This is a genomic window from Luteimonas salinilitoris (assembly GCF_041300785.1).
Taxonomy (GTDB): domain Bacteria; phylum Pseudomonadota; class Gammaproteobacteria; order Xanthomonadales; family Xanthomonadaceae; genus Luteimonas; species Luteimonas salinilitoris.
The window spans coordinates 1-57671 of record NZ_JBFWIB010000011.1 but is presented as its reverse complement, the minus strand read 5'-3'; the positions used below and the strand labels follow the sequence as shown (position 1 = coordinate 57671).

47 protein-coding genes and 2 pseudogenes (1 of these 49 running past the window's edge) are annotated in these 57671 nt (G+C 67.9%); 17 read left to right on the top strand and 32 right to left on the bottom strand.

The window, feature by feature from the left end:
• The 7 genes and pseudogenes from AB5T46_RS15380 to AB5T46_RS15350 form a co-directional block, all read right to left on the bottom strand.
• A protein-coding gene (locus tag AB5T46_RS15380; RefSeq protein ID WP_370564909.1) for a TonB-dependent receptor crosses the window boundary here: on the bottom strand, positions 1-2659 show its 5' portion. Its footprint begins 512 nt before the window's first position; only the first 2659 of its 3171 coding nucleotides appear in the window; the start codon lies at positions 2657-2659; the stop codon falls past the left edge of the window.
• Positions 2660-3038: 379 nt separating this feature from the next.
• A pseudogene (locus AB5T46_RS15375) lies at positions 3039-3344 on the bottom strand (cation:dicarboxylate symporter family transporter); the annotation flags it as partial.
• Between the two features lie 2 nt (positions 3345-3346).
• Entirely contained in the window at positions 3347-3964 is a 618-nt protein-coding gene (locus AB5T46_RS15370) for a gluconate 2-dehydrogenase subunit 3 family protein (RefSeq protein WP_370564994.1), read from the bottom strand.
• 59 nt (positions 3965-4023) lie between these two features.
• Complete coding sequence (locus tag AB5T46_RS15365; protein WP_370564908.1) at positions 4024-5712, bottom strand: GMC oxidoreductase; 1689 nt, start codon at positions 5710-5712, stop codon at positions 4024-4026.
• A gap of 13 nt (positions 5713-5725) precedes the next feature.
• Positions 5726-6640 carry a sugar phosphate isomerase/epimerase family protein gene (locus tag AB5T46_RS15360; RefSeq protein WP_370564907.1) on the bottom strand — a complete coding sequence of 305 codons (915 nt, stop codon included), beginning with the start codon at positions 6638-6640 and terminating at the stop codon, positions 5726-5728.
• 99 nt (positions 6641-6739) lie between these two features.
• A complete protein-coding gene (locus AB5T46_RS15355) occupies positions 6740-7543 on the bottom strand; it encodes a 3-keto-disaccharide hydrolase (RefSeq protein WP_370564906.1) in 804 nt (267 codons plus the stop codon).
• Between the two features lie 10 nt (positions 7544-7553).
• Entirely contained in the window at positions 7554-8453 is a 900-nt protein-coding gene (locus AB5T46_RS15350; RefSeq protein WP_370564905.1) for a hydroxypyruvate isomerase family protein, read from the bottom strand.
• Positions 8454-9052: 599 nt separating this feature from the next.
• Here AB5T46_RS15350 and AB5T46_RS15345 point away from each other — a divergent pair.
• From AB5T46_RS15345 to AB5T46_RS15325, 5 genes and pseudogenes are all read left to right on the top strand, one after another.
• A complete protein-coding gene (locus tag AB5T46_RS15345; RefSeq protein WP_370564904.1) occupies positions 9053-11758 on the top strand; it encodes a TonB-dependent receptor in 2706 nt (901 codons plus the stop codon).
• A complete protein-coding gene (locus AB5T46_RS15340; protein WP_370564903.1) occupies positions 11752-12702 on the top strand; it encodes a hydroxypyruvate isomerase family protein in 951 nt (316 codons plus the stop codon). The genes AB5T46_RS15345 and AB5T46_RS15340 overlap by 7 nt, the downstream gene beginning before the upstream one ends.
• Positions 12703-12922: 220 nt before the next feature.
• Positions 12923-13917, top strand: a pseudogene (locus AB5T46_RS15335) (glycoside hydrolase family 3 N-terminal domain-containing protein).
• A gap of 27 nt (positions 13918-13944) precedes the next feature.
• Positions 13945-14100: a hypothetical protein gene (locus tag AB5T46_RS15330; RefSeq protein WP_370564902.1), complete on the top strand. Its 156-nt coding sequence runs from the start codon at positions 13945-13947 to the stop codon at positions 14098-14100.
• Positions 14101-14103: 3 nt separating this feature from the next.
• On the top strand, positions 14104-14262 hold the full coding sequence (locus AB5T46_RS15325; protein ID WP_370564993.1) for a glycoside hydrolase family 3 C-terminal domain-containing protein: 159 nt from the start codon (positions 14104-14106) through the stop codon (positions 14260-14262).
• A gap of 214 nt (positions 14263-14476) precedes the next feature.
• Here AB5T46_RS15325 and AB5T46_RS15320 read toward each other — a convergent pair whose 3' ends face one another.
• Together AB5T46_RS15320 and AB5T46_RS15315 are read right to left on the bottom strand one after the other, a co-directional pair.
• Positions 14477-15013 carry an HAD family hydrolase gene (locus AB5T46_RS15320; protein WP_370564901.1) on the bottom strand — a complete coding sequence of 179 codons (537 nt, stop codon included), beginning with the start codon at positions 15011-15013 and terminating at the stop codon, positions 14477-14479.
• Positions 14982-16259 (bottom strand): dicarboxylate/amino acid:cation symporter, encoded by a 1278-nt coding sequence (locus tag AB5T46_RS15315; protein ID WP_370564900.1) that lies wholly within the window; start codon positions 16257-16259, stop codon positions 14982-14984. Before AB5T46_RS15315 ends, AB5T46_RS15320 begins: the two co-directional genes overlap by 32 nt.
• A gap of 137 nt (positions 16260-16396) precedes the next feature.
• Here AB5T46_RS15315 and AB5T46_RS15310 point away from each other — a divergent pair, with 137 nt between their 5' ends.
• From AB5T46_RS15310 to AB5T46_RS15300, 3 genes are all read left to right on the top strand, one after another.
• The gene (locus tag AB5T46_RS15310) at positions 16397-18100 is read left to right on the top strand and encodes an alkaline phosphatase (protein ID WP_370564899.1); all 1704 of its coding nucleotides are present in this window, start codon (positions 16397-16399) and stop codon (positions 18098-18100) included.
• 94 nt (positions 18101-18194) lie between these two features.
• Positions 18195-18980, top strand: coding sequence for a 3-hydroxybutyrate dehydrogenase (locus AB5T46_RS15305; RefSeq protein WP_370564898.1), 786 nt, complete (start codon positions 18195-18197; stop codon positions 18978-18980).
• A 5-nt stretch (positions 18981-18985) separates the two neighbouring features.
• Positions 18986-20155 (top strand): patatin-like phospholipase family protein, encoded by a 1170-nt coding sequence (locus AB5T46_RS15300; protein ID WP_370564992.1) that lies wholly within the window; start codon positions 18986-18988, stop codon positions 20153-20155.
• Between the two features lie 122 nt (positions 20156-20277).
• On the opposite strand, the gene AB5T46_RS15295 is transcribed toward AB5T46_RS15300, so the two are convergent.
• A complete protein-coding gene (locus tag AB5T46_RS15295; RefSeq protein WP_370564897.1) occupies positions 20278-20700 on the bottom strand; it encodes a CopD family protein in 423 nt (140 codons plus the stop codon).
• A 230-nt stretch (positions 20701-20930) separates the two neighbouring features.
• Between AB5T46_RS15295 and AB5T46_RS15290 the strand changes: the two genes are divergently transcribed.
• Both AB5T46_RS15290 and AB5T46_RS15285 read left to right on the top strand, forming a co-directional pair.
• On the top strand, positions 20931-21524 hold the full coding sequence (locus AB5T46_RS15290; RefSeq protein WP_370564896.1) for a class I SAM-dependent DNA methyltransferase: 594 nt from the start codon (positions 20931-20933) through the stop codon (positions 21522-21524).
• Positions 21525-21625: 101 nt separating this feature from the next.
• Positions 21626-22951, top strand: coding sequence for a polyhydroxyalkanoate depolymerase (locus AB5T46_RS15285; protein ID WP_370564895.1), 1326 nt, complete (start codon positions 21626-21628; stop codon positions 22949-22951).
• A 43-nt stretch (positions 22952-22994) separates the two neighbouring features.
• Here AB5T46_RS15285 and AB5T46_RS15280 read toward each other — a convergent pair whose 3' ends face one another.
• Together AB5T46_RS15280 and AB5T46_RS15275 are read right to left on the bottom strand one after the other, a co-directional pair.
• Positions 22995-23933 (bottom strand): sensor domain-containing protein, encoded by a 939-nt coding sequence (locus tag AB5T46_RS15280; RefSeq protein WP_370564894.1) that lies wholly within the window; start codon positions 23931-23933, stop codon positions 22995-22997.
• A gap of 136 nt (positions 23934-24069) precedes the next feature.
• Entirely contained in the window at positions 24070-24453 is a 384-nt protein-coding gene (locus AB5T46_RS15275) for a PadR family transcriptional regulator (RefSeq protein ID WP_370564893.1), read from the bottom strand.
• A gap of 153 nt (positions 24454-24606) precedes the next feature.
• Between AB5T46_RS15275 and AB5T46_RS15270 the strand changes: the two genes are divergently transcribed.
• From AB5T46_RS15270 to AB5T46_RS15255, 4 genes are all read left to right on the top strand, one after another.
• Complete coding sequence (locus AB5T46_RS15270; protein WP_370564892.1) at positions 24607-25593, top strand: peptidylprolyl isomerase; 987 nt, start codon at positions 24607-24609, stop codon at positions 25591-25593.
• 100 nt (positions 25594-25693) lie between these two features.
• On the top strand, positions 25694-26017 hold the full coding sequence (locus AB5T46_RS15265) for a metalloregulator ArsR/SmtB family transcription factor (protein WP_370564891.1): 324 nt from the start codon (positions 25694-25696) through the stop codon (positions 26015-26017).
• Between the two features lie 40 nt (positions 26018-26057).
• The gene (locus tag AB5T46_RS15260) at positions 26058-27512 is read left to right on the top strand and encodes a DUF2867 domain-containing protein (protein WP_370564890.1); all 1455 of its coding nucleotides are present in this window, start codon (positions 26058-26060) and stop codon (positions 27510-27512) included.
• Between the two features lie 45 nt (positions 27513-27557).
• Positions 27558-27851 (top strand): hypothetical protein, encoded by a 294-nt coding sequence (locus tag AB5T46_RS15255; RefSeq protein ID WP_370564889.1) that lies wholly within the window; start codon positions 27558-27560, stop codon positions 27849-27851.
• A gap of 115 nt (positions 27852-27966) precedes the next feature.
• Here AB5T46_RS15255 and AB5T46_RS15250 read toward each other — a convergent pair whose 3' ends face one another.
• The 11 genes from AB5T46_RS15250 to AB5T46_RS15200 form a co-directional block, all read right to left on the bottom strand.
• Positions 27967-28800: a DUF4349 domain-containing protein gene (locus AB5T46_RS15250; RefSeq protein WP_370564888.1), complete on the bottom strand. Its 834-nt coding sequence runs from the start codon at positions 28798-28800 to the stop codon at positions 27967-27969.
• A complete protein-coding gene (locus AB5T46_RS15245; RefSeq protein WP_370564887.1) occupies positions 28800-29150 on the bottom strand; it encodes a GFA family protein in 351 nt (116 codons plus the stop codon). The genes AB5T46_RS15250 and AB5T46_RS15245 overlap by 1 nt, the downstream gene beginning before the upstream one ends.
• 31 nt (positions 29151-29181) lie before the next feature.
• Complete coding sequence (locus tag AB5T46_RS15240; protein WP_370564886.1) at positions 29182-31041, bottom strand: carboxypeptidase regulatory-like domain-containing protein; 1860 nt, start codon at positions 31039-31041, stop codon at positions 29182-29184.
• Positions 31038-33305 carry a hypothetical protein gene (locus AB5T46_RS15235; protein WP_370564885.1) on the bottom strand — a complete coding sequence of 756 codons (2268 nt, stop codon included), beginning with the start codon at positions 33303-33305 and terminating at the stop codon, positions 31038-31040. Before AB5T46_RS15235 ends, AB5T46_RS15240 begins: the two co-directional genes overlap by 4 nt.
• Complete coding sequence (locus AB5T46_RS15230; RefSeq protein WP_370564884.1) at positions 33302-34501, bottom strand: BatA domain-containing protein; 1200 nt, start codon at positions 34499-34501, stop codon at positions 33302-33304. The genes AB5T46_RS15235 and AB5T46_RS15230 overlap by 4 nt, the downstream gene beginning before the upstream one ends.
• On the bottom strand, positions 34498-35337 hold the full coding sequence (locus AB5T46_RS15225; protein WP_370564991.1) for a DUF58 domain-containing protein: 840 nt from the start codon (positions 35335-35337) through the stop codon (positions 34498-34500). The genes AB5T46_RS15230 and AB5T46_RS15225 overlap by 4 nt, the downstream gene beginning before the upstream one ends.
• 70 nt (positions 35338-35407) lie before the next feature.
• Positions 35408-36403, bottom strand: coding sequence for an AAA family ATPase (locus tag AB5T46_RS15220; protein WP_370564883.1), 996 nt, complete (start codon positions 36401-36403; stop codon positions 35408-35410).
• Positions 36404-36571: 168 nt separating this feature from the next.
• On the bottom strand, positions 36572-37270 hold the full coding sequence (locus AB5T46_RS15215; protein ID WP_370564990.1) for a DUF4159 domain-containing protein: 699 nt from the start codon (positions 37268-37270) through the stop codon (positions 36572-36574).
• Between the two features lie 114 nt (positions 37271-37384).
• Positions 37385-38719 (bottom strand): TldD/PmbA family protein, encoded by a 1335-nt coding sequence (locus tag AB5T46_RS15210; protein WP_370564882.1) that lies wholly within the window; start codon positions 38717-38719, stop codon positions 37385-37387.
• A gap of 25 nt (positions 38720-38744) precedes the next feature.
• Positions 38745-40379, bottom strand: a complete 1635-nt coding sequence (locus AB5T46_RS15205) for a TldD/PmbA family protein (protein WP_370564881.1) — start codon at positions 40377-40379, stop codon at positions 38745-38747.
• A gap of 413 nt (positions 40380-40792) precedes the next feature.
• The gene (locus AB5T46_RS15200; protein ID WP_370564880.1) at positions 40793-42424 is read right to left on the bottom strand and encodes a TldD/PmbA family protein; all 1632 of its coding nucleotides are present in this window, start codon (positions 42422-42424) and stop codon (positions 40793-40795) included.
• Between the two features lie 192 nt (positions 42425-42616).
• Between AB5T46_RS15200 and AB5T46_RS15195 the strand changes: the two genes are divergently transcribed.
• A complete protein-coding gene (locus tag AB5T46_RS15195) occupies positions 42617-44428 on the top strand; it encodes a DUF885 domain-containing protein (protein WP_370564878.1) in 1812 nt (603 codons plus the stop codon).
• A gap of 297 nt (positions 44429-44725) precedes the next feature.
• On the top strand, positions 44726-46531 hold the full coding sequence (locus tag AB5T46_RS15190) for an SLC13 family permease (RefSeq protein ID WP_370564877.1): 1806 nt from the start codon (positions 44726-44728) through the stop codon (positions 46529-46531).
• 355 nt (positions 46532-46886) lie between these two features.
• Here the strand turns inward: AB5T46_RS15190 and AB5T46_RS15185 are convergent, their stop codons facing one another.
• From AB5T46_RS15185 to AB5T46_RS15155, 7 genes are all read right to left on the bottom strand, one after another.
• A complete protein-coding gene (locus tag AB5T46_RS15185; protein WP_370564876.1) occupies positions 46887-47120 on the bottom strand; it encodes a hypothetical protein in 234 nt (77 codons plus the stop codon).
• Positions 47121-47213: 93 nt separating this feature from the next.
• A complete protein-coding gene (locus AB5T46_RS15180) occupies positions 47214-47636 on the bottom strand; it encodes an HIT family protein (RefSeq protein WP_370564875.1) in 423 nt (140 codons plus the stop codon).
• A 118-nt stretch (positions 47637-47754) separates the two neighbouring features.
• Positions 47755-47955: a YqaE/Pmp3 family membrane protein gene (locus tag AB5T46_RS15175; protein WP_370564874.1), complete on the bottom strand. Its 201-nt coding sequence runs from the start codon at positions 47953-47955 to the stop codon at positions 47755-47757.
• Between the two features lie 236 nt (positions 47956-48191).
• Complete coding sequence (locus tag AB5T46_RS15170) at positions 48192-51341, bottom strand: amidohydrolase family protein (RefSeq protein WP_370564873.1); 3150 nt, start codon at positions 51339-51341, stop codon at positions 48192-48194.
• A 190-nt stretch (positions 51342-51531) separates the two neighbouring features.
• Positions 51532-52527, bottom strand: coding sequence for a threonine aldolase family protein (locus AB5T46_RS15165; protein WP_370564872.1), 996 nt, complete (start codon positions 52525-52527; stop codon positions 51532-51534).
• Between the two features lie 367 nt (positions 52528-52894).
• Positions 52895-55393: a glycosyl hydrolase 115 family protein gene (locus AB5T46_RS15160; protein ID WP_370564871.1), complete on the bottom strand. Its 2499-nt coding sequence runs from the start codon at positions 55391-55393 to the stop codon at positions 52895-52897.
• Between the two features lie 92 nt (positions 55394-55485).
• Positions 55486-55650 carry a hypothetical protein gene (locus tag AB5T46_RS15155; protein ID WP_370564870.1) on the bottom strand — a complete coding sequence of 55 codons (165 nt, stop codon included), beginning with the start codon at positions 55648-55650 and terminating at the stop codon, positions 55486-55488.
• Between the two features lie 157 nt (positions 55651-55807).
• On the opposite strand from AB5T46_RS15155, the gene AB5T46_RS15150 reads away from it, so the two are divergent.
• A complete protein-coding gene (locus AB5T46_RS15150; RefSeq protein ID WP_370564868.1) occupies positions 55808-56347 on the top strand; it encodes a nuclear transport factor 2 family protein in 540 nt (179 codons plus the stop codon).
• Positions 56348-56531: 184 nt separating this feature from the next.
• Here AB5T46_RS15150 and AB5T46_RS15145 read toward each other — a convergent pair whose 3' ends face one another.
• Positions 56532-56984, bottom strand: a complete 453-nt coding sequence (locus AB5T46_RS15145) for a VOC family protein (RefSeq protein ID WP_370564867.1) — start codon at positions 56982-56984, stop codon at positions 56532-56534.
• A gap of 68 nt (positions 56985-57052) precedes the next feature.
• Complete coding sequence (locus AB5T46_RS15140) at positions 57053-57610, bottom strand: ankyrin repeat domain-containing protein (RefSeq protein ID WP_370564866.1); 558 nt, start codon at positions 57608-57610, stop codon at positions 57053-57055.
• Between the last annotated feature and the right edge of the window lie 61 nt (positions 57611-57671).

Below are 57671 nucleotides of genomic sequence, written 5' to 3'. Positions count from 1 at the left end.
CGAGCTCGAAGCCGCGGATCTTGCCCTCGTCCAGGTTGCGGGTACGCGTCATCAGATAGGTTTGGCCGTCGATGATCTCGGCCGCCAGGGCCGACGCGAAGTAGTCCTTCACGTCCTTGTAGAACAGGGTCGCATAGAGGCTGTTGGCCGGGCCGAAGTACCACTCGAGCGCGGTGTCGAACTGGTTGGCGCGCATCGGCTTCAGTTCGGGATTGCCGCCGCTGCCGCTGTAGCTCAGGTCGTCCTCGCCGCACAGCTCGGTGCGCAAGCCGTCCTGCAGGGCCCGATTGCAGCCCGATGCGTCGGCGGACAGCGTCATCCACGGCTGCATCAGCCGGAACTCCGGCCGGGCGATGGCCTTGGACGCGGCGAAGCGCCACTGCAGGCCCTCGATGAAGCGCAAGCGCACGTTCAGGCTCGGCAGCACGTCGGTATAAGAGCTGCGGGTGCTGCTCTGGAAGGTCTGTCCGGCGAACTTCTCCAGCGCTTCCGGCGTCAACACGCCTCCCCAGTTCGCCATGTTCGGCATCTGGCCACCGCCGACGCTGGTCACGCTGGTCTTGACCACGCGCACGCCGAGGTTGCCGTCCACAGGCACGCCAAGCGCGTCGTGGTTCTCGAAGTACAGGATGCCGTAGCCCGCCTGGGTGCGCTCGTCCTGCTCGTTGAGGTGATTTGGCCCGTAGGCGACCGGCGACCACGTGTCGCCGGTGGAAGGGATCGTAGACAGGGTCGCAAGGACGTTCTCCCGGGTAACCAGGGCATCCCTTGCCGTCCAGAACCGGGTCGGCACATTGACCTCGCCGCCGAAGAAATCGCTCATCGAATACAGCATCGACTCGCCGGGGTAGAACTGATCCAGCCAGGCGACGGGGGGGCGATCCGGATCCGGCGGATTGGCGATCCTCCTCCAGTCGTCGCTGATGGGACCCCAGTTCCAGTTCGTGGACCGGCTGCTGTAGCTGCGGTCGGCCAGGCGCGCGCCGAAGCGCACCAGGCGCAACCAGTCGCCGTCGTTGAAGGCGTATTCCAGGTCGACGCGACCGGCCCGCTCGGTGCCTTCGTTGTCCGCGATGTGGTCCATGGCCGAGCGCCAGAAGTAGCGGTCCTGCGTCAGCGCGGTGGACGGGTCGGCGATGGTCAGCGACGGGTACTTGCCGCTCAGATCCAGGGTGACCTCGTCCAGCAGGGTCGAGGTGTGGACCGAGAAGTCGACGTTGTCGCTCGTGGACTTCACGTACTGGAAGTCGCCGCGGGCGATGAAGTCGTCGGTGATGAAGTGCCTGAAGCCCGCCGACCAGTCGGTGGTCTGCGAACTCTGCACGTTGTAGCGGTTGCCGGCGGCGAACTGGATGCCGGGGCGCTGGTACATGTTCGCGGGGCCATCGTCGGGCGAACCGCGCCAGCCGCCCTGGCGCAGGGTGCCGCTGACGAAGCGGCCGTTTTCGTCGTAGACGAACCGGGTGCCGGGCATCGGCACCACGTTGTTGGTCTTGTCGGCGAGGCCGTCACCCCATACCGGCTGGAATTGCTCCGGATCGCCGCTCCACTGGTCGTCGTTGTTCTTTTCCATGCTGCCGCAGCACTCCATGAAATGCTCGCGCCAGGTCAGGTCGTACTTGGTGGTGATGACCTGGGTGTACAGCTCGGTGTCGTCGTTCGGACGCCACTGGAGCGCGAACGCGCCGCCCCTGCGCTTGCGCTCGAAGTCGGTGCGGCGCCAGTTCACGCCGCCGGGAACGAAGACATGGTCGCGGTCGGTGCCGGCCAGCAGCGCGTCGCGCTGGGACTCCGCCGGCTGCCAGCTGTCCAGTTCCCAATCGTAGTACCAGTCGTCCGGCCCGCCTTCCGGCTGCTCCGCAGGCATGCGTCCACGGCGCACGAAGGGCTGGACCTGGATGCCGTCCGAACGGGTGGCCAGCTCCGAGTAGGACACGTTGGCCAGGATGCCGATCTCGCCGATACCGGTGTTCCAGCGGTCACTGAACAGGAACGAAGCCGAGGGCTTGCCCTCCTTCGCCTTGTCGCCGTAGTTGTAGTCCACGCTGCCGGCGATCTTGCGCCCGGACTCGTCGAAGGGCATGCGCGTGCGCAGGTTGACGGTGCCGCCGAGGCCGCCCTCGATGATCTCGGCCGAGGGGTTCTTGTACACGTCGATGCCGGCCATCAATTCCGCCGGCACCTCTTCGAAGCTGATGCCGCGGCCGCCGTTGGCGCTGAACACGTCGCGGCCGTTGAGTTCGCCGCGCACGAAGGTCAGGCCGCGGATCATGACGCCACTGCCTTCGGCGGAGAAATGGTCCGTATCGTCGCGCGCGGCGAAGCCGGTGACGGTCACGCCGCTGATGCGCTTGAGGGTTTCGGTGACGCTGCGGTCGGGCAGCGCGCCGATGTCCTCGGCGGTGACCGAGTCGATGATCTGCTCGGCGTCCTGCTTGATCTCCTGGGCGCGGATCACGGCGCCGCGCACACCCATGACCACGACGCTGTCCAGGTCGACGACCTGGTCCGCCTGCCCCGTCTGTTCCTCCGGATCCTGCGCGTGCACGGCGCCCGCACACAGGACCAGCGCCACGCCCAATGCCAGTGCGGAATGTTGCCAATGGCGCGGCTGACGCGCCGCGCCGCGGCGGGCATCACGAAACGAATGCTTCGACATCACAACTCCCTCCCCAGGGATACCTATTGCCGTTATTGGATACCGATGGTTCCGGCCTCTTTTTTATGCGGTTTGATGGTAGCGCTACCTTTTCGTTGCCGCATACCTCCTTTCGGAGTGGACGGGGCTCGGGATGACAGCGCTGCCATCGGCAATCTAGTCCGCCCGCTCCGGGCGGTCAATGATGAGCCGGAATATCCACAATGCCCGGAAGACAGACCCGGATTCCGCCGCGAGTTCGTGGCGTACCGCCGTTGGCCGGCCCCGGCCGCTCGAAGCGGTTGTGCGCATCCATCGCGTCGGCGGTCAGCACGCGGCCGCGGGCGCCCCTGGCTTCGCCGCCTCGCACGGTCGGTCACGGGGACCTGGCGGTCCGCCCTCAATCCCGCAAGCGCGCTCCCTCGGCGGCGTCCTCCAGGCCGATGTTGCTCGACGCCGCGTCGTAGACCTCGCGGTACAGCAGCCCGGTCTCCTTGGCCACCAGCACCGGCACCAGTATCTGCCCGGTGACGTTGGTCATGGTGCGCATCATGTCGAGCACGCGGTCGATCGCCAGCAGGAGGCCCAGCATTTCCAATGGCAGGCCCGCCGCGCTCAGCACCACGGTGGCCATCACCACCGCGGTGCCGGGCACGCCGGCGGTGCCGAAGCTGCCCAGCACCGAGGCCAGCAGGATCGCGACGTAATCTAAGACGTCGCCCAGCGTTTGCCGTTGCCCGCCTCGTTCACGGGCAGGCAGCCGTGGTAGGCGCCGGGGATCGGCAGGTACTGCAGCACCTGGGTCGCGCCGGGTTCGGAAACGAAGAACCCGTGCAGCGCCAGCTGTTTCGTTGCGAGGACGAACGGACGTCCGCCCGATGGCCGGATCTGCGTGCGCTGCTCGAGCGGCGCGTCGCCCCTGATTTCCCGTGCGAGCTGGTCCCGGTATCGTGCGGATCGGGCAGTCTCGTCCTCGATCGCGGCGTCATGGATCCGCTGCAGGAACGCCTGCTGGACCGGCGGCTCCAGTTCCAGGAACGGCTTGCCGTGCTCCTGGCGCGCGGCCGCGTCGAACTCGTGCAGCTCTTCCAGGTAGCGATCACGCACGTCCTGCGAGTAGACCTCTTCCAGCGCCGTTGCGATGAAGGCCGGCACGCCCACGTCGAGCGCGCCCGGCGTGTCGGTACGCGGGATCATGATGTCCACGATCCGCTCGACGATGGCCTGTTCGCTTTCGCCGAACCTGAGCGGAGCCGGCGTCCCGCTCGCCGCCGGCTCCCTGGAACACCCGCCAAGCACGCCAAGGATCGACGGCACGGAAGCCATGCCGCCCAGTAGCAGCGCTCCCCGCCGTAGGGCTTCGCGACGATTCATGGTTGCTCCCATCAGAGATTCATCCGCTTAAGCTCTTCCACGGCATGATCGACCGCGCGCGCGGTCAGGGCCATGTAGGTCAACGAAGGATTCTGGCACGCCGACGACGTCATGCACGAACCGTCGGTGACGTAGACGTTCTTGCAGGCGTGCACCTGGTTCCAGCCGTTGAGCACCGACGTCTTCGGGTCGCGCCCCATCCGCGCCGTACCCATTTCGTGGATGCCCAGCCCGATGCCGTAACTGCCGTCCCACATCGTGACGTCGCGATAACCGGCGGCTTCCAGCATCTCGGCCGCGTCGCTGGCCATGTCCTTGCGCATGCGCAACTCGTTCTCGCGCAGGCGGGCGTCGAACGCCAGGATCGGCAGGCCGTGCTTGTCCTTGCCGCTGCGGTCGATGGTCACGCGGTTGTCGTGGTACGGCAGGATTTCCCCGAACCCCCCCATGCCGATGCTCCAGGGACCGGGCGCCTGGGCCTTCTTCTTCAGCGCTTCGCCGAGTTCGGGATCGGACTGCAACGCATCCCAGCCGGCGCGCTGCGCACTGCCCTGGTAGCCGAAGCCGCGCAGGTAGTCGCGCTTGTCCTTGCCGAGATTGCGGTAGCGCGGAACGTAGAACCCGTTGGGGCGGCGACCGGAGTAGTAACGATCGTCGAAGCCGTCGACCGATGCGCGGGCGCCGGCTCCCAGCTGGTGATCCATGATGTTGCAGCCCAGCTCGCCGCTGTCGTTGCCGAAGCCGTCCGGAAAGCGATTGGACACCGAGTTCATCATGATGAACGTCGAACCGAAGGTCGAAGCGCACAGGAAGATCACCCGCGCGAAGTAGTCGGTTTGCGCGCCGGTTTCGGCATCGAGCACGCGCACGCCCGTTGCCCGGCCCTTCTTGTCGTCGTAGATCAGCTCGTAGACGATCGCGTTCGGCACCAGGGTCATGTTGCCCGTCTCCTCCGCGGCCGGCAGCGTGCTCGAGTTGCTGCTGAAGTATCCGCCGAACGGGCAACCCCGAATGCACATGTTGAGGGATTGGCAGGTACTGCGCTGCGGGCTCTTGTCGTGCTTGAGCGGGGCCGTCAGGTGGGCGGCGCGGCCGATCGTCAGCGGGCGCCCGAACCTGTCCTTGACCTTGCGCTGGAAGTCCTGCTCCACGCAGTTGAGCTCCATCGGCGGCAGGAACTGTCCGTCCGGCAGCTGCGGCAGGTTTTCCGCCTGGCCGCTGACGCCGATGAACGATTCGACATGGTCGTACCACGGCGCGATGTCGGCGTAGCGGATGGGCCAGTCGACGGCGACGCCATCTTTCGCGTTCGCCTCGAAATCCATCTCGCTCCAGCGGTAGCTCTGCCGGCCCCACATGAGGGAACGGCCGCCGACGTGGTAGCCGCGGATCCAGTCGAACCGGTACTTCTCGTTGTAGGGGTGGTCGAGATCGTCGACGAACCAGTGCTTGCTCGCCTGGCTGATGGCGTACCCCGTACGCGCCTGCTTGGCCTGGCGCTCACGGTCGTTTTCCGTCGCCATGTTGCCGTAGGGCAGCTGCCAGGGATCCATGAGGACGGTCGGATAATCGCCATGCTGCACCATGCGCCCGCGGTCGAGGACCAGGGTTTTCAGCCCTTTCTCGGTCAGTTCCTTCGCTGCCCAGCCGCCGGAGATGCCGGTGCCGACCACGATGGCGTCGTAGGTATCGTTGCTCATTCCGAATCTCGGCCTAGGTCAGGGAATTCAGGTAGTCGTAGGCGACCTGCGCCGCTTCGAGCGGGTCCATGCGCGAGAACGGGCCCTCCTGCTCGGCGAAGGCGTGCTTGAGGCCGGCCTGCCTGGCCGCCGCGAAGATCGGCTCGTAGTCGACCACGCCGCGTCCCAGTTCCGAGCCGCGCATCTCTTCGGCGGTCGGCGCGGCGTTCGGGTCGCGCTTGGGCAGGAAGTCCTTGACGTGGATGAGCGGAATCCGGCCAGGAGACTTCTCGAAGTAATCGATCGGATCACGGCCTGCGAACGCCATCCAGCCGCAATCGATCTCGAACTGCACCAGGGCCGGATCGGTCTCGCGCCATATGATGTCGTAGCCGATCTCGCCGTCGCCCAGATCGACGAATTCCCGGTCGTGGTTGTGCAGCGCGAACTGCAGGCCCGCGCGTCTGGCGGCCTCGCCGATGCGATTGGCCACGTCCGCCGTGCGCTTCGCCTCCTCCGCGCTCATCGCGGATTTCCACCCGAGTTCCGTCGACATCGCCTTGCCGACCGGCTCAAGCAGCGACGACGCCGTCGCGTAGGTGGCGCCGAGCGCGTGCGCCTGCGCGAATGCCGCGTCGAGGTCGTCCAGGTCGAACTGCAGATGCGCGCTCGGGCAGCGCAGGCCGGCATCGTCGAGCAGACGGCGGAACTGCTTCGGCTCCAGGCCAGCGAAGCCCGCCGACTCCACCTCCTTGAAACCGATCTTGGCGAGTACGTTCAAGGTGCCGGCGGGATCGCCCTTGAGCGCGTCGTTGACCGTCCATAGCTGGATGCCGATCGGCTTGGCCGCGGGATCGGCCAGGAGCCGGCCCGGCAGTCCCGATGCGGCGACGGCCGTGCTCAGGGCCGCGGCGCGGGCGAGAAATTTTCGGCGCGATGGTTGGTGCATGGAACTTCGACTCCGTGACTGGCGACGCGGCAAGCAATGAAGTCGAACCTTATCACCCGAATGCCACGATGCGCGGCCCAATCACCGTATCCGCTCCCGTTATTCCAATTCTCGTATCCATATATTCCGAAAGCTGATCGGTAGGGACGGATCGCCATGCGCCTGCAGCTTGATCGGCGCCTCGGCGTGCGGCCTGTACTTCGGCTTGCCGATGTACACCGTCTCGCCCTCCAGCGCCGTATGGTGCTGCACGAGCACGCCGTTGTGGAACACGGTCACGTAAGCCGGGCTCTTCAGCGCGCCATCGGCCGTGAACACCGGCGCGGTCCAGAGGACGTCGTAGGTCTGCCACTGCCCCGGCGGCCGCATCGCGTTGACCAGCGGCGGCGCCTGCTTGTAGACGCTGGCCGCCTGGCCGTTGACGTAGGTCGAGTTCCTCCATGAATCGAGGATCTGGACCTCGTAGCCTTCGTCGTCCGGCCCGGTCGAAGCGAGAAACACGCCGCTGTTGCCCCGCGCCTGCCCCTCTCCGGATATGCCGTCCGGGACGCGCCATTCCAGATGCAGCTGGTAATTAGTGAAGCGCCGCTTCGTCTGGATATTGCCCACCGACTTGTCGACCGTCATCACCCCGTCGTGCACCTTCCAGCGCGCGGGGGAACCGTCCTTGGGGTTCTCCCACTGGTCGAGATCGCGTCCGTCGAACAACACGATGGCGTCCGACGGCGGCGCACTGCTTTCACTGCCTGGCGTGACGACGGCCGGCACCGGCTGCCATTGCTCGGTGGCTTCCGGATCGGTGGGCTCCGCCGCAATGACGAGCGCCGGAACCTGCGCGAGCGCGAGTGCCGACGCAAGCAGTACTTTTGGGTAACTGGTGGATCGTCGCAGGATGTCATTCATTGGCTCTGCCTCAAACCCTGCATATTTCCAGCGCCTTCGCGAAAGAATCGAAGGGATCGCTGTGCTTCGGCACGAACTCGTGTGCCAAGAACCCGTCGAAGTCCAGATCGGCGATCGCGGTCGCGATCGCCCGATAGTTCAGCTCCTGCGTGCCGTCGATTTCATGTCGGCCGGGGACGCCGGCCGTATGGAAATGCGCGATCCACTGCATGTTATCGCGGATCGTGCGGATCACATCGCCTTCCATGATCTGCATGTGGTAGATGTCGTAGACCAGCTTCACGTTGGGCGAGCCGACGCCTTTCATCACCGCCGCACCGAATGCGGTGTGGTCGCCTTGGTAACCGGGATGATCGACCTTGCTGTTGAGCAATTCCACGCAGATCGTCACATCATGCTCGGCCGCGAACGGAGCGATCTTGGACAGCCCCGCGACACAGTTGTCGAGCGCCTGGCGCTCATCGATGCCGGGCTTGCGATCTCCGAACATCGCGATCAGGTTCTTCACGCCGGCCTTGTTCGCGAGCGGGATGGCTGCTTCCAGTTCCTTCCACAGCATCGCGTGATTGGCCGGATCGTTGAACCCGACCGAAATGAACCCTTCCCGCCGGCTTGCATAGCCCATCGACACCTGCAGCCCGCTCTCGTGTACGACCGAACACTCATCCGGATAGACCAGGTCGATGCCGTCGAAGCCCGCCGACTTCAGTCGGCGGCACAGCTCGGGCAGCGGAGCCTGGGAAGTCCAGCGGCTCAGGGATTGCTTCAGCCGCCCAGACGCCTTCGCCGATGCTGCCGGGCCGTCGGAAGCTTCGGCCACGGGCAGCATCGAGGCTGCGCCCGCGGCGGCCACGGCCGCGATTTTGCCCAGCGCTGCGCGCCGGCTCATGTCATTCAGCTCGTACGCCATGCACCCTCTCCTATCGGTTGCCCGAATGGTGACGCACTGCCGAGAAACTGCGCCAGAAAAATCGCAGGACCCTTGATGGTCTTCACTGTCTGCCTCTTGGAATCCGTCATGCCGGCGGTAGTTATACTAAGAAGCGCGGACAATTGGCAGGGCCGACAGCGTGGAACCGCCCATCGCCATCTTGCAGAGAAGATCACCGCCGTAACGGCACCTGTGCAATCTCCTACCGACGCTGCGACCAATCCGGCCGGCTCCCGAACCATGCAGCACTGCAAGACGTATCACATCTGGGCATACGTTCGCGAAAAAACTTCATAGGTTTGAAACGTTATGAACACCTAAGCTGCCTTCTCGGGGGGGAGTCCGGATGACCGCTCACCTGAGGAGGACATCTGTTGAAACGCACAGAACTGTCGGTTTTCGTGCGGCGCGCGCTGGTTGTGGTGACTTGTGCGAGCCTTTACCCTGCCGCCTTCGCGCAGGACCCCGCCGCACCCCCCGGCCAAGAAGCAGTCACCGCCCCGACCGATCCGTCCTCCGCATCTTCGGACCCGGCCGCGACGGACGCGGAACAGCCGCGATCCGACGACATCCAGAACATGACCGAGGTCGTCGTCACCGGGCAACTGGCTGCGCTGCGCCGCGCGCAGGCGATCAAGCAGAATGCGGCCGGTGTGGTTGACGCCATTTCCTCCGAGGAAGCCGGCAAGTTCCCCGACCAGAACATCGCCGACTCGTTGCAACGAGTGCCGGGCGTGTCGGTCAACCGCACCGGTGGCGGTGAATCGAGCCAGGTCACGGTGCGCGGCCTGGGGCCGCAGTTCGTCAACGTGCTGGTCAACGGCCGTTCGATCGTGTCGGATGCCGAGAACCGCGGCTTCAACTTCGACACCCTGCCTTCGGAACTGATCAGCACCGCCGAGGTGTACAAGACCAGCGCCGCCGACATCGTCGACGGTGGCATTGGCGGCACCATCAATATCCGCACCGCGCGGCCGCTGGACAACGAGGGCTTCCATTTCGCCGGGTCCCTGAGCGCGCTCAACGACAGCATGGAAGGCAGCCTGGACGACAAGTCCACGCCCAAGGGCTCGTTCTTCCTCAGCCAGGCCAACGCCGACCGTACGTTCGGCTGGCTGCTATCGGGCATGTACTACAAGCGCAAGCACCGCAGCTACCAGGTCAATCAGCAAGGCTGGTATGTCTCCGATCTGACGGACCCGGCTGTGCTGGCGAGCCTGCCTCCAGCCTTCCACAGGCTGCGCGAGCAAGGTGTGGAGGAGGTGGCGACGCCGGAAACCACGATCGCCAACTACACGACCATCGATTCGGTGCGCAAGGGCCTGAGCGCGGCGATCGACTGGAATCCGAGCGATTCGCTGAAGCTGAAGTTCGATGCCATGTACTCGAACTACCGATCCGACCAGTTGCAGCACGGCCTGGGGTTCTATGGCAATACCAACGACATCACCGGGATCGAAGTGGATGAAAACGGCACCGCCACCGAGTATACCCGCGGCGACACCGGCACACTTGCGACCGACTACATCGTGTTCACGCTTCCGCGCGATGCGAAAGTATTCCAGACCGGATTGAACCTGAGCTGGCTGATCAACGACACCACCACCCTGGAAGTGGACCTGTCGCGCGCCAGGTCGTGGAACAAGTACGACAGCGGCGACTCCTACCGTGTGGTGGGCACCCGCAACATCGGCTATGTCCCGCACTGGACCAATCCCGGCGGCGGCGGGTTCCCCTACTACAACTACGACGAGCTCACGCCCAGCGACAACATTTCCAACCTGTACTCGCACTGCTGCGGCATGGGCGGCGATCATCGAACCAACCGGCTCGACGAGGTCAAGCTGAACCTGACCAAGTCCTTCCTGGACGGCCCGTTGGCGCAACTGAGCTTCGGTGCGCTGCGGTCCAACCGCTCCACCCGCTTCATCGACATGGGCGTGGCCGACGCCATGAACCTGTGCACCTTCTATTGCGGCTACAACAGCACCGCGCCGGCCGACAAGATCGGCGCCTACCTGTTCGATGCGGGCAACTGGTTCGGCGGCCACTCGAAGGGCTTCCCGAGCCAGTGGGTCAGCTACGACCCGGACATGTACATGCATTACCTGACCACGCCGGAGTCCTACATGCAGTTGCAGGGCCTGAAGACCGACGAGGAGATCGCCGCGTTCGTGGCGGCACTGGAGGCCAACGGTGGCGGCTGGGCGACCCACCCGATCCAGCGCAGCTACTGGCAAGTCAAGGAAAAGACCAACTCGTTCTACGTCAAGGCCGATTTCGAAGGCACGATGCGGGACATGCCCTGGCACCTGGACCTGGGCTACCGCTACATCAAGACCGACACCGTGTCCTCCGCCTTCGTGGCGCCGCTGCTGGACGTCCGGGTCAATCCGACCGATACCAGCAATGCCGTCGGCACCTTCGGTGATCCGGTGCTGACCCGGGATGACGGCAGCTACGCCTACTGGCTGCCGTCGGCCAACTTCAGGCTCAACCTGCGCGACGACCTGGTCTTCCGCCTGAACGCGTCCAGGACCCTGACCCGTCCGGAGCTTTCGCAGCTGCGGGTCTCGGCCGGCTACAACTTCCGGCCCAACAACCAGACCGTCAGCACCGGCAATACCGGTCTCAAGCCCTACCTGTCGGAGAACTTCGACATCGGGCTGGAGTGGTATTTTGCCGATACCAGCTATATCGCCCTCGCCGCGTTCTACAAGGAGGTCAGCAACTTCACCACCACGGTCGACACCCGGGTCGAGATCCTCGGCTTCCCGTTCACCCAGACCTTGCCAGTCAACCTCAACGAAGCGACGGTCAAGGGCCTGGAATTCACCTTCAATTACCAGTTCACCGCTCTGCCGGCGCCATGGGACGGGTTCGGCACGGCCTTCAACTACACCCACGTCAAGAGCGATGCCTCGATTGACGAGGCGATCCTGTCCGGCGCCGGCCGCTTCGCCATCCCCGGGATCGGTGATTCGGCCAACCTGAGCCTGTTCTACGAAAAGGGACCCTGGCAGGCGCGCCTGGCCTACAACTGGCGCGACGAATGGCTGTCGTGCCTGTCCTGCGGCGCCGGATCGCAGCCGGAAACGACCAAGGCCTATGGGCAGCTGGACATGAGCGCCGCCTACAGCCTGAACGATCACTTCTCGGTGTTCGTGGAGGGAACCAATCTCACCCGCGAGATACGCGAGGGCTACATGGTGTACGGCAATCGGCCGACCTTCATCAACTTCGATGGCCGGACCTATACCTTCGGAGTGCGCGCGAGATGGTAGTCGAGACCGGCATGCGCCGGCGCAGCTTCCTTCAGGCCATGACCGCCACCGCGGCGGCCGCCGCCGTACCCTTTGCCGCCGCGCAGGAGGCCGCCGGGGCTGCCGCAACGCCGGCGCAAGCCGGCAGGTTCCGGCTCAAATTCGCGCCGCACCTGGACATGTTCGAAGCCTCCGCCGGCAAGGACCCGATCGACCAGATCCGATTCATGGCCGACAGCGGGTTCACCGCGTTCGAGGACAACGGGCTGATGCAGCGGCCGCCGGCGCTGCAGGAACGCATCGGCAATGCCCTGGCGCAGGCCGGCATGACCATGGGCGTATTCGTGATCGATGCCGGCGACAACTGGAAGGTGTCCTACGCCACCGGCAAGCCGGAGTTCCGCGAGCGCTTCGTCCAGGCCTGCCGCGACGCGGTCGAGGTGGCGCGGCGCGTCAACGCGAAATGGATGACGGTGGTGCCGGGCTTCTCCGACGACACGCTGCCGCGCGGATTGCAGACCGGCCATGTCATCGACGCCTACCGCGCCGGCGCCGAAATCCTGGAACCCCACGGCCTGACGATGGTGATGGAGCCCTTGAGCGACCGCCCGGAGCTGTTTCTGCGCACGTCGGCGCAGGCTTACGAGATCGCGCGCGCGATCGACAGCCCGACCTGCAGGATTCTTTACGACATCTACCACATGCAGCGCAACGAGGGGAACCTGATCGCGCACATCGACCTGACCTGGGACGAGATCGCCTACTTCCAGATCGGCGACGTGCCCGGCCGCAACGAACCGGGAACCGGTGAGATCAATTATCGCAACGTGCTCGCGCACATTCACGCGCGCATGCGCGAGCAGGGAAGGGACTTCGTGTTCGGCATGGAACACGGCAAGTCGCAGGACGGCGTTGCAGGCGAGCGCAAGCTGATCCAGGCGTACCGTGAGGTGGACGTCGGCTGACGGCGCCGCCGCATTCATCCAAGGAAGGGTCAAGCCCGGTTGATCCGCAAAGGGCGCAAAGGACGCAAAGAAAAGCACCGAAATTTCAACAGTTTCGGCTTTGCGTTCCTCGCGTTCTTTGCAGGTGCCTAGGCGCCTGTCCTAGGATGTCCGCTTCCCTGGTGTGACGGACGTAGCAACGAAGACATGGCACACGGGGCGCGCGCTGCTCGTGGCGGCGATGCTGGCGTTTGCGCAGGCGGCGGCCGCGCAACCGGATACCGGAAGTGCCGGTGCGCAGAGTGGCGAGCGCGAGCTGGTGGAATCGCTGCTGGCGCGCATGACCCTGGAGGAGAAGCTGGGCCAGCTCACCCAGTACTGCGGACGCGGCAGCGAGACCGGACCGCGGGTGCCGGAGGGCGGCGAGGCGCAGATCCGGCAGGGCCAGGTGGGCTCCTTCCTGGGCGTGTACGGCGCCGAGTACAGCCGGCAGATGCAGCAGGTCGCGGTCGAGGAATCGCGCCTGGGCGTCCCGCTGCTGTTCGCGCACGACGTGATCCACGGGTTCCGTACCACGTTCCCGGTGCCGCTGGCCGAGGTCGCCAGCTTCGACGTCGAGGCGGTGGAGAACGCGGCGCGCATCGCCGCGGCGGAGGCCAGCGCGCACGGCCTGCACTGGACCTTCGCGCCGATGGTCGACCTGGCCCGCGACCCGCGCTGGGGCCGCATCGTCGAAGGCGCTGGCGAGGATCCTACCTGGGTGCGGTGATGGCGGCGGCGCGCGTGCGAGGTTTCCAGGGCGACGATCTGACCGCAACCGACACCATCCTGGCGACCGCCAAGCATTTCGTCGCCTATGGCGCCGCCGAGGGTGGGCGCGACTACAACACGGTCGACATGTCCGAGCGCACCTTGCACCAGATCTATCTGCCGCCGTTCAAGGCGGCGGTGGAGGCGGGGGTGCAGTCGATCATGCCGGCGTTCAACGAGGTCGCCGGCGTGCCGATGCACGCGCACCGGCCGCTGATCGAGACCCTGCTGCGGGGGGAGTGGGGATTCGACGGTGTGCTGGTCAGCGACTACAACGCCGTCCAGGAACTGATGCCGCACGGCGTTGCCGCGACCCGTACCGATGCCGGCATCCTCGGGCTGGAGGCCGGCGTCGACATCGACATGGTCAGCGAGATCTATCTGCAGGACGTCGCCGGGGCGGTGCGCGACGGGCGCCTGGACTAGGCCTTCGTCGATGCATCGGTGCGGCGCGTGCGGCGCGCCAAGTACCGGCTGGGTCTGTTCGACGATCCCTACCGCTACAGCGATCCGCAGCGTGAGGCCGTGCTCATCCTGGCGCCTGAGCATCGCGCCGCCGCGCGTGACCTGGCGCGCAAGTCGTTCGTACTGCTGAAGAACGACGGATAGGCTCTGCCGCTGTCCAAGGATCTGCGCACCGTGGCGGTGATCGGCCCGCTGGCCGATGACCAGCGCGAGATGCTCGGCAACTGGGTCGCGGCCGGCCGCCCGGAGGATGTGACGACGCCGCTGGACGGCATCCGCGCCGCCCTCGGTCCGGACGTACGGTAAGGGGGTCAGGTTCTGAGGTCTCCCCAACTTTTCCTCAGTCAGTTCCCGCACTTAACGAGCATCGAGCACTTCCCCCCTTTGAACAAGGGGGAAGAGCAAGCGCCGGAAAACGTGGGGAAACCTCAGAGCCTGACCTCGTTTCTCGCACCCGACAAGTCGGGATGCCCGGCTTCGACGACGCGAAGGAAGTCCGGTGGTCTATCTACTCGCCGGATCAAGGTCGTCGATGCTGGCCGTAAATCCCGACAAGATCGCCGAGACGCCCAAGCGCGTGCGTATAGCCAACCTGGTCACAACTGGCGCGCTCGCCGAATCCGTACTCGGCGAAGCACGCCGAGGCACCGATGTTGCGCGCGAATTCGGGATCGGCGGCCGTGTCACCGGTCACGACACAATCGGCGGGCTGTACCGCCGGAAACAGCGGCGAAATCCGCATGGAGAAGACCTCGGGATCGGGCTTCCTCGGTTTGCTCGGTTCTTCCGCGAGCACCAGGGAGAAGTGATCGCGGATACCGAAGCGGCTAAGGGATCCCTCGACCGCATTGGTGCCCTTGTTGCTGAGTAGCACCAGATCACCGACCGCGCTCAGGTGGACCAGCGTCTCTTCCGCGCTGTCGAAGAGCGTCACCAGCGATTCGTCATGGTCCGCATACCACTTCCGATAATCACGGCACCGACGCCCCACGGCCCCAATACCGATCAATGATCGTCCCCCATCGTCAATCCCGCGCGCCGGCGCCTTCGGCGGCATCCTCCAGACCGATGTTGCTGGAGGCCGCATCGTAGACCGCCCGGTCGAGCAGCCCGGTCTCCTTGGCCACCAGCACCGGCACCAGCATCTGCCCGGTGACGTTGGTCATCGTGCGCATCATGTCCAGCACGCGGTCGATGGCCAACAGGATGCCGAGCACCTGCAGCGGCAGGCCCGCAGCGCTCAGCACCACGGTGGCCATCACCACCGCGGTGCCGGGCACGCCGGCGGTGCCGAAACTGCCGAGCACCGAGGCCAGCAGGATGGCAACGTACTGCGCGAAGCTCAGCTCGATGCCGTAGTACTGCGCGGCGAAGATCGCCGCCAGCGAGGGATAGATCGCGCCGCAGCCGTCCATCTTGATGCTGGCGCCGAGCGGCACCGCAAACGCGGCGTAGTCGCGGTTCACGCCGAGGTTGTGGGTGACGCTGCGCAGCGCCGCCGGCAACGCGGCGAAGCTGGACGAACTGACGAACGCCACCTGCATGCCGGCCGCCGCACCGCGGAAGAACTTCAGCGGATTGAGCCCGTGCGCCAGCAGCAGGCCGCCGTAGACGAAGACGATGTGCAGCCCGCAGGCCAGGTACAGCGCGATGACGAAGTTGCCCAGCGGCAACAGCTTCTCGAAGCCGTAGGCGCCGACCAGCCCCGCGATCAGGCCGAAGGTACCGATCGGGGTGACCTCGAGCACGAAGCGCGTGACCTGGATCATCGCCTCGCTCGCCTGCCCCACCAGCTTGCGCAGGCCCTCGGTGCGCTCGCCCAGCTTCACCAGCGCGAAGCCGAGCAGGCCGGCGAAGAAGATGACCTGCAGGATCTTGCCCTCGGCCAGCGCCGCGAACGGATTGGTCGGCACGATGTCCAGCAGCACCTGCACCGGGGTCGGCACGTCGCGCGGCGCGTAGTCCGGCGGCGGCGCCAGATCGACGCCGACCCCCGGGTTGAACACGAAGGCGATCGTCAGTCCGACGCCGACCGCGAGGGTCGCGGTGATCGCGAACCAGCCGAAGGTGCGCCCGCCCAGCGCCGCCACCGACTGCTGCCCGTGCAGCGCCGAGACCGCGTTGATCACCGCGAAGAACACCAGCGGCACCGCGATCATGCGGATCAGGTTGACGTACAGCGTGCCCAGCGGCTGCAGCCAGGTTTCCGCCGCGGGACCGAGCAGCCAGCCGGCCAGCGCACCGAGCACGAAGCCACCGGCAACGCGCTGCCAGAACGGAATGCGGAACCACCACTTCAGCATCGAATTCGGACCAGGGCCGGGACGAATCACCGACGATACCCGAAGTCCCCGGCCCGCTGCAGTCATCTGCATGCAACACTGCGGCGCGCTGCCGGCGGCATAATGCGCGGCTTCGTCTCCAGGTTCCCGTCGTCGCGATGCGCATTCCCACGCTCTGCTGCCTGTCCGCCCTGCTCTGCGCCTGCGCCGCCCAGGTGCGCGATCCCGCCCCTGCGGCGGACGTCGGCACGCCCGCGACCGTGGCGCCGATCGACGTGCCGCGGATCGCCCGGCCCGACGGCGAGACCGCGCAATGGTGGTTCCGCAGCGGCGCCGCGGCGGCCGCCGAACGCGGCGCCATGGAAGGTCGCGCGAAGAACGTGATCCTGTTCGTCGGCGACGGCATGAGCCTGACCACGGTCGCGGCCGCGCGCATCCTCGCCGGCCAGCAGGCCGGCGGGTCCGGCGAGGAGCACCGGTTGGGCTGGGAGGATTTCCCGCACACCGCGCTCAGCCGCACCTACAACACCGACATGCAGACGCCGGACTCGGCCGGCACCATGACCGCGATGGCGAGCGGCGTGAAGACCCGCTCCGGCGTGATCGGCCTGGCCCAGACGCGGCCGCGCGGCGACTGCAGCGGCATCGAGGACAACGCCCTGCTCACCGTGCTCGAACTGGCCGAGAGCGCCGGCCTGGCGACCGGCATCGTCACCACCACCCGTATCACCCACGCCACGCCCGCGGCGACCTACGCGCGCTCACCCGACCGCGACTGGGAAAGCGATGGCCTGGTGCCGGCAACGGCGCGCGCGGCCGGCTGCGCCGACATCGCCCGGCAACTGCTCGACTCCCGCTTCGGCCGCGGCCCGGACGTGGTGTTCGGCGGCGGCCGCAAGCACTTCATGACCGTCGACCAGGCCGACCCGGAACACGCGGGCAAGCACGGCCTGCGCCGCGACGGCCGCGACCTGGTCGCCGAATGGCAGGCGAAGCACCCCGGCGGCGCGTACGTCTGGAACCGCGACCAGCTCGCCGCCGCGCGCGGCAAGACGCCGGTGCTGGGCCTGTTCGAGTACGACCACATGCACTTCGAGCACGACCGCCCGCGCGATCCCGGCGAGCCGAGCCTGGCCGAGCTGACCCGCGAGGCGATCGGCCGCCTGCTCTCCGCCGGCGACGGCTACGTGTTGCTGGTCGAGGCCGGCCGCATCGACCACGCCCATCACTTCGGCAACGCCCATCGCGCGCTGACCGACACCATCGCCCTGTCGGAGGCGGTCGATGCCGCGGTCGAGCTGACGTCTGCGGAAGACACCCTGATCCTGGTCACCGCCGACCACGCCCATACCCTGACCTTCGCCGGCTATCCCGTGCGCGGCAACCCGATCCTGGGCAAGGTCCGCGGCACGCTGGGCGATGCCGACGACGCCGACGACGCAAAGGACCTGACCGGCCTGCCCTACACCACCCTCGGCTACGCCAACGGCCCCGGCTACACCGGCGCCAGCGACACCCAGCCGGCCGGGCCGAAACGATTCCTGCACAAGGCCCACGGCGCCACCGCCGCGCACGGGCGCCCGGACCTGACCGACGTCGACACCCGGGACCCGGACTACCTGCAGGAATCGGTGCTGCCGCTGATCGACGAGAGCCACGGCGGCGACGACGTCGGCATCTGGGCGCGCGGTCCGGGCGCGGCGGCGGTGCGCGGCAATGTCGAGCAGCACGCGATCTTCCATTTCATGGTGCAGGCCACGCCGAAACTGCGCCAGCGCCTGTGCACCGCCGGCCTGTGCAACGCCGACGGCGTCCCGGTGGAACTGCCGCGCCCGCAGGACTTCGCCGAAGGCACGCCGTAGGAGTGACCGCTGCGAGGGCCGCCCCTTTGGTACGACAGACTCCCGACATTCCGGCCGCTATGCTGATTGCAATCGCCCTCCCTGGAGTGAAGACATGACCCGACTCGACGGCAAGGTCTGCGTGGTCACCGGCGCCGCCAGCGGCATCGGCAAGCGCATCGCCGAGGTCTACGCGCAGGCCGGCGGCCTGGTCGCCATTGCCGATCTCAGGCTGGAGGCGGCCGAGACCGTGGCCCGGCAGATCCGCGACGACGGCGGCGACGCACTTGCGGTGGCGATGGACGTCACCGACGAGGCCCAGGTGGTCGACGGCATCGCCCGGGTGATCGACCACTACGGCCAGGTCGACGTGCTGGTCTCCAACGCCGGCATCCAGATCGTCAACAAGCTCACCGACTTCAGCCTCGCCGACTGGAAGAAGATGCTCGCGATCCATCTCGACGGCGCCTTCCTGACCACGCGCGAGTGCCTGAAGGACATGGAGCAGCGCGGCGAGGGCGGCGCGATCCTCTACATGGGATCGGTGCACTCGCACCTGGCCTCCAGACTCAAGGCGCCCTACGTGACCGCCAAGCACGGCCTGCTCGGGCTGGCGCGCACGGTGGCCAAGGAGGCGGCCGGCTACGGCGTGCGCGCCAACGTGATCTGCCCCGGCTTCGTGCGCACGCCGCTGGTCGACAAGCAGATCCCGGAGCAGGCGCGGGAACTGGGCATCGGCGAGGACGAGGTGGTGAGGAACGTCATGCTCAAGGACACCGTGGACGGCGAGTTCACCACCGTCGACGACGTCGCCAACGTCGCGCTGACCCTGGCCGCGTTCGAGACCAACGCCCTGACCGGGCAGAGCATCGTCGTCAGCCACGGCTGGTTCATGCAGTGAACGCGATGCCGGCGGAGGTTCGGCGCCACATCGCGCGCTATCCCACGGTCGCGCTGGTGCTGCAAGGCGGCGGCGCGCTCGGCGGCTACCAGTGCGGCGTGTACGAGGGACTGCACGAGGCGGGCATCCGCCCGAACTGGTTCGCCGGCATCTCGATCGGCGCGATCAACGCGGCGATCCTGGCCGGCAATGCGCCCGACGAACGCATCCGGCAGCTGCGCGGGTTCTGGGAACTGATCTCCGATCCGGGCCCTTCGCTGTCGCTGCCGGCGCTCGCGGTGCGCAGCACGGTGGCCGCGCTGCCGGAGCATCCGGCGCTGTTGGCCTGGGCGCGCGGCATGGGCGCGCTCGGCTCGCTGCTGCAGGGCCAGCGCGGGTTCTTCGAGCCGCGCATGCTGTCGCCGTTCCTGTTCGAGGACGGCAGCCCGCAGGCCACCAGTTTCTACGACACCGCGCCGCTGCGCGGGACGCTGGAGCGCTTCATCGACTTCGAGCGCCTGCATCGCGACCGCAGCGTGCGCCTGACCGTCGGCGCGGCCAGCGTCACCCGCGGCAACTTCCGCTATTTCGACAGCGCCAGCGAGCCGATCCGGGTCGAGCACGTCCTCGCCTCCGGCGCGCTGCCGCCGGCGTTCCCGGCGGTGGAGATCGACGGGGAGCCGTACTGGGACGGCGGCGTCGTCTCCAACACGCCGCTCGAATACATCCTCGACTGCCGCCCGCACGAGGACACGCTGGTGTTCCAGGTCGACCTGTGGAGCGCGCGCGGCCCGGCGCCGCGGACGATGACGGACGTGCTGGAACGGATCAAGGACATCCGCTACTCCAGCCGCACCCGCCACGGCACGCGGATGGTGGAACTGGCCCAGCAACTGCGCACCGCGCTCAACGAGCTGATCGAACAGCTCCCCGGCGGCCGGCTGCCGACGCACCTGGAAGCCGCGCTGGCGCCGTACCTCGACGACCGCGTGTTCAACATCGTCCACCTGATCTACCAGAGCAAATCCTGGGAGCGCGAGCACAAGGACTACGCCTTCGGCCGCATCCCGCTGCACGACCACTGGAGCGGCGGCCTGCGCGACACCGCCCTCACCCTCCGGCACCCCGAGTTCTTCGCCCTGCCGGACCGCAGCGTCGGCGTGGCCACGCACGACGTGCACCGGCTCGCGAAATAGCGCTCCCGCCGTCGTTGCCCCGTAGAGCGGAGCTTGCTCCGCTACGCGGGCTCCGGAGCCGGGAGCAGCGGAGCAAGCTCCGCTCTACGGCGGTGTCCGGCATGCGGCGCCGGCGGCGGCCGTCAGAACGGCTTGGCCAGCACCAGGTACACGATCGCCACCAGCAGCGGCAGCGGCGCCTCGTTGAGCCAGCGCAGCGTCCGCGGCGACGGCAGCGCACGTCCGCCGTCGGCGCCCTTGAGCCAACGCCCGACCAGGATGAAGTACGCCAGCAGCAATGCCACCAGCATCAGCTTGGCATGCAGCCAGCCGCCCGCGACCTTGAAATGGAGCCACAACGTCAGGCCGAACACGAAGGCAAGGCCGAACATGACATGCCCGAAGCGGTACAGGCGCCGCCCCATCAGCAGCAGGCGCGCACGCACCGCGGGCTCGTCCCCGGCCTCGGCCAGGTTGACGAGGATGCGCGGCAGGTAGAACACGCTCGCCATCCAGGCGAACACGAACACCAGGTGCGCGGTCTTGGTCCAGAAATAGGCTTGCATCGTCGGCTCCCGTCAGCGCGCGACAGGATCGCATAACCGCGCCAGGCAGTCCTGTCCGCCGCGGTGGAGCCCGGCCCGTCGCCACGGGCGGCGCAAATGAGCAGCCAAGCTCATCGTGATGGGCCAAGCGCCCGGCCTGCGGCGATTCATTCTTGCGGCCCGTGGCGACGGCCCAATCCTCACCGCGACGGACAGGACTGCCTGGCGCGGCGCGCTTCTACAATGGGCGGATGGACAAACACTACGACCGCACCTACTTCGACCGCTGGTACCGCGACGGCGGCATCGGCGGCCGCCGGCGGCTGGCGCGCAAGGTCGCGCTGGCGGTCGCCACCGCCGAATATCACCTGGAGCGGCCGCTGCGCACGGTGCTCGACATCGGCTGCGGCGAAGGCGCCTGGCGCGCGCCGCTGCTCAAGCTGCGGCCGAAGGCCCGCTATCTCGGTTTCGACGCCAGCGACTATGCGATCGCGCGCTACGGCGCGCGCCGCAACCTGCACCGTGCCCGCTTCGGCGACTTCGCCGTATTGCGTCCGTGCGCGCCGGTGGACCTGCTGGTCTGCAGCGACGTGCTGCATTACCTGCCGGGACGCGAGCTCGACCGCGGCCTGCCCGGACTGGCGGACCTGTGCGGCGGCGTCGCGTTCCTGGAAACGTTCGCGCGCCAGGACCAGGCCGAAGGCGACGACGACGGGTTCTTCCGGCGCCCGGCGGTGTTCTACCGGCGCCGTTTCGAGGCCGTCGGGTTTCGTCCGCTCGGATCGCACTGCTGGCTTTCGTCCGCCCTCGCCGGCGACGCCACCTCGCTGGAGATCGCTTGGTAGCGCGCGCATAGCGGCGGCGACGGCCGGCAGCGGAGCGGATTCACCCGGCCGCCGCCGCAATCGGCTATGCTGCGCCGCAACAACCATGACCCGGTACTGCGATGTTCCTGTACCAGTTCCATGAAATCGGCCGCGCCTGGATGGCGCCGTTCGCCTACTGGGCCGACGCGAACGCCAAGGCCTACTCCGCCGCGGGCAGCTGGCTGTCGGCGCTGCCCGGCGCCGAGCGCGTGGCGGCGGCCAACGAGCTGTTCTACCGCATCGGCAAGGAATACGAGAAGCCGGTCTTCGACATCCATTCTGTCGAGATCGACGGCAACGCCTATCCGGTGGTCGAAAAGGAAGTGGCGAAGCGGCCGTTCTGCCGGCTGCTGCGCTTCAAGCGCTACAGCGACGACGCCGAGAGCATCACCGAGCTCAAGGGCCAGCCGCCGGTGCTGGTGGTGGCGCCGCTGTCCGGCCACCACGCCACCCTGCTGCGCGACACCGTGCGCACGCTGCTGCGCGACCACAAGGTCTACGTGACCGACTGGGTCGACGCGCGCATGGTGCCGAAGGAGGACGGGACGTTCACGCTCGACGACTATGTCGCCTACATCGAGCAGTTCATCCGCGAGATCGGCGCCGACGACCTGCACGTGATCAGCGTCTGCCAGCCGACCGTGCCGGTGCTGGCCGCGGTCTCGCTGATGGCCGCACGCGGCGAGCCGACGCCGCGCTCGCTGGTGCTGATGGGCGGGCCGATCGACACCCGCGAATCGCCCACCGCGGTCAACAACCTGGCCACGCAGAAGCCGCTGTGGTGGTTCGAGCACAACGTGGTCCACCCGGTGCCGCCGAACTATCCGGGCAGCGGGCGCCGCGTCTATCCCGGATTCCTGCAGCACACCGGCTTCATGGCGATGAATCCGGAGCGGCACTTCATGTCGCACTGGGACTTCTACCAGGACCTGGTCAAGGGCGATCTCGACGACGCCGAGTCGCATCGCCGCTTCTACGACGAGTACAACGCCGTGCTCGACATGCCCGCCGACTACTACCTCGACACGGTGCGCATCGTGTTCCAGGAATTCCTGCTGCCGCGCGGCCTGTGGGACGTCGCCGGCGAGCGGGTGCGGCCGGACGCGATCGGCGACACTGCGCTGCTGACCATCGAGGGCGAGCTCGACGACATCTCCGGCCAGGGCCAGACCCGCGCCGCGCACAAGCTGTGCACCGGCATCGCCGAGTCCGAGCGCCAGCACATCACCATCAAAGGCGCCGGCCACTACGGCATCTTCAGCGGCCGCCGCTGGCGCACCCAGGTCTACCCGCAGGTGCGCGACTTCATCGCCAGGCACGCGCAGCAGCCAGCCGGCAGGACCACCAAGACACGCGCGTCGACCGGCCGCGCTGCTGCAACCGCGAAGAAAAAGCCGCGGCGCTGAGCGCCGCACCAATCGCCACGAGCGGTTCCCAGCACCGCCCGCGCTATGCGGGCTGCACGGTCTTCACCAGCAGGTGCTTGGCCAGCAGGCCGTGCAGCCGGCCGAGGCCGCGCGCGACGTGCAGGGTGACGAACAGCAGCAGCACGCCGCAGACGAACAGCAGCGGCAGCGCCCAGGGCTCGAGCGATGTGCCGATCATGTCGTGATCGATGTACAGCACCTGCCAGCCGCTCACGTCGATCGCGGCTTCGGCAATTCCCAGCCACACCAGCACCGGCGCGGCGATGGCACTCGCCGACACCGAAATCATCGTCACCGCCACGGTGAAATAGGCGATGCCCAGCGGCAGCATCAGCAGCATGTACAGCAGCGTGCTCCAGCTGCGCGGATCGGTGAACATGTCGCCGATCCGCTGCAGCAGCGTGCGCCCGCGCGCGGTGTACAGGGGCCGCCGCGGCATGCGCTCGCCCAGCATCACCTCCACGAGCCGGCCTTCGACCAGCGACAGCACCCGTATCGAGCCGAAGAACAGGATCGCGAACGGAATGCCGACGATCAGCACCGCCAGCCCGGCGGACAACGACAGTCCGGTCACCACCCAGGTGAAATAGAAGATGCCGGTCGCCAGCGCCAGCACCATGTAGAACAGCGCCGCGTAGGCGCGCGGGTCGGCGGCCACGCCGAAGAACCGCCCGAGCATCGATTTGCGCGCCGGCGGCGCCGGCGACCGCAGCGCGGTCTGCACCTTGACCTCGGTGTCGCGATAGATGTCCGCCACCTCGTCCGGCGCACCGTAGCTCGACGCGACCGCGGCGATCACCTCGGCCTGGGACTTGCCGGGGTTCTCGGCCAGCTCGGAGCGCAGGTATTCCTCGGCGTCGTACAGCGCGTCCTGGATCAGTGCCGGGTCGGCGCCGGCGAGGGAGCGCCGCAGGTGCTCCAGATACTCCGGGATCGTGGTCGGCAGGCGTTGCGTGTTCATGGCTTCACTCCGGAATGATGGATTGAAAAACGCTCGTCCTGTGCGTTTTTCAAGGAGCGCGTCCGGCGCATGTCCGGGCGCGCTCCCGATGAAGCAACCCGTGGTTGCTTCGCGGCACGGCCATCCTGGCCGTGACTTACGGACCGTCTCCGACGGTCCGTAAGACGGAATCGACGGAATCGCGGGTCGCGGACCAGGCCGCGATCCATTGCGCCAGCGTCCGGCGGCCGGCGCCGGTGATGCGGTAGTAACGGCGCGGCGGCCCGGAAGCGGACGGCGCCACGTGGCTGTCGAGCAAGCCGGCGGCGCCGAGGTTGCGCAGCACCGGGTACAGCGCGCTCTGCTTGCCCGCCAGCACGCCGTCGCCGACGCGCTCGAGCCGCTTGGCGATCTGGTAGCCGTACATCGGCTCCGGCGCCGCCGCCAGCACCGCCAGCAGCACCAGCGAGACGGTGCCGGCGCTGAGTTCCTTCTGGAACTTGCGCAGGTAGGCATCGCTGGTGATGTCGGAGTCGGACATGGGCAGGCAGGGGTTTTTTCGGTAACCGCGGCGATTGGCCATCAAGCTACTGCTAACTTCCGTATAGCGAATGTGCCACTAGTCACCGGGACGGATTCGCCAGCAGCGACGGATCCGGGCGAGAATCCGGCCACATCCGTCACGGTGCCTGCCATGTCCCTGCGTCCCGCCCCGATCGCCTGCCTGCTCGCCGCTGGCCTGCTCCTGACCGCCTGCGAGCGGACCGAAACGCCATCGGCGGCGGCGGCGCCCGAACCGGCCGATCCCATCGCGGAAGCGCCTGCCGAGACCACGGAACCGGCCCCGGCACGCTCGATGGACGAGTTGCTGGAGGCCTCGCAGCCCGCCGACTGGCGCGCACCGGATCCCGGGAACCTGCTGTACATGGAACTGGACGCCGGCCGCGTGGTGATCGAACTCGCGCCCGCCTTCGCCCCGGCGCATGTCGCCAACCTGCGTACCCTGGCCCGCGAAGGCTACTGGGACGGACTGAGCCTGTACCGCTCGCAGGACAACTTCGTCGTGCAGTGGGGCGACCCGACCGAAGACGCCGACGCGCGCCGCCCGCTCGGCGGCGCGCAGGAGAAACTGCCGGCCGAGTTCACCCGCAATGCCGACGGGCTGGCCTTCCACCGCCTGCCCGACCCCGATGGCTGGGCACCGGAAATCGGTTTCGTCGACGGCTTCCCCGCCGGCCGCGACCCGAAGACCGGCGAGGCCTGGCTGGCGCACTGCTACGGCATGGTCGGCGCCGGCCGCGACATGGCCGCCGATTCCAGCAATGGCACCGAGCTGTACGCGGTGACCGGGCAATCGCCGCGCCAGCTCGACCGCAACATCACCCTGGTCGGACGCGTGCTGCAGGGCATGGAGCTGCTGAGCGTGCTGCCGCGCGGCACCGGCCCGCTCGGGTTCTACGAGAAGCCTTCGCAGCGCACCCGCATTCGCGCGGTGCGGCTGGCCGCGGAAGTCCCGGAAGACGAACGCAGCGCGTTGCAGGTGCTGCGCACCGACACCCCGCTGTTCGATGCCGTGATCGAATCGCGCCGCAACCGCCGCGACGACTGGTACAAGCGCCCGGCCGGCCACATCGACCTGTGCAACGTGCCGTTGCCGGTGCGCGAGGCTGCCGCGGACTGACGGGCGAACGCGCGCGCGGTGCGCGCCGAGGTTTTCGCTGTTGACATCATGGGCGGCTGCCTTTAACTTAACGAATAAGTTAATTCATTAAGTCTTTGCCATGGCCGGAATCGGCTCCGTATTCGAAGCACTGGCGTCGCAGCCGCGGCGCGAGATCCTCGCCTACCTGTCGGCGCAGGAACTCACCGCGGGCGAGATCGCGAGCCGGTTCGCGATGAGCGCTCCGGCCATCTCGCGCCATCTGTCGATTCTCGAATCCGCCGGGCTGGTCTCCAGCGAGCGTCGCGGACAGTTCGTCCACTACCGCCTCAAGGCCGACAACCTGGTCAATTCCCTGACCGGCTTCGCATTCGAGGTTTGTCCGACCGCCGGACCGCTCAAGCGCGAATCGCGCAAGCTCGCCAAGACCGGCGGCAAGCGCTGACTACTCCCGAACCAGACGAACCCGATACCAGGCAAGGAGCATGCGGATGCAGGACCCGGCACGAACCACTGAAGGTTTCCCGACGGCCCGCATCCCCGGCCCGCACGGCGGTCCGCCGGTCGAGGTCAGCCTGATCGCGCAGCTCGACCGGGGCGCCGGCAACCGGCTGTTCGCCGACGCCGGTGCACGGCAGCGCACGCATGCCGCGTTCGTCGATGCCCTCGACGAACCGTCCGCCAGGCTCGCCGGGGTCGATCTGAAGCGGGGCGACGCGACCGCCCTGTATTCGTTCGCCGTCGGCCCCACTGGCCACCCATTCCACCGCCACGCCGGCCACCGCGTGTTCACCGCGGTCGCCGGCAGTGGCGGTACACGGTTGCGTTTCTCGACGGCATCGGACGCGGACCTGCAGTCGGACGCGGCGAACTTCGTCCGCGCGTTGCACCATGTCGACATCCCGCCCGATGCCTTGTTCACCGTGCGCTTCGGCGGCGGCACCTGGCACCAGTTCGCACCGCTGCGCGACTCCGGTGCGCACCCGACGCTCTTCGCCTTGTCGTGCCACACCGACGAACTCGGGGGCATCTCCGATCCCGCGCTGCGCGCGCGTATCGTCGCCGGCGACGCGGACATCCCGACGCTGACCGAGCCGCTGCCCGCCCGGGTCGCCGCCTGGCTCGCCGCGCACCCGCCCCGGGCGGAAGCGGTGCCGACCGCGCGCTTGTCGCTGTGGGCACCACGGCGAAGCGGGCGCGACCGGCTCCGCGACGGCATCGGGCGCATGGCCGGCATCCTCCGGCGCGCGATTTCCGGCATGCGGAAGCCGGCCGGACTTGCGACCGGGATTCCGTATCGGCGGGACATCGTCCACCGCCGGCGCGTACCCGCCGATTCCCTTCTGGCCGAGCACCTGACGGGCCGCCTCGATCACGAGGATTTCTTCGTGCTCGCCCTGGATGGCGGGCGCCACGGATCGAGCGACGCGGGCGCGTTGCTGGCACGGGTGCTCGAAGGCTTCCTCGTCGGCAGGCCGGCGGGCGTGACCTGGCTGATGCGCCTGCGCAACGGGCTGGTCCGGCCGCTACGTCTGCGCACTTCGCCGCTGGGTTGTCCGGTGTCCTCGCTGCTGTCGGCCGATCGCGCGCGGACGTTCGCGGGCCGCTATCCGGTGCTCGATCAGCGCATCGACCACGATGGCCGCCGCGCGCAGGTCATCCTGGGAGCCGACGACCGGCATCTCGTCTTTCGCTCCTGTGTCGGCGTCGAGATCATGGGCGACGGCCGCATCCTCGTGACGCTGGGGACCCGGGTCCACTGCCGCAACGGGTTCGGACGCGTCTACATGGCGCTGATCGACGGCGTCCACCGTCGCTACGTGTCGCCGTCGATGCTGGGAACGGCGGCGGCGCACGCGTTTGCCGATACGGTCGGAGTCGAATCCGGGATATCACCCGGCGTGAGCGCAGCGGGTGAGTCCTTCATCACGGCGGCTTAGCCCGCGCCTGCCTAGCCTGCCGGCATCTCCCCACGAGGATCGGCAATGGCCCTGCTCCGTATCCGCCTGACCGGCGACGACGACGCCATCCGCGGCGTCATCAACCTGCTGCAGAGCCTCGACGGCATCGAGCACGTCGAGGAAATCGACGACCTGATGCCGCACCTGGACGACGATGACTCCAGCTCCGCCGGACTGAGCGACACCAGCGGGCCCGACCTCCACGAGATCGAGATCGACGTCCCCAACCCATCCACCGGACGCAAGGTGCGCGAGGTGGTCGAGGCGCTGGCGTTCGATCTCGACGCGATGGTGGAGTTCGAGGAAGACGAGGAGTGAAACCTCCACGACCTGGCGAGAGAACCCGCGCCCCGTAGAGCCGAGCTTGCTCGGCTGCTCCCGGCCCCGGCCCCGGAGCCGGAGCCGGAGCCGGAGCAGCGGAGCGAGCTCCGCTCTACGGGGTGTTGTTGTGGCGCCTGGCCCGCCTGCGCCACCGGCGCACCGCGAGCACCAAGATCGCCAGCAGCGCCGCCAGCGGAATCAGGAACGCCAGCGCGCGGATCGTCCACGCGGTGCCCATCGACAGCGTGGCCCCGAAATCGCGCACGGCCTGCCCGATTTCGCTGCGGCCCGCCTGCCCGTCGGGCGGGCGGAAATCGAGCGTCAGCAGCTGGGTTTCGATCCGGCGGCGATGCTGCGCGCCGTCGCGTTCGGCGGCTTCCAACTGGGCCTGCGCCGCGGCCATGCGCTCGGACAATGCGATCATGTCCGCCACCGCCAGGTCGCGGCGCTGCTGGAATTCCTGCAGCCGCTCGAGTTCGCGGCGCAGCCTTTCCCTGGCAACGTCGTTGTCGCGCACGACCACCGCCAAATCCTCGGCGCGGGTGCTGCGCTCGCCCAGTTCGGCGCCCTCGCCGGCCAGCGCGATCATCGGCTCGACGCCGTCGGGGACGATCCGCACGGTGATGCTGGCCGAAGGGTAGTCGCCGCCCTGCTGGTGCATGTTGAGCACCACGCATTCGCCGAACTTGCGCGCGATGCAGGCGTCCTGCACCGCACGCTGGCGCGTCGCGATCTCCGCCGCGGGCAGGCGGATGCCGGCGCTGTGCTCGTAGGCCAGCATCGCGCCGCCGTTGCTGCCGCCGTCCGCATCCGCTCCGGGCGCGGCCTCGCGCGCCATCTTCGCGGCGGCGGGGGCCGCGTACGACAGCGCCTGGTCCGGCGACCGCTGGCAGGCGGACAGGCCCGCCAGCAACAACACCGCCAGGCAGGCGCCGGCCCGGCGCATCAGAAACTGGCCCCGTCGACCGGCACCACTTTCAGAGTCGACAGGTCAACGCCGTCCAGGCAGCGCACATTGACCGCTGCGGTCTTCGCCCCGGTGCGCGGGTCGACGCCCTCGCTGTAGGGCGCGATGCCGCAGTCGGGGCAGAACCGGTGCGCGATGTGGTGCTTGTTGAACCGGTAGGTGCCGGCCACATCCTCCGGCGTGCGCAGCGCCAATGCCTCGCTCGGAAAGAACGCGAGCAGGCCGCCGCGGCGCCGGCACATCGAGCAGTTGCAGTCGTGGACATCGCCGATCTCAGCGTCGAGCTCGAACGCGACGCGTCCGCAGTGACAGCTTCCCTTGTAGGCCATGGCAAGACTCCGGTGGGATCCGGCCCGTAGCCTACCCTGTCGCGGTCGCCGGCGGGTCCGCCGCCTGTCGCCTCCCCGTGCGACCGAAACGCGACCGCTCCAGCCACCACAGCGCCACCGTAGCGGCCAGCCAGCCGAGGAACCATGGCCAGGATGCGCCGCGGCGCGGCACCCCCGCCTGTGCTCCGGCATCGGATCGCTGCGGTGCATCGCCGACATGCCGCTGGGTCGCCTCGCGCAGCGTACTCGCCCGCAGGCCCGGCGCCGCGTCGCGCGCCCGCACGTGGAACGGCCGGGCCTCGTCGCCCTGGAGCAGCACGTGCCAACCCGGCAGGCGCGGCCAGTACCCGGCGCAGCCACCGGCGGCCGGATCCGGCAGCAGCCGGGTCGACGTGCCGTCCGGCGCCTGCACCCGGACCTGCGCGGTCGCACGGCAGATGGCGGTGCGTTCGCCGGCGCGGATGTCCGTTGCGAACTCCGGCCCCGCCGTCCCGCGCGGACGCGTCGCCGCGGCGAACGCCGTGCTCCACAGTTCCGCGTGCAGGTCGTCGCGCCCGGACAGCACCAGCCGGTAGCTGTCGACCAGCGTGGCCAGCGCGATGCGTCCATGGCCTTCCGCGCGCCAGTGCAGCCAGTCCGCAGCCGACGCTACCCCCGTCGCCGCATCGGCGGCGGCGATCCGCAGGTCGCGTCGCGACAGTTCCGGCGGTGCTTCCGAGGCCAGCGCGGCATCCACCGGCGCATCGGCCGTTCCGGGACCGAGCCGGGCGAGCGCCATCGTTTCGTCCTCGATCGCCGGCGGCATCGCCACCGCGGTCGTGGCGGCGCCCGCGGAAACCTCGAAACCGAAGGCACGCAGCTGTCGGCGCGTGGTGTCCGGCAGCGGCGCGGTGATCCGCAGCAGCACGCCCAGGCCGTCGCGCACCGCCGCCGCCAATGCGGCGCGCCGGGCCTCGCCCAGCGTCGCCCAGGCGCGCTCGTCGAGCACCGCCAGGTCGAACCCGCGCAGCGATTCGGCGTTCATCGCCACCGGCGCGTCGCCGAGCGTGACGCCGCCGCCGACCGCCACCTGCACCTGCAGCGCCATGCCGGCGTCGGCGGCCCAGCGCCGCAGGTACTTGAACTCCGGATTCGGTGCGCCTGCGAGCAGCAGCACCCGCGGCGACGGCTCGGACGCGATCCACAGCGGTACCGCGACCTCCTCGACCGTCCCACGCTCGCCGTCGCGCACCCGCAGCGCGAACCGCACCGTGCCCGGCGTGCGCGCACTGCCGAGGACGGCGAAGCCGCCGTCCTCGGCGATCGTCGCGACATCGACCCGGCGCCCGGCCGGGTCCAGCAGTTCGACGCTGCCGGCATCGACGCCGTGCACGCGGCCGGCGACCCGGAACGCATCGCCGGCGGCGACCCGCTCCGGCGCCCACAACGCGACCAGGCCCGCCGGCAGCGGCGACGGCTCGAATTCCAGCGCGACCTCGCCCAGCGCATCACGGTCGCGCGCCTCCAGCCCGACGCCGACCACGCGCACGCGCGCCGTGCCCGGATGGCGGCGCAACGCGGTCGCCAGGTCCGGCACGCGCCCGGCGTCGCGCAGGCGCGGCGCCTCCGGCAGCGCCACCAGCACCTCACCTTGCGCGGATGCATCGAGTTGCGCACGCGTGGCGCCGGCCGTGAGCACGGTCATCTCGCCGGCGCGGGTGGGCAGCGTCGGCGGCACCAGCGTGCGATACAGCAACAGCGCGCACAGCGGCTGCAATGCCAGCAGCAGCGCCAGCCGCCAGGTGCGCGAACGCGCGCCGGCCGGCGCGCGCCACTGCCGCCACAGCAGCCGCGCCCAGCCCAGCGCCACCGCCAGGATCAGCAGGCCGGCGAGCAGCGACTGCGGGCTCATGGCGTCGGCTCCTGCAACGCTTCCAGGTAGCGGCGACCGGCGGCGTCGGCCGCGGCCCGCCTCGGCACCGCGGCGGGCGGACGCGCCAGCGCGGTCCACAGCAGCGCGCGCAGCGCGTCGCGGCACTCGCGGCAGTCGGGATCGTTGCGCAGCGCATCGATGGCAGCCACGTAGGCCAGGGGATCCTGCACCCGCTCGGCATTGCTGCGCAGCCACGCCTCGAGCGCATCGAGATCCACCGGCGCGTCTTCATCGAACGGCATCCCGCCGAGCGCGCGCCAGATGCGCGCGGGCGTGCCGTCATCGTCATCGCCCGCAGCGGCAGGCAGTGCGCGGCGGCCGATGCCGTCGCGATCGCCGCCCAGGCGCCGGCTTTCATCGATCGGCGGCAGCTCCGGGCCCACCCGCGCCAGGTAGATGCGATCGGCCTGCTGCACCTGCTTGATCAGCTCGAGCGCGCGATAGGCGTAGGGCAGCGCGCGGTCGGGCCGGCCCTGGCGCAGGTTGAGCTCCGACTGCCACATCTCGCCCAGCGCGCTGCGCAGGGTTTCCCGCGTCTGCGGATCGAGCAGCGTCGCCGCCTCGGGAATGTCGTGGGTATGGCCGAACTCCTCCAGCACGTTGGCGTCGCGGCCGAAGGTCATGGTGTCGTCGGCGGTGCCGTGGTCGTGCGCATGCGCGGGATCGGCGCCAGGGGCGGGCTCGTCCTCGTGTTCGTGCTCGTCCTCATGTTCGTGTTCGTCGTCCTGCTCCCTTGCGGTCGACGGCGCCTGCCCGTAGTCGTCGATCGGCAGCGTCGTCGCCGGTCCCGCGTCGTGCCCGTCCCCGTGGTCGTGGTCATCGGCGTCGGCGGTCGGCAGCGGCGCGCCCTCGGATTCCTCGCCCATGAACTGCCCGTAGCGCAGCCGCAGCAGGCGCTGGTCGACGCCGATGGCATCCGAGCGCTCCAGGAAACGCGCTTCCTGCAACTTCGGCTTCTCCTTCTGCAGCGCCTCGGCATCGATGATGATCTGGCGTTGGCTGCGGAAGTACGCCGGCAACACCTTGCGCGCCAATCCTTCCAGGCCGACGGTGTCGACCACCGGGTCCGCCGGGCGCCGCAGGATCAGGCTGGGGCTGCGCGCGGACTGCGGCCGCGGCGCACGGTTGTCCTGTACCTGCAGCTGCACCACCAGATCCTCGCCCGGCGCCAGCGCCAGCTCGGCCAGGTCCAGGTCCGCCTCGAAACGCCTGCGCGTGGCCTCGCCACGGCCGCGCAGCGTGCGGGTGCGCTCGTCGAAGGTGATGTTCTCGCCGCTGCCGCGCGCCAGGATGATGCGCAGTTGCGCGACGGCGGCGACACCGTAGTCGTCGTCGGCCTCGAACGCCAGCGACCAGCTGCGCTCGCCGGCCGCCATCATGGTGAGGCTGCGCTCGGGCGCCAGCACCCGCACGCGCGGCGGCCGGTCGACAACCGCGTCGAGCCGCTGCAGGGGCGGTGGCGGCCGCGTCGCCGCGCCCGCCGGCAACACGCGATACAGGGTGGAGCGGTCCAGCACCCGCTCCGTGCTCCAGGCGTCGCCATCGCGTTCGAGCGCCAGGCGTTCGCCGTCGTGGAACACCAGCTCGGCCGATGCCGGCTGCGGCGCGAAGCGCAGCGTCCAGCGCAACCGCGATCCTTCCGGCGCCTTCGCCTCGAGCCCGTCGACATCGCGCGCGGGCAGCCCGGTGTACGCCGGCGGCGCGATGCGCAGCGTCTGCGCGACCAGCCGTGGCGCGCCCGCCGCGGCGGTGCCCGGTGCATCCGTGCGCGATGCGGCACCCTGCTCCGTATCGCGCGCCGGCCACAGCAGCACCGCGAGCGCGAGCGGCGGCGCCAGCAGCCAGGCCAGCGCATTGCGTCGCCGCGACCAGGCCGGGCGCAGGTCCGGCGTCGGCGCTTCGGCGAGCCGTTGCCGCAGGCGCGCGCGCTGCAGGTGCTGCAACGTGCCCAGCGCCGCATCTTCGGCGAACAGCAGGTCGGCGCTGTCGTCCAGGTCGCGGCGTCGTGCGTCGAGCCGGCGCTGCAGCCAGCGGGTGTCGAGCCGGCGGGCGCGCCACAGGACAAAGACAGCGGCCGCCGCCAGCGCGATCAGGCCGACTGCGACCGCCGCGCCGCCGCCGCCAACGCGCCAGGCGACTGCCGTCGCCAATGCAGCCGGCGGCAGCGCACCCAGCGTGGCATCGGCCATCGTGCGCCGGCGTGCCGCCTGCAGGATGCGCCGCAACTGCAGTTGCACGTTCATGGCGCGCTCCCGCGGCGCCGGGCCGTCGCCAGCCAGCGCTCGACCAGCAGCACCAAGGCGATCAGCAATGCCCACCAGGGCTGCAGATCGCGTGGTGGCTGCGGATACGCGGCACCGCCGGTTTCCGGTGCGTAGTCCGCGGCGTACACGCGCGCCGGCGCCGGCGGCGGTTCGAGCAGCGCGCGCAGGCGCTGCGGGAAATCCGGTTCCAGCAGCTGCGGCATCGACGCCGGCAGCAGCGGGCGCGTCAGCCGCAGCATGCGTCCGCGGCCAAAGGCGCCGCCCTCGACCAGTGGCGCACCGTCCGCGTCGCGCCAGAGCGCCTGCAGTGCGGACTCGGGCTCGAGTTCGACGTCGGAATCCAGCAGCGCCACGCCGCCGGCTTCCATCCAGTGTCGTACCGTGTCCGGCAGCGGCCCCGGTACCAGCCAGACCAGATACTGCGCATCCGCCGGCAGCGGCACCGTTGCGGACGCCGTGTCGACGAGATCCCCGATGTCGGTGGCGGTGTCCGCGTCGGCATCGGCATCGCTCTCGTCATCGGCAGGCTGCCATGCCTGTGCGGCGGCATGCAGGTAGCGCAGCGCAGGAGCACGGTCCCCGGCATGGCGAACCACGAGGGCCGGTGGCGCGTCGGTCGGCGTCTCGCGCACCGGCATCGCGCCCGGGAGCACGCGCCAGTCGACTGCGCGCGACAGCAACGGCAGGCCGCCGTCGGCGCCGTCGAGCCGTTCGGGAACGTAGACCGTCAGCGCGGCGGCGGCGGGCAGTTCGGCATCGAGTTGCCGCAGCAGGCTGGCCAACGGCAACGGGTCTTGCGGCGCCGGTTGCGACAGCGATGGAAAGCCCGGCGCCAGCCAGTGCAGTTCGCGGCGCGCGTCGTCGACCGCCTCGCCGACCTGCGCGGGATCGATCCCCGGCGCTACCGCGACCCACGATGTTTCGGCGCGCTCGCCGAACAGCAACGGGCGCGCCAGCCACAACGCCAGCAGCGCCAGCAGCAGCAGGCGCACCAGCAGCAGCGGCCATTCGTCGAAGCGGATGCGATGCCGCGGCCTTGGCTTGTGACGCAGCCAACGCAACGCGGCGAACGGCGTCGGCCGCTGTTCGCTGCGGCGCGCCAGGTGGATCGCCAGCGGCAGCAACAGCGCCGTCAGCGCGGCCAGCGCGGCGGGCAGCAGCAGGCCGAAACTCATGCGCGCTCCGGAGCGTGCGTGTCGCCGAACAGCCGCCGCAACGGCTCGTCGAGCGGCCGGTCGAGCACGTAACCGGCATGGCGGATCCCGGCGGCGTCGAAGCGCGCCTGCAGCGCACGGCGCGCCGCGCCGAAGCGTTCCAGGAACTCGTCGCGCAACGCGGCGCCGTCGCCCAGCAGTTCCTCGCCGGTTTCCGGATCACGGAAACGACGACCGTCGCGGAACGGGAAGTCACGCTCCTCCACGGTGAGCAACTGGACCGCCAGCACCTCGCGCCGCGCCGCCGCCAGGCGCTCGGCCAGGGCGATGCAGTCCTCGTCGAAGCAGTCGCTCAACAGGACCACCAGGTCGTCGGCGCCGACGCGCTCCCACAACGGCGCCAGCGGCCGCTCGCCCGGGAACACGCCTTCGGCACGCAGGTCGTGCAGCGCCAGCAGCAGACGGTCGCGCTGGCGCGGTCCGGCACCGGGCGCCACCAGTTGCAGGCCGGCCTCGCGCAGCGCCACCAGCCCGCAGCGGTCGCCCTGCGCCATCGCCACCTCGGCGATGCAGGCGGCCAGCGCCTTGCCCGCGCCCAGCCGCAACCAGTCCGGACGCGCGGCGTCGGCCTGGCCCATCGACGCGCTGGCGTCGAGCAGCACCCAGACCGTCAGCGGACTCTCGCGCTCGGCCTCGCGCACGAAGAAGCGGTCGCTACGCGCGTACAGCTTCCAGTCGATCTGCCGCGGCTCGTCGCCCGGCTCGTAGGCACGGTACTGCGCGAACTCCAGCCCGGCGCCGCGGCTGCGGCTGTGGTGCAGGCCGATGCCGCGCCGGCCGGCGGCGCGGCGCGACATGATCCGCAGCGCCCGCAGCCGGGCGCGTACCTGGGGTGGAACCGGGTCGTACACGACGGCCTCCGACGGCTCAGGCGTCGAACGGCACGTCGCGCAACAGCGCGTCGATCACCTCATCGGCGCCGGTCTGCTCCGCCTCGGCCGCGAACGACAGCAGCAGGCGGTGGCGCATCACCGGCGCCGCCAGCGCGGCGACGTCGTCGCGATTCGCCGCCAGCCGGCCGTGCAGCAGCGCGCGTGCCTTGGCCGAGAGCACCAGCGACTGCCCGGCGCGCGGGCCGGCGCCCCAGCGCACGAACTTGCGCACCGATTCCGGGGCACCCTCGCCCGGGCGACTGGCGCGCACCAGCCGCGTGATCCAGGCCAGCAGGTCGTCGCCCACGTGCACCTCGCGCACCAGCGCCTGCAGCGCCAGCACCTGCGCGGCATCCATCACCTGCGGCACCTGCGCGGCGTGCGCGCCGGTGGTCTGCACCAGGATCGCGCGCTCCTCGGCCTCGTTCGGATAGTCGACGCGGACCTGCAGCAGGAAGCGGTCGAGCTGCGCCTCGGGCAGCGGATAGGTACCGGCCTGCTCGATCGGATTCTGCGTGGCCAGCACGAAGAACGGCGCCGGCAGCACATGGGTGACGCCGGCGTAGCTGACGGTGCGCTCCTGCATCGCCTCCAGCAGCGCGGCCTGGGTCTTGGGCGGCGTGCGGTTGAGCTCGTCGGCGAGCAGCAGGTTGGTGAACACCGGCCCCTGCTGGAAGCGGAAATGCCGGTGTCCGGTACCGTGGTCCTCCTCCAGCAGCTCGGTGCCGAGAATGTCGCTGGGCATCAGGTCGGGCGTGAACTGCACTCGCCGGAACTGCAGCTCCAGCGCCTGGCCGAGCGTGCGCACCAGCAGCGTCTTGCCCAGGCCGGGCACGCCCTCGAGCAGGCAGTGGCCGCCGGCGAGCAGGCCGATCAGCAGCTGCTCGATCACGTCGGCCTGGCCGACCACGGCCTGCGCGATCGCCTCGCGCAGGGTGCCGAGGCGGGCGATGTGCTGCTGGATGTCGGATTCGGAAACGGTGTCGGTCATGGAGGAACCCGTGAAATCGGAAGAAGAGAAACCGCCGTGCAACCGCCGTAGAGCCGAGCTTGCTCGGCTGCACCGGCTCCGGAGCCCCGTAGAGCCGAGCTTGCTCGGCTGCACCGGCTCCGGAGCCTGGAGCAGCGGAGCAAGCTCCGCTCTACGGGATCGGAACGGTCACGCGGTCAACGCGTACATGACGATGTTGACCGCGAACTTGGTGTTGTCCTCGGCCAGGAAGCGCTTGTTGCGCCAGTCGTAGTCCCATTCGCAGCCGTAGTCCTTGTTGCTGTACAGCACGCCGAGGCGGCCGTCGATCGCGATCCCATTCAGGTAATCGTGCACCAGGTCGTCACCCCAGCCGTTGAGCTCGAAGCCGGTGGCCGGCGGCCCGTCTGGAAAACGGAAGAAGCTGCGGTACAGCGCATGGTCGTTGGACAGCTTGCGCAGCGCGCGCGGGCCGAAGATCGCCGCCATCTGCGTTTCGAACGACTTCGCGAACAGGCCGTCGATGTCGTGGTTGCAGTCGTCGGCGAAGACGAAGCCGCCGTTGCGCACATAGCGCTCGAAATTGCGACGCTCGGCCGGATTGAACTCGACCAGCTTGTGTCCGGCCAGGTAACAGAACGGTTCGGCGAGCATCGCCGGGTCGGACAGATCGATCACCCGCTCCTCGGGATCGACGCGCAGGTTGGTGTAGTCGATCAGCGCGGTGATGATGTTGGACGGCATGCGCGCGTCCACGTCCCAGTCGCCGGAGTCGTAGCGCAGGCGGGTGAAGCGGAAGTCGTAGCCAGCGGCGGCGCGCAGCGGATACGGCAGCAACGCGGCGCCGGCCGCGCCCAGCATCAGCCGGACGAATTCCGCGCGAGTCATGTCGTAGGAACGAGTGAAGAGGAACGAGAAACGAGTGAAAGCGGAGGACGGCGCGAATATGCGTCGTCGCATGCCTTTACTCGTTTCTCGTTCCTCTCCACTCGTTCCTCGCCCTTACACCGCGTCGGACAGCGAGGTGAAGGTGAAGTCGCGCAGCTTCATCGCCGGCAGCAGCATCACGAAATCGGACTCGTCGCCGGCCACGCGTACCGGCCGGCCCAGCTCCTCGATGTTGTTGAGCATGATCACCGGCGATTCGTTGAAGCGGAAGTTCTTCACCGGGTACTTCAGCTCGCCGTTCTCGATGTAGAAGGTGCCGTCGCGGGTCAGCCCGGTCAGCAGCACCGTCTGCGGATCGACCATGCGGATGTACCAGGTGCGGGTGACCAGGATGCCGCGGTCGGTGCCGGCGATCAGCTCGGCGGTGGACTTGTCGCCGCCGGCCATCAACAGGTTGCCGGGGCGACCGACCGCGCGCTTGCCTTGCTCCTTGGCCCAGAAGCGCGAATAGTCCAGCGCCGCGACCTTGCCGTTCTCGATGATCGTCATCTTCTCGCGCGGCATGCCTTCCTCGTCCCACGGCAGCACCGCGGCGTCCGGGTCCCAGGGATCGGCGGAGATGTTGACGCGCGGATCGTAGACCTGTTCGCCGAGCTTGTTGCCGCCGCCCTTCTTCGACAGGAAGCTGCGGCCCTCGTCGGCGGTGCGCGCATCGAAGAAGCGCATCATGAACGACACCAGGCCCGCGGCCGCGGCCGGCTCCAGGATCACCGTGTACTTGCCCGGCTCCAGCGCCTTGGCATCGGCCGATTCGCTGGCCTTGCGCATGGCGACGCGGATGTCGCGACCGGCGTCGAAGTCGCTGGCGTCCTTGAGGTTGCGCCCGACCCAGCCCGAGCCGCGCCCGTCCTCGGTGCGCACGGTGCAGGTGTAGTTGAAATTGGTGCCCGTCTGGTAGCCGAAATTGCCGTTGCTGTTGGCGAAGGCGACGAAGCTCTGGCCGTCGTTGAGGAAGCCCGCGGCGATCAGGTCTTCGGCGCGGCAGGGACCGATCGAGTCGGCCGCCACCTGCGCGCGGAACTCCGGCGTGATCGCGGCGGTGGACTCGCTGAACGTCGGGCTGGGCTTGTATTCCTGCTTGCCGATCGCCGGCATGAACTCAGGATTCTCCGGCGCCAGCCGCGCCAGGTCCTCGGCGCGCCGCACCACGCGCTCGAGCGCGGCGTCGTCGAACTCGTTGACCGTGGCGGTGCCGACGCGCCTGCCGAACGCCACCTGCACGCTCAGCTCGGCGTCGTTGACGATGCCGCTGGTGGAGACGTTGTTGAGCGCGAAACGGATGTTGCCGGCGATCGAGCCGTTCAGCGTGGCGGTGCACTCGTCGGCTTCGGACAGGGCGATCACCTTGTCGAGGATGGCCTTGGCTTGCTCTTCGGTGAAGATGGTCATGGTCTGCAATTCTCCTGGACGCCGGTCAGCCGAGCGAGCGGGCGGTGTTGATCACGTTGATGCCATTGAAACGCGCCGTGGCCGAGCCGTGCGAGACCGCCGACACCTGGCTGGGCTGGCCCTTGCCGTCGAAGAACGAACCGCCGAGACGGTAGTCGCTCTCGTCGCAGATCGCCGCGCAGGCGTTCCAGAACTCCGGCGTGCGGATCTGATAGGCCACGTCCTCGATCATCCCGGCGATCTCGCCGTTCTTGATCTCGTAGAACAGCTGCCCGCCGAACTGGGCGTTGTAGCGCTGCTGGTCGATCGAGAACGAACCGTCGCCGACGATGTAGATGCCGTTCTCGACGTCCTTGATCATGTCGGCAACGCTCAGCTTGTCCTTGCCCGGCACCAGCGACACGTTGGGCATGCGCTGGAACTGTACGCTCGACCACGAGTCGGCGTAGCAGCAGCCGTCGGACTCGGTCTTGCCGAGGATGTGCGCCTGGTCGCGGACGGTCTGGTAGTCGACCAGCTTGCCGCCGGCGATCAGGTCCCAGCGCTTGGTCTTGACGCCTTCGTCGTCGTAGCCGACCGCGCCCAGGCTGCCGGGCTGCACCTTGTCGGCGAACACGGTGACGATGTCGCTCCCGTACTGGAAGCGCTGCTCGCGCTTGTCCAGGGTCGCAAAGCTGGTGCCGGCGTAGTTGGCCTCGTAGCCGAGCACGCGGTCGAGTTCCAGCGGATGGCCGATGGACTCGTGGATGGTCAGCCAGGTATGCGACGGGTCGAGCACCAGGTCGTACTTGCCCGGCTTCACCGACGGTGCCTTCACCTTCTCCTGCGCCTGTTTTGCGGCGGCGATGGCGTCCTCGCGCATGTCATAGGACATGCCGTAGCTGATCACGCCGTTGGGCAGGATCGCCTTGCCCGACGCGGCGCCGTCCAGGTATTCATAGCCCATGCCCATCGGCGCCGACAGGCCGTCGCGGGTGCGGAACTTGCCGCTTTCCTTGTCGATCGCGGTCACTGTCATCGGCGCCCAGATGCGGTGCACGTCCTGGTCGATGTAGGAGCCGTCGGTGCTGGCGAAGTACTTCTGTTCGTTGACCAGGAACAGCATCGAGTTGACGAAGCTGGCGCCGGCCTCCATCGCCGCGGCGTTGACGCCGAGTAGCAGGTCGACCTTCTCCTTGACCGGCACTTCCATCGAATTCTTCCGGATCGGCGTGCGCCACGACACCTCGCCCACCCCCGTGACCGGCGCCAGCTGCACCGGCTCGGTCTGGATCTTGGCGTTGGCCTTGGCGATTGCCGTCGCCTGCCGCGCGGCCTGCGCCACGCCTGCCTCGGTCAGCGTGTTGGTGGCGGCGAAGCCCCAGGCGCCGTCGGCGATCACGCGCACGCCGACGCCGGTGGACTCGGTGTTGATCACGTTCTGCACCTTGTCCTCGCGCGTCATCACGAACTGGCGCAGATAGCGGCCGATGCGTACGTCGCAGTAGCCGGCGCCATCGCCGGTGGCCGTATTCAGCGCGGCATCGGCCAGGCGCTTCTTCAGCGCCGGGTCGATCGTCGACTGCAGTTGTTCGGCGGCGATGACCTTGCCGAAGAAGGACGGCACCATCAGGCCGCCCAGACCGAGGCCGCTCAGGGCCAGGAAGTCACGTCGTTGCAAGACAGCTCTCCCGAAGTAGTGCCCGCGACGCGACAGCGGCCGGGGCGGGATGGATTGCGGACGCACGCGCGACAGTCCGTCGGCATACCCGTCGATTCTTGCCGCAGCCCGGCGGAGCGTCAAATGACTTTTGGCATAGGAGCCGGGATTGGGGACTCGGGATTGGCGGCACTGCCGCGCCAAGCAGCCATTTCCGCCGCAGTGAAGAATGGGCCGTCGCCACGGGCGGTGTCAGTGAATAGCCGGCATCTCGAGCCAACGGGTGAGGTGTTGGTCCATCGGGCTTGGCTATTCACTGACACCGCCCGTGGCGACGGGCCTGGTCTCGTCGCAACGAAGAAGTCTGCCTGGCGCGGCATCGCGCGCATGGCACGCTCCTACGGAAAGCGGATCCCGTGGCAAGAGCCGGCGTCTCAGCCCAGGCTGCGCGCGGTGTTTATCACGTTGATGCCGTCGAAGCGGGCGGTGGCCGAACCGTGCGACACCGCCGAGACCTGCCCCGGCTGCCCCTTGCCGTCGAAGAACGAACCGCCGAGGCGGAAGTCGCGCTTGTCGCAGATCGCCGAGCACGCGCCCCAGAATTCCGGCGTGCGGATCTGGTAGGCCACGTCCTCGATCATCCCGGCGATCTCGCCGTCCTTGATCTCGTAGTACAGCTGCCCGCCGAACTGCGCGTTGTAGCGCTGCTGGTCGATCGAGTACGAACCGCGGCCGTGGATGTAGATGCCGCGCTCGACGCCCTTGATCATGTCGGCGACGCTCAGCGCCTCCCTGCCCGGCGCCAGCGAGACGTTGGGCATGCGCTGGAACTGCACGCTCGACCACGAGTCCGCATAGCTGCAGCCGTCGGAGGCATCCTTGCCGAGGATGTGCGCCTGGTCGCGCGTGGCCTGATAGTCGACCAGCACGCCCTCGCGCACCAGATCCCAACGCTTGGTCCTGACGCCCTCGTCATCGAAACCAACCGCGCCCAGGCTGCCCGGCTGCACCTTGTCGGCGAAGAAATTGACGATGTCGCTGCCGTACTGGAACCGCTGCTCGCGCTTGTCCAGGGTGGCGAAGCTGGTGCCGGCGTAGTTGGCCTCGTAGCCGAGCACGCGATCGAGCTCCAGCGGGTGGCCGACGTTCTCGTGGATGGTCAGGAACAGGTTGGACGGGTCCAGCACCAGGTCGTACTTGCCCGGCTTCACCGACGGCGCCTTCAGCTTCTCCCGCGCCTGCCTTGCCGCGGCGATCGCGTCCTCGCGCATGTCGTACGCAGTGGTGTAGGCGACCACCCCGCCCGGCAGTTCGATGCGGCCGGCGGGATCGGCGTCGAGATACTCGAAGCCCAGCCCCATCGGCGGCGCCAGCCCGTCACGGGTGCGGAACTTGCCGCTTTCCTTGTCGATCGCGGTGACCGTGAACGGCGCCCAGATGCGGTGCACGTCCTGGTCGATGTAGGAGCCGTCGGTGCTGGCGAAATACTTCTGCTCGTTGACCAGGAACATCCGCGAAGCGACGAAGTCCGCGCCGGCGTTCATTGCCGCGGCGTTGACGCCGAGCAGCAGGTCGACCTTCTCCTCGACCGGCACTTCCATCGAATTCTTCCGGATCGGCGTGCGCCACGACACCTCGCCCACCCCCGTGACCGGCGCCAGCTGCACCGGCTCGGTCTGGATCTTGCCGTTTGCCTTGGCGACCGAAGCGGCCTGCCGCGCCGCCTGCGCCACGCCGGCCTCGGTAAGCGTGTTGGTGGCGGCGAAGCCCCAGGCGCCGTCGGCGATCACGCGGATGCCGACGCCGGTGGATTCGGTGTTGATCACGTTCTCCACCTTGTCCTCGCGCGTCATCAGCGACTGCTGCAGGTAGCGGCCGATGCGCACGTCGCAGTAGCCGGCGCCGGCACCCGTGGCGGCCTCAAGCGCGGCATCGGCCAGGCGCTTCTTGAAGGCGACATCGAGCGTGGACTGCAACTGCTCGGCGGCGATGACGCGACCGAAGGGCGGCAACGCAAGGCCGCCGAGGCCCAGCCCGCCGAGAATCAGGAAGTCGCGACGATGCAAGGCGGTTCTCCGGAGAATTCGGGCGCGACGCAGCGCGCGACACGCGATGGATGCAGGGAACGGCGCCCGCGGGGCGTCCGCCGCATTCTTGCCGCGGCACCGGCGTGCGTCAAACGCCCCGCCGCCCGCGGCACATGCATGGGCGCGCCGCCGCGACTATCCTGCGCGGATCGTTCACAGCGGAACCCGCCCATGCGCCATAGCCTGCTCGCCCTCGCCCTGCTCGCCGCCCTGTCCGCCTGCCAGCGCTCCGAGGCGCCGGCCACGCCGGCCACGCAGGAACCGGCCGGCACCACCGCAGCCGACGAAGCCGCCGACGCCGCGTTCACCCAGCTCTCGCAGCGCGCCCTGGACGAATGGTTCGAACTCTCGCCGGTCTCCGCCACCCAGATCGGCGAGCACCGCTACGACGGCGAACTCGACGACATGAGCGCCGAGGGCCGCCAGCGCGCGCTCGACGCGGCCAAGCGGCTGCTGTCCGACCTCGACGCGATCGACGTCACGCGCCTGTCGCGTGAGAACCAGGTCGACGCCGCGATCCTGCGCAACCAGCTGCAATCGGAGATCTGGAACGCCGAGACGCTGCAGTCCTGGGCTTGGGATCCGCAGGTCTACAACAGCCTGGCCGGCGGCGCCATCTACGGCCTGATGGCGCGCGAGTTCGCGCCGCTGCCCGAAAGGCTGCGCTCGGCGACCGCGCGCATGGAGAAGCTGCCGGTGCTGTTCGCCCAGGCACGCGACAACCTCGACCCGGCGCGGGTGCCGAAGATCCACGCCGAGACCGTCGCCCGCCAGAACCCGGGCCTCCTCACCCTGGTCGACGAATTCATCACGCCCAACGTCGACACGCTCGAAGGCGAGGAGCGCGAACGCCTGGAGGCGGCGATCGATACGCTGCGCGCAGCCGTCGCCGAACACCAGGCCTGGCTCGACGACACCCTGGTGCCCGGCGCCGCCGGCGATTTCCGCATCGGCGCCGAGCTGTACGACCAGAAGCTGCGCTATTCGCTCAACTCCGAACTCTCGCGCGAGGAGATCCGCCAGCGCGCCGAGGCCGAGCTGGCGCGCGTACGTGACGAGATGTACGGCATCGCCCAGACCGTGCTCGAGGACGCACCGGACGCGCCGGAACTGCCGGCCGAACCCGACGACGACCAGCGCCAGGCCGCGATCGAGGCCGCGCTGGAACTCGCCTACGCCGAGCGGCCGGCCCGCGACGCGGTGGTCGATTTCGCCAAGCAGACGCTGGCGCAGGCGACCGAGTTCACCCGCGAACACGACCTGGTGACGGTGCCCGACGACCCGGTGCAGGTGATCCTGATGCCGGAGTTCCAGCGCGGCGTGGCCGTCGCCTACTGCGACTCGCCCGGCCCGCTCGACAAGGGCCTGGACACCTACTACGCGATCTCGCCGATCCCCGACGACTGGACCGACGAACAGGCCGACTCGTTCCTGCGCGAATACAACGACCGCATGATCCACCTGCTGTCGATCCACGAGGGCGTGCCGGGTCACTACCTGGAGGGCGCACATTCGGTGCAGCAACCCTCCACCCTGCGCGCGGTGCTGCGCTCGGGGCCGTTCGCGGAAGGCTGGGCGGTCTACACCGAGGACGTCATGGCCAGGGCCGGCTACCTCGACAACGACCCGCTGTTCCGCCTGGTGCAGCTGAAGTTCTACCTGCGCGCGGTGGCCAACGCGATCCTCGATCAGGGCGTGCACGTCGACGGCTGGAACCGCGAGCGGGCGATGGATCTGATGGTACGCACCACCTTCCAGCAGGAGCGCGAGGCCGCCGGCAAGTGGGTGCGTGCACAGCTGACCTCGGCGCAGCTGCCGACCTACTTCGCCGGCGTGCAGGAGCATTTCGACATGCGCGAGGCGGTGGAAGCCGAGCGCGCCGAGGATTTCGACCTCAAGGCCTACCACGACGAAGTGCTGTCCTACGGCGCTCCGCCGGTGCGCTTCGTGCGCCAGCTGATGCTGGACGAACCGATCCGCTGACGCGTCGCCGGCTCCCGACCCTGTGGAGCGAGGTGAACTCCCCCCTTTGAAAAAGGGGGGCCGGGGGGATTTGCTGTTGCTCTGGCCAGGCGAGGCGCACCGCAAATCCCTTCAGCGCCATCCGTCGAAGCCCGCGCGCCGCGGCTGGCAGGTCCGCGGAGTCGCGACTTCCATCGCTCCCACAAGCGGAACGCCCCCCGTCAGTCTCCACCAAGACGGCTGCCGGCCAAGCCCCGCTGACATCGGCATACCCTCGCCAGGCGACACTATTTACCCCCGTCCATGCACACTAGGGCCATGACCTTCGACCAGGCCCTGTTCCTCCTCATCCTCGCCGGCGGCCTGTACCTGTTCATCAGCGAGCGGTTGCGGGTGGACGTGACCGCCATGCTGATCCTGCTGGCGCTGGTGCTGACCGGCGTGCTGGACGGCCGCCAGGCGCTGACCGGATTCGCCAGCGACCCGGCGATCATCGTCGCCGCGGTGTTCGTGATCTCCGGCGGCATGGCCGCCACCGGCATCACCGAGCGCATCGGCCAGTGGATCGGGCACGCCGCCGGCTCGAGCGAGAGCCGCGCGGTCGCGGTGGTGATGCCGACGGTGGCGGCGCTGTCGTCGTTCACGCACCACGTGATGGTCACGGCGATGATGCTGCCGATCCTCAACCGCTTCGCGCGGTCGAAGAACATGTCGGTCTCGCGCCTGCTGATGCCGATGTCGTTCGCCGCCTCGCTCGGCACCACGCTCACCCTGGTCAGCGCTCCGGCCTTCCTGCTGGCCAGCAACCTGATCGAGCGCAACACCGGCGAGGGACTGGGCATCTTCTCGATCACCCCGATCGGCATCGCGCTGGTCGCGGTGGGCGTAGCCTACATGCTGGCCGCCCGCTGGCTGCTGCCCCGCCACGCCGGCGAGTCCGACGACGGCGGCTACCTGCGCCTGGACCGCTACCGCACCGAACTTCTGATCGTCGAAGGCTCGCGCTGGAGCACACGCCCGCTGGCCGACCTGCAGAAGGCGCTCGGCGACCGCTTCCGGCTGCTCGGCTGGCTGCGCGACGGCACCGTGCGCGACGACCTCAAGGACACTAGCGTGCTGCTGAGCGGCGACATCCTGCTGGTCGAGGCCTCGGCCGATGCGCTCGCCTCGCTGCACGACGACCCCGGTCTCGACCTGTACGCGCTGGCGCGCCACGGCGCCGCCGCGACCGCAACGGCCACCGGCGGCAGCGACGCGCAGCTGGTGCAGGCGTTGATCGCGCCGGGCTCGGAGTTCATCGGGCACTCGGTGCGCGAACTCGACTTCTCGCGCCGCTTCAAGGCGGTGATCGCCGGGCTGTGGCGGCGCGACGAACAGCCGACCGGGCGCCTGGCCGACGCGCGCCTGCGCGAGGGCGACCTGCTGGTGCTGTGGGGCCGCTCCAGCCACTTCGCCGAACTGGCCGCGCACCACGGCTTCCTGATGCTGGTGCCGTTCGCCGGCGAGGCCAAGCGTCGCGTGCGCGCGCCGCTGGCGCTGGCGGTGCTGGCCGGCACCGTGATCGCCGCCGGCACCGAATGGCTGGAGGCGCCGCTGGCGTTCCTGCTGGGCGCCGTGGCCATGGTGGCCACGCGCTGCGTCGACATCAACCAGGCCTACCGCGAGATCGACGTGCGCATCTTCGTGATGATCGCCGGCGTGATCCCGCTCGGCATCGCCATGGAACAGACCGGCACCGCCGACCTGTTCGCCCGGCACCTGTTCGGCGTGGTCGAGCACTGGCCGCCGCTCGGCGTGCTGCTGGTGATGTTCACCATGGCCGGCCTGCTCACGCAAATCCTCTCCGATGCCGCGACCACCGTGCTGCTGGGGCCGATCGCCGTGTCGCTCGCCGACGCGCTCGGGCTGTCGCCGATCCCGTTCGTAGTCTGCACCGCGCTCGGCGCGGTGGCCGCGTTCCTCACCCCGATCGGGCACCACGGCAACCTGCTGGTGCTCGGTCCCGGCCAGTACCGCTTCAACGACTTCCTGCGCATCGGCCTGCCATTGACGGTGGTGATCGCCCTGGTCAGCGCCTGGATGGCGCGCTGGCTGTGGCTGGACGGGCCGTTCTGGCCGTTCTGAGCGCGGTGGACGACGCCGTTCGGTCATCCTGCATTTGTGGACGCAACGGGAAGGCGGCATCCCGCTTTCGTGGGAGTGGCGGCGGCATGCCGCCGCCGGGCAGTCACTGGTTCGGTTGTCACGCCATCACCGCCTAATCCACCTGCACGGGGTCGCGACTTCCGTCGCTCCCACAGGAGAACGCATGCCCACTTTTGTGGGAGCGACGGAAGTCGCGACTGGCATCGCCGGGGAATACGCAGGCTAGTCGAGCCACATAGGGTGAGCCCCGGCCCACCGTCGCCATGTCACCAATTGTGATGGCGTCGGGCGCACCCCTACGGGTCGTGGAGGAGGTGGTGGGCTGAAGCCCACCCTATGCGCTGCGCTCGCCGTTCTCGACCCCTGTCTCCGGCGCAGCAGACGAGTCCTGTGCAGCCCGATGGCGCCCGGAGACGCCGTCCCCGTAGCCGGAGATGAAGTCGCCGGCGGTCCCCACCAGGAGCAACAGAACTGCCGCCGCCGCGAGCACGTTGCGATTCGTCTTGCGATATCCGATGACGAGCAAAACGGCACCTGCAATGAACAATCCGATATCCAGCGCATACATGTGCGGTCTCCTTGGGATTGGCCTGTCGTGAAACTCAAGAATGCGCGACGTGCCGATGAGGACAGCGGCGGCGTTGCAGCATGCACGCCCATGCTAATCGAGGTGGGCGCGCAGCGCTGCCGCATACGCATCCCGCACGTCCTTGCCCGGCGCCACAGGCGCATGCGGATAGGCACGCAGGAGGCCATCGTCCGGCAGTCGCGGGTGCACATGGACATGCAGATGCGGGACTTCCTGGAAAGCCGCCTCGCCGATGGAGTGCCAGATGCTCAGGCCCTCGTTGGGGAATGCGGACCCGATCGCCCGGGCGACCCGTGAAACCATCGCCATCAACGCCGCGCCCGTCGCGACGTCGAGCTCCCGCACGTCATGCAGATGCCGCCGCGGAACGACCAGCGTGTGACCGGGATGGAACTGCCGAAGGTCGACGAACGCCATCACCAGCGCGTCCTCGCAGACGATGCTGGCCGGCGCCCTGCCCTGCACGATTTCGCAAAAGACGCATTCGTCGTCCACTGATCTCTCCAGGCGAGCACTGCATCGAATCGATCGAGCCGCGAGGTGGTCGAATCTTCAGGCCTTGCCTGCTCGGCGCGGTCGGCGACTCATGCCTCAGGTGCAACGCGAACGATCACTACCGCGCGCGCTGGGTCGCAAGCGCCTTTTCGATCTTCCGGTCGGTCTTGTACTGGCTCAGCGCATAGACGGACCAGATGGCTGCCGGCAGCCAACCGATGATCGTGATCTGGAGGATCAAACAGATGATCCCGGCGAATGGCCGGCCGATGGTAAAGAACTGGAGCCAGGGCAGGAGGATCGCAAGCAGCAGTCGCATGGAGGCTTCCCTTTTTGCTGCACTTTATAAGGTGGACGCCCGCGAATCCAGAAGACTCCCCGGAAAGCATCTAACCATCAGGCACAGTCCTTTCGGAAACCGCCGGCCGAGCTCACAGGTTGAAGAGCTCACCTTTCAATGCGTCCCGCGAGGATGCCACGTCGAGCGCACCGAAGCGCGAGTCGCCATGTTGCACGCCGTCCGGGCAATTCCGCCTGGACGGCGCAGTGCTCAGCTCAGTGCTCGTGCGCGCCCTGCCACAGCTCGGGATCGTGCCACCAATGCTCGTCGTCGTGCCGCGACGCCGCATGCGTCGCCGCCGGCGCCGCCGAATCCGCAGCCGCAGCCCGCCGCGCCTCCGCGGAAGCGAACGGCGCCATCAGCTCCTCGATTCCGTACATTCTTCCGTTCTTCATCACCGCCTGCACGTTCGCCAGGTCGGCGATGTCCTGCAGCGGATCGCCGGCGACGAACACCAGGTCGGCGAGCTTGCCGCGCTCGACGCTGCCGAGGCTGTCGGCCACGCCGAATTCCTGCGCCGGCCGCAGGGTCGCGCTCTGCAGCGCCTGCCACGGCGCCATGCCGTACTTCACCTGCGCGCGCAGGTTGAGGTGCAGCGCCACGGCCGGGTTGTCGAGCGGCGAATCGGTGCCGGCCAGCACGCTGCCGCCGCCGTTCACGACCGCCGCCAGCGTCTCCTCCTCGCGGCGCAGCCGCTCGAGGCTGATGGTCTGGTCGGTGCCGACCGCCAGATCGCGCTTGGCGCGCAGCGCCGCCTGCTCCCACGGCGGATTCAATGCGAGCAGCCGCGGATCGTCGACCATCTCCGGATCCTCGGCGTACAGCGACGGATTGAACGTGGTCGAGATCACGAACATCCCGGACCCGGCCAGCAGGTCCACCACGTCGCCGTAGGTGGCGCCGGTCAGCGAGCGCGTGTAGGCGAAGCCCAGGCGCGAGGTGGCGCTCAGGTGGGTCATGCCGTCCATGTTGAAGGCCAGTCCGGGCAGCATGTAGTGCGATGCCGCCCACACGCCCATCTGCTGGTGCGCGAATTCCGCCGACAGCGCCTGGTCCTCGTGCGGCAGGCGGACGTAGGTCTTGAGCATGTCGTAGTCGAGCGCATCGGCGCGCTGCAGCTCGCGCGCGAGCTGGCGGTCGCCTCCGGTCACCGGACGCATGAAGTTGTAGTAGATGCGCTCGCCGTCGATCGCCTCGCCGCTGGCGAAGAAACGCGGACCGACCCGCTGCCCCGAGGCGTAGGCCTCGCGCGTCTCCACCGCGCGATAGGCCGGATCGCCGACCGACTGCATCGACGTCACCCCGTAGGCCAGCCACAGCCGGCCCAGCCGCGCACCGAAGAACTTGCCGCTGATCCACTCGTGGGTATGCGACTCCCACAGCCCGGGCAGCACCGTGTACTGCGATGCATCGACGAATTCGGTGCCGTGGCCCTGGCCGGCGGCATGCGCGACGTCTCGGTGCGGCCGCACGTGCACGATACGGTTGTTCACCACCGTGATGTCGACGTTGGTCTGCACCTGCGGGCCGCGCCCGTCCCACAAGCGCCCGGCGTGGATGATCGTCCTGCCGGCGGTCCGCTCCTGCTGCCAGTCCAGCCGCAGCGGCACGTGCCCGGGCCGGCCGCCGTCGCGCGAGACCATGCGCAACCGGCCATTGGACAGGTACAGCAGCTTCTGCGAATCGCCGCTCCAGGTCGGCGCATCGGTCACCTCGGTGGTCAGCTGCCGCGCCGGCCCGGCGGGATAGCCGTCGCCGTCGACCGGCATGGTCCATAGCGCGCTTTCCATGACGAAGGCGAGCGCGCTGCCGTCGGGCGAATACACCGGCCCGTCCTCGCCGCGCGTGCTCAGCGACTTGAACGGCGCCGGCTCCCAGTACCGCAGCTCGCCGCTGGCAACATCGGCGGTCAGGATCTGGCTGGTGCCCTCGCGGAAGCGGCGTGAGTACGGCTTGAGCGCGGCGATCGACACCGTGTTGCCGCTCGACGACCAGCTCGGCTTGCCGGGCGCGAACAGCGACGGGATCAGCGGCGTCACGTTGCCGGTCGACAGCGCGACGATCTGCGTCGCGCCGGTCTCGTCCTGGAAGGCGATGCGGTTGCCGTCCGGCGACCAGGCCGCGGACACCTCGGCGCCCGGCAGCGACGTGATGCGCTGTTCGTCGCCGGTCGACAGGTCGTGGACGTACAGGTCCTGCGTGCCGGCCTTGTCCGAGGAATACGCGATGCGCCCGCCGTCCGGCGACCAGGCCGGATCGGCCTTGTAATAGCTGTCGTCGGTCAGCGCGCGCGGCTTGCCGCCGATCCTCGCCACCCAGACCTGGTTGAGCGCCTGGAACGTCAGCTGGGTGCCATCCGGCGACAGCGCCGGTCCCACGATGCCCTTCGCCTGGCGGCGCGCAGGGGAATCGAAGACGGAACGCTTGCGCGGATAGTCCGGGCGCTCGAAACGGATATCGGCCTCGAACGGGACCCGCGCGCCGCCGCTGCCGTCCGCGCGCACGGTGCGGATTCCGCCGTCGCCGGTGTACAGCAGCGTGTCCGCGGATAGCCAGCGGGCCGGGAAAGGAAACACGTCGGTGGCCTCGCCGACCGGCTGACCGGCCACCATCAGCCGGCTGACGTTGTTCTGCAGCTGCACGTAGGCCAGCGTGGCGCCGTCCGGCGACCACGACGGTGCGAACAGCTGCGCCCCCTCCGGCGCGATGACCAGCGTCGAGCGCTCGCCGGTCGCCAGCGTCACCGCCTCGATCTTCGTGCCGCGGGCGCTGGTGCCGCTGACGAACGCCAGCCGCGTGCCGTCGGGCGACCACGCCGGCTCGAACTCCTCGATCGTGTCGTCGTCGGTGATGCGGACCGGCTCGCCGCTGTCGCGGTCGACCGTCCAGATGTCGTAGCTGCCGGCGAACGCGCGGTCGGACGCGAACGCGATCGTGCCGCCGTCCGGGGAGAAGCGCGGGTCGCGATGGTCGCCGGGGCCGCTGGTCAGGCGCTGCAGCCCTTCGCCATCCGAACGGACGGTCCAGATGTTGAAATTGCCGTCCCGGAATGCCTGGAACGCGATCAGGTCCTGCGTCGGCGACCAGTCCGGCCGCGCCGGCTCCAGCAGACTGTCGGTGATGCGTTCCGCCTTGCCTCCGCTTGCCGGCAGGCGCCACAGCACGCCCTGCAGATCCATGACGATCGCCTGCCCGTCCGGCGACACCGTCGCCGCGAGATTAGTGCCTTCGTCGACCGTGACGACCTGCGATGATCCATCGTGGGCGGCCGGGTCGTCCGCCGTTCCAGCCCCGAATGCGGCGAACGCCGCACATACGACCGCCCCCGCGACGAATGCGCGCAGGGCCGCTGACGAGTGTTTCATGACATCTCCCTCGTAGCCGGGCGCCGGGAGCCATCGACGATGCGACGATCTCCAGCGGCGCGAACCCCTGCAGGCGCACGCTTCCACACGCCGCACCGCGAACTCAATTCGACGTTGGTCGATGCGTGACGCCGTTGCGATCTGAATGCGGTGAAGCGACAGATGATGCAAAGTCGCGCGGGGTGACGCCTCAGTCTTTCATCGAAGCGATGAAGATCTGCGCCAGCGCGTCGGGGGACGTGCGCAGGACCGTCGGGTTCACCTGCAGCGCCAGCACGCCCGAGCCCGGATGGGCGTACGGCAGAATGACGCCCCTTCTCCGCAAGCGCGCCGTCCAGTCATCCGGCGCCACGCCGGACACCGTCAGCAGGAACCGGCTGGTGCCGTTCGGCGGCTTGCTTACCTCGAACCGGCCGTCTGCCTGCAGCAGCGCGATCAACCGGTCGGTCGCCTGCCACGCCTTGGCGTAGTCCTCCTCGTAGCTCTCCGCGTACTTCCCGACCACGGCGACCTGCGGCCACGCCTGCGGCAACGCGCCGCCGAACATCCGCCGCATGTGGAACAGCCCGTCGATGAAACCGGCGTCGCCGGCCAGGATCGCGCCGGACGCACCGTTGAAATGCTTCCACAGCGACACGTACACGGTGTCGAACAGCGCGGCGTGCTCCCGCACGCTCCTGCCCGAGTGGAAGGGCAGATTGAACATCCGCGCGCCGTCCAGGTGCAGGCGGATCCCCTGCTCGCGCGCATAGCCGCAGATGCGCTCCAGCTCGCCGAAGTCGACCATGTCGTGGCCGTTGCGCCGCACCGGATTCTCGATGGAGATCACCCCCACCTTCGTCTCGACCCGGCCGCCGGCCGAACGCTCGACCCAGTGCCGTACCTCCACCAGCTCGACCGCGCTGCGCCCCTGGGCGAGCGGAATCAGGTTCAAGCCGCTCAGCGTATCGGCGCAATCGCCGCTGTCGTTGTAGAGATGGCTCTCCGCCTGGACCAGCACGCGGCGGTCGTTGCCGGCCAGCTTCCTGACGGCCAGATGGTTGGCCAGGGTGCCGGTCGGCACGAACATCGCGGCCTCCTTGCCCAGCAGCTGCGCGAACTGTCGCTCCAGCTCCGCGACCAGCCCCCCGCGCGAGTAGTTGTCGGGCTCCAGGTCCCGACCCTTCGTTGCTTCGTCCAACAGCACGGCGTACTCGCGAGGACTGAACGCGAGTCCGTCCGAAACGAAATTGATGGACTTGAATAACCCCGACTCAGTGTCGGCCCCTGCGTCCGTCGCATCTGCCCGGGCAAGCACCGGCATCGCTGCCGCCAATCCACCAACGGCCAAGAACTTCCTGCGGTCCATAGAGCATCCTCAACACTTGTCGCACTTGGTGGTGGAATTCACCCGCCTTTACCGAATCGTCGAAGCAACCTGAAAGGGTACGCCCCAACCGGTTTTCGGGTGGCGCTCTTCTCCTTGATGGCCATGGTGGAATCGCCGGCCATGTATACCGTTTCCGCATGAGCGGCGGCCGAGAGAAATAGCGGAAGCAGACAAAGCCGATTTCTCATTGCATTTCCTCGACAATCTCGATCCGGTTCAAAATAACGCCAGGATCCGCCGCGTAAACGCGCAATGTATGGATCCCGGTCGGCACATCGGAGAGGGAAATTTCCCTGACGGCGCTGTTCGAAAGCTCATTGTCTTTCCACTCATCGCTCCATTCTGGTGCCGCAAAATCCACCCAGATGGGGTCGCGATCGTCGATTGCGATGGCCACGCCGACGCCGTGACCGGAGGTCAGCGGATGCGTCGGCACGGCGGTGAGCCGCAACTTTCCGTCCGCGGGATTTCGGTCGAACTGCCAGCTCAAGGGCTCGATCCCCGCCAGCGACACACCTTCTTTCCGCGCCGGCAGGGTCAGCTTGCTGCGCCAGCCCAAGAATTCGAACGCTTCCCACTCCCCGGAAGCCGCCAGCCTGTCGGACGCTGTCATCAGCGAGCGCGCCTTGGGCAAGGCGGGAAGTGTTCGATCCGCATAGTGCCTGCCTTCCTCGAACGTCATGAAGGTCCGCTGATTCCCATGCGCCTGATAGGGGCTGAAGACGGGCAGGTCGCGTGGTGCATGATCCATCATGTAGGCCCATTTTCCATTGTTGTTCTGGTTGTAGCGGCGGGTATCCTCAATGATCCGCCAATGGGCAAAACGGGCTTCGTGCATCAGGCGAGTGCCCTCACCGATCGCACCTTGCCCCGCCCGGATATTGGCGAGGTCATACTTCAGGATACGGTGATTGAGCAAGCCTGCGCCCCTGACCGGGTAATGAACCAGCTGGAAATAGGCATCCTTCCGGTCCGCGGGCATTTGTTCCGCAAGGGCATCTGCGCGCTCGATCAGAGCGGCATAGGCGGAAATGCGGTCGATCCCTCGTTGCGCATCACCGGCCAGATAAAGCGGTGAAGGCTCGAGCCAGGTGGTCGGATAAATACGGGTCCAGCCCATGAATTCCGGCCGCCGCTCCCAGGCCAGCGCGTAGAAATCTTCCATGATGCCGGCAGCCTCAAGGCCGGCGTCCGGGCCAAATTGTTCCTGCATCCATCCGCGCAGATGGGCGCTGGCATCCTTTTCGAAAAGCCCGGCGTCAAAAGCGAGATCAAGGAAATAGTGCGTGAGATACTCGCCCGGCTTGATATCCCCGACATTCACCACCCACAGGCGGTTCGAACCCGTTTCCCACGCCCGTTGCATCTGGTCGCGGATCAGCGCCGGATGCGTGCTCGCCAGCCAGAGGTAATCATGAGGCGCCCCCCAATAGGAGACGTGGTAGTACACTCCCGCGCCGCCTGAACGCCTTCTTTCCCGTTCGTTGCTCAGCTGGCGGATGTAGCCGTAATTATCGTCCGGCCATACCACGATCACATCGTCCGGGACGCTCAATCCTTTCCGATAGAGCCCCAGCACTTCCTTGTACAGGGTCAAAGACTGCGGTGCATCGGGCATATGACGCGACAGCATGGCCCGTTGGTCTTTCAGGGTGCTCTCCACGGCCCTGATGGCCTCCTGCGGGCTTTCGATGCCTTGCATGCCGGAATCATGCACACCTCGCATCCCCAATGTGACTACGACGTCCCTGAGATCCCGTTCGGAAAGATCCTTGACTCGTGCCTCCCAGTAATCCAGCACAGGCTGGCGGTTGCCGATGTAGTTGAACGACTGTTCCTTGTCCCATTCCCCCACATTGTTCCGCATCATGGGTTCCGCGTGGGACGTTCCTACGACAATCGCATAATCCCGTGCCATTTCGGCATTGCCGGGAACAAGATAGAACGCCTGCGTGCTTTCATGCATGGCGGGCCAGATGAGATTGGCCTTCATGCGCCACATCAGTTCGAAAATCCGGGCGTAGGTCTTGGGGCCGATGTCACGCGTTTCCGGCTCATGGGTCATGGCCGCCCAGGGTTGCAGGCCCCAATCCTCATCGTTGAGGAAGATGCCCCGATACTGCACCGAGGGTTCCGCCGATTGCATAAAACCCTCGCTGACCGGCAGAAAGGGCCGGGCGCGCGGCGTCACGTCCGCCCACCACTCCCAGGCCGAGACGCCCCATGTGCGCGCAAGATCGACCGCGCCATAGACCGTACCCCTGGCATCCGAACCATAAATGACGACCAGCTTGCGGCCTTGGACGGAAAGGGTCTTGCGGCCATGGCATTCCCATGCGCAGGTCAGCGCCGGCAGCTTCACGCCCGCCCATGTCTCGACAGCCTGCATCAGCGGACCGCCTGCAACATCCATCACGACGCATTCCGTCGCGCAAGCGTCGAGATCGGTTGCAAGGACGGGTCGCTTGCCGCGCAAGGCCGCGATATCCCGCCCCAGCATCTCGGCGGCGAGCGTGATTGTCTTGTCGGCAGCATGAATGACGGCGGGACGCGAAAGATGAAACGGCATCTCTGTCCTCTCGCCCATGGCAAAGGCCGATCCCGAGGCGAAGAGTGCGAGCAGCGGCAATAGGAGCGGAGGCTTCATCTCGAATGTTCTTTCAATATGGCCGAAGGCGTGCACTCAGGCGCCGCCCTGATGCGGGTTCGGCTTGAATGAATTGTCAGGCTGCTAACCGTGAGTGATAGGCACGCAACCGTTCATCAAGACTGCAGTCACTCCAGACCAATTGATTGAAGTGCGCCACGGCCGGTTGAAACGCCGAGCTTGGCGCTGCCAAGAACGATACCCGAAGTTGCCGATGCAGGTGAGGCTGCGAGAGTGGCAACAAGTTTAGTTGAGAGATCGGTTATGATCCAAGCTTCTGAGGCTTGGATCATGGCGGATCATGGTTGTCGGACGGGCAGTGACGGTGATCGAGCCGCACATCCCCAAGGTTTATGCGGGCAAACGCCCAAGCTTTGCCATATCACTAGCATCACAACAGACCCATCGGTCGGACGCGATCAGCGGGTCCCAGGCTTGCGGGAGATAGAGATGCGGAAATCGGCAATCGTGGCGATCGCAGCTGTGATCGGATTGGCCCTAGCGCCGGCGGGCCAGGTCTGTGAGGCGGCGCAACCAGAAGCCGCGTCGATAGAGGTCAGCGATCAGGTGCGCGCTGAACTCTTCGCCGCGCGGGAGACCATATGGCGCGCCTTTTTCAACGATGACCCCGCGCAGGTCGAAGCACTGCTGGGGCCGGAACTGATCGCGATCCAACAGCACCAGGAGCGCTGGGAGGATCGGGATCGGTTGGTCGCCCTGGCCCGGGGCATTCAACAGCAGGACGTCCGTATCCTGCGGCTGGAGTTTCCGCAAACAGAGATTCAAGTCTTCGGCGACGTGGCCGTCATGTACTACACCTATGTCTTTGAAACCGGCGACGGACAAAAGTCCGCCACCGACGCTGGGCGCGGCACAGAAATCTTCGTGCGCCGGGACGGACGGTGGATCGACGTCGGGTGGCACCTGGACAGCGGCGCCTTCGTGCGGCGGGGCGAGACATGGGTCCGGTTGGACCCGGCGCCTCAGTGAAACGAACCCCCGCCCTCGTAACCGACTGACGCCGCTGTCTGCATAGCAGACTAACGGTTGAGCTAAGCCGCCCCGGAGGCCGAAGGCCGGAGGGGTTGGCTTGAGCGATCTGTTAAACGCCCTCAAACGGCAACTAGCCACCGCGAGTACGCACCCCTATCAGGTCTGTACCTGTCACATGTGCTCATCGGGAAGTCCGCTGCCCGAGCTCTTGTGCAAGCCCGATGAGAATTCCTTCGGGGCCCCGGATGTAGCAGAGCCGATACGTGTCTTCGTACTGGACCACTTCGCCGACGAGCTCCGCGCCGCGTTTTCCGAGCCGGGCGAGCGTATCGTCGATGTCCTCCACGGTGAACATGACGCGTAGGTAACCGAGAGCGTTCACCGGGGCGCTGCGGTGATCGGCGACCACAGGCGGCGCGAGGAATCGGGACATCTCGAGCCGGCTGTGACCGTCCGGCGTACGCATCATGGCAATCTCGACGCGCATGTCGCGCAATCCAGTGACGCCATCTGCCCAGTCTCCTTCGATTGGGGCGCGCCCCTCGAGCTCTAGGCCAAGTTCGGTGAAGAACTCAATGGCGGCGCCGATGTCTTCTACCACGATGCCGACGTTGTCCATACGCTTGACCGTCATGATGTCTCCTTGGCGTCTAACGCCGGAGTTAAGCCGTGCCGCGAAGCGGCATCGGCTTGAACGCCTTGTTAGGCCGCATTGCCACTGCGGGCACCAAATTCCATAAGCAATTCAACCTTGTCGCCCTCCTCGCGCGCGTTAGCGAAGTCAAGAGCGGCTTCTCCAGCATCGTCGCGTGCATTTGCGTCGGCTCCAAGTTGCAACAGCTTCTCCATTACATCAATGCCTTCTGGATGTTCGGTTGCAGTGTGCAGCGGTGTACGTCCACGAGCGTCGCGCGCCTCTAGTTGTGCCCCGCTTCTGACTAAGATCTCCACCATCTCTGGATAAGCGGCCAAGTGTAATGGCGTGATCCCCTCATCGTTTTTGGCGTTGACATCAGCACCCTTGGTGATAAGCAGGCGAGCCATATCAAAGTGATCTTCCCCAGCAACACCGTGTAGCGGTGTAAAACCGTACTCATCTTCTTTGTTCACGGCGGATGGATCCTGGGTAACTATCTCTTGTACCCGAGAGAACTTCCCGGCGACAGCGGCGTCGTAAATGTTCATGGTTCCTGGTTGAGAGGCTAGAACGACAGATGAGATAAGTATTGTGAATGTAATAGTGGCGATGATTCTATTCATGCGGCCTAACGCCTTATGTCGACCCGCGAAGCGGGTTCGGCTCGAATGAATTGTTAGAGCT

What these genes read in the sequence shown, in the direction of transcription:
- AB5T46_RS15370 (WP_370564994.1), bottom strand. Translation starts at nt 3,964, where the DNA reads ATGGCTTCCGTGCCGTCGATCCTTGGCGTGCTTGGCGGGTGTTCCAGG.
- AB5T46_RS15365 (WP_370564908.1), bottom strand. Translation starts at nt 5,712, where the DNA reads ATGAGCAACGATACCTACGACGCCATCGTGGTCGGCACCGGCATCTCC.
- AB5T46_RS15360 (WP_370564907.1), bottom strand. Translation starts at nt 6,640, where the DNA reads ATGCACCAACCATCGCGCCGAAAATTTCTCGCCCGCGCCGCGGCCCTG.
- AB5T46_RS15355 (WP_370564906.1), bottom strand. Translation starts at nt 7,543, where the DNA reads ATGAATGACATCCTGCGACGATCCACCAGTTACCCAAAAGTACTGCTT.
- AB5T46_RS15350 (WP_370564905.1), bottom strand. Translation starts at nt 8,453, where the DNA reads ATGGCGTACGAGCTGAATGACATGAGCCGGCGCGCAGCGCTGGGCAAA.
- AB5T46_RS15345 (WP_370564904.1), top strand. Translation starts at nt 9,053, where the DNA reads ATGACCGAGGTCGTCGTCACCGGGCAACTGGCTGCGCTGCGCCGCGCG.
- AB5T46_RS15340 (WP_370564903.1), top strand. Translation starts at nt 11,752, where the DNA reads ATGGTAGTCGAGACCGGCATGCGCCGGCGCAGCTTCCTTCAGGCCATG.
- AB5T46_RS15320 (WP_370564901.1), bottom strand. Translation starts at nt 15,013, where the DNA reads ATGCCGCCGAAGGCGCCGGCGCGCGGGATTGACGATGGGGGACGATCA.
- AB5T46_RS15315 (WP_370564900.1), bottom strand. Translation starts at nt 16,259, where the DNA reads ATGCTGAAGTGGTGGTTCCGCATTCCGTTCTGGCAGCGCGTTGCCGGT.
- AB5T46_RS15310 (WP_370564899.1), top strand. Translation starts at nt 16,397, where the DNA reads ATGCGCATTCCCACGCTCTGCTGCCTGTCCGCCCTGCTCTGCGCCTGC.
- AB5T46_RS15305 (WP_370564898.1), top strand. Translation starts at nt 18,195, where the DNA reads ATGACCCGACTCGACGGCAAGGTCTGCGTGGTCACCGGCGCCGCCAGC.
- AB5T46_RS15300 (WP_370564992.1), top strand. Translation starts at nt 18,986, where the DNA reads ATGCCGGCGGAGGTTCGGCGCCACATCGCGCGCTATCCCACGGTCGCG.
- AB5T46_RS15295 (WP_370564897.1), bottom strand. Translation starts at nt 20,700, where the DNA reads ATGCAAGCCTATTTCTGGACCAAGACCGCGCACCTGGTGTTCGTGTTC.
- AB5T46_RS15290 (WP_370564896.1), top strand. Translation starts at nt 20,931, where the DNA reads ATGGACAAACACTACGACCGCACCTACTTCGACCGCTGGTACCGCGAC.
- AB5T46_RS15285 (WP_370564895.1), top strand. Translation starts at nt 21,626, where the DNA reads ATGTTCCTGTACCAGTTCCATGAAATCGGCCGCGCCTGGATGGCGCCG.
- AB5T46_RS15280 (WP_370564894.1), bottom strand. Translation starts at nt 23,933, where the DNA reads ATGAACACGCAACGCCTGCCGACCACGATCCCGGAGTATCTGGAGCAC.
- AB5T46_RS15275 (WP_370564893.1), bottom strand. Translation starts at nt 24,453, where the DNA reads ATGTCCGACTCCGACATCACCAGCGATGCCTACCTGCGCAAGTTCCAG.
- AB5T46_RS15270 (WP_370564892.1), top strand. Translation starts at nt 24,607, where the DNA reads ATGTCCCTGCGTCCCGCCCCGATCGCCTGCCTGCTCGCCGCTGGCCTG.
- AB5T46_RS15265 (WP_370564891.1), top strand. Translation starts at nt 25,694, where the DNA reads ATGGCCGGAATCGGCTCCGTATTCGAAGCACTGGCGTCGCAGCCGCGG.
- AB5T46_RS15260 (WP_370564890.1), top strand. Translation starts at nt 26,058, where the DNA reads ATGCGGATGCAGGACCCGGCACGAACCACTGAAGGTTTCCCGACGGCC.
- AB5T46_RS15255 (WP_370564889.1), top strand. Translation starts at nt 27,558, where the DNA reads ATGGCCCTGCTCCGTATCCGCCTGACCGGCGACGACGACGCCATCCGC.
- AB5T46_RS15250 (WP_370564888.1), bottom strand. Translation starts at nt 28,800, where the DNA reads ATGCGCCGGGCCGGCGCCTGCCTGGCGGTGTTGTTGCTGGCGGGCCTG.
- AB5T46_RS15245 (WP_370564887.1), bottom strand. Translation starts at nt 29,150, where the DNA reads ATGGCCTACAAGGGAAGCTGTCACTGCGGACGCGTCGCGTTCGAGCTC.
- AB5T46_RS15240 (WP_370564886.1), bottom strand. Translation starts at nt 31,041, where the DNA reads ATGAGCCCGCAGTCGCTGCTCGCCGGCCTGCTGATCCTGGCGGTGGCG.
- AB5T46_RS15235 (WP_370564885.1), bottom strand. Translation starts at nt 33,305, where the DNA reads ATGAACGTGCAACTGCAGTTGCGGCGCATCCTGCAGGCGGCACGCCGG.
- AB5T46_RS15230 (WP_370564884.1), bottom strand. Translation starts at nt 34,501, where the DNA reads ATGAGTTTCGGCCTGCTGCTGCCCGCCGCGCTGGCCGCGCTGACGGCG.
- AB5T46_RS15225 (WP_370564991.1), bottom strand. Translation starts at nt 35,337, where the DNA reads ATGTCGCGCCGCGCCGCCGGCCGGCGCGGCATCGGCCTGCACCACAGC.
- AB5T46_RS15220 (WP_370564883.1), bottom strand. Translation starts at nt 36,403, where the DNA reads ATGACCGACACCGTTTCCGAATCCGACATCCAGCAGCACATCGCCCGC.
- AB5T46_RS15215 (WP_370564990.1), bottom strand. Translation starts at nt 37,270, where the DNA reads ATGACTCGCGCGGAATTCGTCCGGCTGATGCTGGGCGCGGCCGGCGCC.
- AB5T46_RS15210 (WP_370564882.1), bottom strand. Translation starts at nt 38,719, where the DNA reads ATGACCATCTTCACCGAAGAGCAAGCCAAGGCCATCCTCGACAAGGTG.
- AB5T46_RS15195 (WP_370564878.1), top strand. Translation starts at nt 42,617, where the DNA reads ATGCGCCATAGCCTGCTCGCCCTCGCCCTGCTCGCCGCCCTGTCCGCC.
- AB5T46_RS15190 (WP_370564877.1), top strand. Translation starts at nt 44,726, where the DNA reads ATGACCTTCGACCAGGCCCTGTTCCTCCTCATCCTCGCCGGCGGCCTG.
- AB5T46_RS15185 (WP_370564876.1), bottom strand. Translation starts at nt 47,120, where the DNA reads ATGTATGCGCTGGATATCGGATTGTTCATTGCAGGTGCCGTTTTGCTC.
- AB5T46_RS15175 (WP_370564874.1), bottom strand. Translation starts at nt 47,955, where the DNA reads ATGCGACTGCTGCTTGCGATCCTCCTGCCCTGGCTCCAGTTCTTTACC.
- AB5T46_RS15170 (WP_370564873.1), bottom strand. Translation starts at nt 51,341, where the DNA reads ATGAAACACTCGTCAGCGGCCCTGCGCGCATTCGTCGCGGGGGCGGTC.
- AB5T46_RS15155 (WP_370564870.1), bottom strand. Translation starts at nt 55,650, where the DNA reads ATGATCCAAGCCTCAGAAGCTTGGATCATAACCGATCTCTCAACTAAA.
- AB5T46_RS15150 (WP_370564868.1), top strand. Translation starts at nt 55,808, where the DNA reads ATGCGGAAATCGGCAATCGTGGCGATCGCAGCTGTGATCGGATTGGCC.
- AB5T46_RS15145 (WP_370564867.1), bottom strand. Translation starts at nt 56,984, where the DNA reads ATGACGGTCAAGCGTATGGACAACGTCGGCATCGTGGTAGAAGACATC.
- AB5T46_RS15140 (WP_370564866.1), bottom strand. Translation starts at nt 57,610, where the DNA reads ATGAATAGAATCATCGCCACTATTACATTCACAATACTTATCTCATCT.